Genomic DNA, 57,671 nt, shown 5'->3' on the forward strand with positions numbered 1-57,671 from the left:
TTCAATTGTGAAGTTTATTTTTAATGAAAATGATTTGAATATGTCGCGTAGATTATTTGATGATAATTTTATTAATGTAGTCCATTCTAATTTAATGAGTAGTTCTTTTGACAGTGAAATAAAAATTGCATCTAGTGCAGATAGGCTTGGTCATATACTAATTACTGCAAATTTAAATAGGCAAAATGAAATATTACATGCATTAGGATTTTAATAAATGATTCCATTTAATAAACCCTACCTACATGGTAAGGAATTAGTTTATATAGCCCAAGCTGTTGCATCAGGAAAAATCTCTGGTGACGGTTTATTTACCAAAAAATGTCATGAGTTTTTTGAACAACGTTATGGTTTTAAAAAAGTGTTGATGACCACTTCATGCACCGATGCATTGGAAATGGCCGCAATTCTGCTAGATATTCAACCTGATGATGAGGTAATTGCACCTTCTTATACGTTTGTATCAACTGTGAATGCATTCGCTTTACGTGGCGCGAATATTATATTCGCCGATAGTTATCCTGACCATCCCAATATTGATCCTGTACAAATAGCTAAGTTAATCACACCGAAGACAAAAGCTATTGTAGTAGTTCATTATGCTGGTATTGCCTGTGATATGGATGCAATAATGGCGATTTCCAAACAACATAACATCCCTGTAGTAGAAGATGCAGCCCAAGCTATTGATAGCTATTACAAGGGTAAACCGCTTGGTAGTATCGGCACGTTTGGGACTTTCTCCTTTCATGAAACTAAAAATATTATTGCAGGTGAAGGTGGTTTACTAGTTATCAATGATGAGCAATATATTCATCGTGCTGAAATTATCCGTGAAAAAGGTACTAATCGATCTTCATTTTTTCGCGGTGAAGTGGCTAAATATGGTTGGGTAGATATTGGTTCATCTTTTTTGCCATCAGATATTATTGCAGCATACCTTTTTGCTCAGTTGGAGAATATTGATACAATTCAAGGTAGACGCAAAGAAATTTGGCAACGCTATTACGATAATCTTAGTACGCCACTTAAAAATAGTAAAATACAATTGCCAAACGTTGTTGACTATTCAACAAATAATGCTCATATGTTTTATTTAGTGTGCGAAAATTTAGAGCAGCGTACAGCACTGATCCAGCACTTGAAAAATAATGAAATCCATGCTGTATTTCATTATTTATCACTTCATAATAGTGAGTACTATCAAAAGTTTAACCATAGTATAGAAAGTAAGCTACCTAATTCTGATTTTTTTACTGACAATTTGGTTCGTTTACCCTTGTTTTATGAACTAACTAATGATCAAGTGGATAAAATTTGTGAAACTATTTTAGCCACATTGGTTTTATAATATAATTTATAAATATAGTTTTTTTGTTTACCCCCACCCAAAACTCTAAGGTAATGTAAAGTGAGTGTTAATCCTCGATGCCTTCATGTAGCTAATAATAGTAATACTTTTAGAAATAAATTCGTTCCAGATTACGCATCTATGCTAACAGAACATGCAAGAGGCGCTGAACATGATTTTATTTTTATTGGTGATAATTCAGGCTTAGGTGGAGGATATAATTTCAAGATATTAAAAAGTTCTATATTTGATGTATTAAGGTTGATATATTTTATAAAAAGTTATGATAAGGTAGTTTTTCATACTTTACCGGCAACGTATTATATAATATTGATGCCTTTTTTTTTGAAGTTGTTTAAGTCTAAATATTATTTAGCTTTGTGGGGCGGGGAGGTGCACTTTATAGAAAATAATAGTTATAAAAGTAAAATAATATATTATTTTTCAATGAGATTCCTAAAGGTCATGCATGGATTTATTACTTATCTTGTTGACGATTATGATTTGGCAAGAAAGAAGTCAAATAATCTTAATGCGGAATTGATTAACGTTGGATCTTTTTATCCTAGCAACATTGTTATCGGAGATAAAAGAGAATTTGCCACTGCACCAAAAAAAATTAATATAATGATTGGAGCATCGGCTATAAAGCGAAATGCACATCAAGTGATAATAGACCGTCTTTCTTATTTGAATAGTGCCCATACTAACATTAAGTATTATATCCCTTTATCCTATGGAGATTCAGAATATGCTAGATATATTGAATCCTACGCTCTGGAAAAGTTAGGTAAGGTTAATGTAGAGATATTAAAAAAATTTATTGAACCTAATGAATATAGAATATTCTTATCTAGGATGGATGTAGCAATTTTCGGGCATGATGGGCAGCAGGGTATGGGGAATATTTTGAACTTATTATCTCTAGGTGTGAAAGTTTACTTGAATCCAAGTAGTACTAGTTGGGCTTATTTGGAATCTTTAGGTTTTGATATATTTGATTACGAGAATATTAATCTAGATATTTGTAATTTAAATGGCAATGTAACTTTAGCAAATGATTTATTTTCTTTAGAATCAACGATTAGTAAACAAAACAACTTTTATTCTGATAAGTGATGTTTGATTGATATGATAACTGTTCAGGTATTTCAATGATGTTCAAAAAGATATTATCTTATTCTTTTGGTCCTATAGGTGGTGCTTTATTTTCATTTATAACTCTTCCTTTAATTGCTAATTTTTTCTCTGTAGAAGATTTAGGTAGATTTTCAATTCTTCAAGTAAGTATTGCTATTGGTGTTATGTTGTTTTCTCTTGGCTTAGATCAGGCATTTGTTAGAGAGTACCACGAGTGTGATAATAAACCTGATCTATTTAGATTTATGATGTTGCCAAATGTGATTTTCTTTCCATTGTTAATACTGATTTTCTGTTTCACGCCAGTGACAACTCTATTACTTGATTTTGACGACGATATAAGTTCTGTTCTAATAGCTATGTCATTATGTCTTTTTATGCTAAATAATCAGCTAGGCTATTTATTTAGGATGGAAGAGAGAGGTTTTGTTTATTCACTGACTATACTTGTCCCACGGGTTACGTTATTCATTTTTATACTAATGACTGTTTATGTGTTTAAAATATTTGAATTCAGGTATTTAATTTACTCATTCTTTCTATCAGTCCTTTCTTCGACACTTGTGATGTTATTTTTCGTTGATAAGGGTGTTTTCAATATATTAAAATTAAACTTTGATTTGAATATGCTGAAAAAAATGCTTAGCTTTGGACTGCCACTAATTATTTCTGGTTTAGCTTATACAGGTCTTACAACCTTAGATCGTTATGTATTGAAGTCATTATCTACTTTACATGAAGTTGGTGTTTATGCTGTTGCTCTTGGTTTTGCTAGTGTAACAGGTATTTTTTCCTCCATATTTTCTAGTATGTGGCATCCACTGGTTTATCGCTGGGTAAATGAAGGTGTTAAAATGCCTAAGATTATAATGTCAATTGAATGTATGACTTTGTTTCTTAGCTTTGTATGGTCGTTGTTAGGTATGTTTTCATTTATTTTAGTCTATTTTGTTCCTGATGATTATCAATTTTTAAATTATTTATTTATGGCGTGTGTCGGAGTGCCATTGATATATATGCTTTCCGAAGTGACGCAGGTCGGTATTGGTATTTCAAGACGTACCTCTTTTTCAATTTTAGCTTCTGTGGTCTCGCTTTTATTAAATGTAATCTTGAATATTCTACTCATTCCCGATTTCGGAGCTTCAGGTGCGGCTATTGCAACATTAATATCATTTGTCATTTTTTTTATGGTACGGACTGAATCAAGTGTGTTTCTTTGGCAATCATTTCCTAGAATAAGAGTATATGTAATACTTTTTCAATATGTATCATTGTCTATTTTATTCCAATTTTATCATGTCAGTTTCCTTACGAGTACCCTACTATGGTCTGTTTTGTTTTTAATTTCTTTGTTCTTATTTAAAGCTCGAGTCAGATTTATTTACCATATGCTTTTGGGAAATCTAAAAGTAAGTTAATAAATTTATATTTGTTTTTTAGTTTTAAGTTAATTTTAAGTTCATTTTAGGGTTTTATGAAGAATTTATGTTTCTTTGTTGGTGATTTAAGTAATAGTGGAGGAACAGAAAGAGTTTCTTCTGTTATTGCGAATGATTTGAGCTTGTGTGGATATAACGTGCACATGCTCAGTTTACAAAGTGTTGGGGAACCATTCTTTGAACTTTCTGTGGATATTACACATTCTTCTCTTTTTAATTCAGTAGGCAGTGGTCTTCTCCGTTTACCGTCCGCAATAGCTAATCTTAGAAATTATTTAAAACAGAATCAGATAGATATTCTAATCAGTGTTGAATCAATGTTAGCACTATATTCGATACCTGCAATTGCTGGTCTAGGTATCAGACATATTTGTTGGGAACATTTTAATTACCATGTCGATCTGGGTAAAACTGCACGTCGTTTGGCGCGCAAATTAGCAGCTCGTTTTGCTGATGATGTTGTAACGCTTACTGAGCGAGATAAAGCATTGTGGCTAGCCAATACCACTTGTAATGCTGATATTACTGCAATCCCTAATCCGGTAACAATTGCATTGCCTAGTGAGATAAATTCTCAAAAGGAAAAATTATTTTTGGCAGTAGGTCGTTTAACTAGTCAAAAAGGTTTCGATTTATTACTGAAAGCGTGGGCGAATGTCTCTACTTTACATCCTGATTGGTGCTTGCGGATTGTTGGAGATGGTGAAGATAAAGCGATGTTGGAGCAATTACGCCGAGATTTAAATATTGAATCTAATACCGAGTTTGTGCCTAAGACTAATGACATTGCTGCTCATTACTTGCAAGCCGCATTTTTTGTTATGAGTTCACGTTTTGAAGGTTTACCATTAGTACTAATTGAAGCGCAAGCGTACGGTTTGCCGATTGTTTCATTTGACTGTGATACAGGGCCTGCAGAAATTATCATACATGACGAAACCGGTTGGTTGTGCGAAACTGGCAACATACAAGCTTTAACTAAACAGCTTTGTACCGCTATTGAAGTATTTGACGTGGTATCAGACTATAATAAACTATCTGAATTATCAGCTCAAAACATAAAGCGTTTCTTGCCAAAAGTTATCATTGACACTTGGTTAAAGCTATTATAAAAGGTTGATTTCATGCGTATACCTTTAACTAAACTTAAGGTCTTCGTCTTTTTTATTTTCTCTGCTGTATTTGCTTTTTTGTTGACGTTGTTACCAAATGAGCTTTTTAGAGATAGAGCTAATTATATTATCTATGCTAAAGACTCATTGAATATAATGGAGCGGTATGATGGCATAGCATTATTTACAAATGAACCATTATTTTTGCTATTGAATAGTGCCCTTTCATTTTTTTTTGAGCCTGATGTTGTTCCACTTTTTTTTGTGTTTTTCATTGCATTCACCATAAGTTTTTTTATTTTTTTTAGGAGCAAAAATATATTTTTAGTGTTGCTCGGTTTTTTTGCTCTGGCTTTGGTTCCACAATCATTTCATATGTTGCTTATCGTTTTACGTCAAGCCTTTGCTGCATCATTGTTAATGTGGTTTGTTTTTTACTTTTGGAAGTCTAAACTTTTTTTTCCTTTAGTTTTTTGTTTGGGGTTTATCCATTCTTCAACATTTATTGTTTTATTTTTTTTGATTTTGGATAAATTGTTTTCAATTACGGTTACAAAAAATATTTTTTTACGCGTTTCATTTATTATTTTTGTTTCAGCATTCATTAGCTTTATGATATTGCCAATCGCAGAAGTTTTGGCACTAAGACAAGCGTCCGAGTATGACGAAGCAACTAGTGGTGGTGGTGGTGGTAATTTTATATTGTATCTTATTGTTTTATTTATTAGTTTGACGCAAAGTAAACAAAAATTTACTGATGACGGGTTGTATATTATAGCGATGCTAGGAGTTTCGATTTATTTGGGAATGTATTTTTTAAGCCCTTTTGCAGGTAGGCTTATTACTACATTCATGCCATTTATAATCTGTCTTATGTGTTCTTTCGGGAATAAACGTGCTTTATTGTTATTATCATTTTTTGTTTTGATAAACTCTTTTATATTTAAACAGGCTATCGAAAGTAACAGTCTTACTGAACAAGGTATAATATACCTATTGGGTGGTTAATAGGAAACGTTAGATGAATATTGTATTAATAATTACCGGTCTCGGCATGGGAGGGGCTGAGCGGCAAGTCTGTGATTTAGCTGTTCAATTCGCTGCACTAGGTCATCAGGTATTGCTAATATCCATGACTGGTGAAACGATAAATAGACCATATACTAATTTGGTTGAGGTCGTTGCGCTTAATATGGTTAAAAATCCATTGGGGTTTATACAAGCTTATTGGCAAGCTCGTCAGTTAATTAAACGCTTTAATCCTGATGTAGTTCACAGCCATATGGTTCACGCTAATTTATTTGCCCGCTTGCTACGTTTAAGTATCCATTTACCTAAATTGATTTCTACTGCACACAGCTCCAACGAAGGTGGGGTGGGCCGTATGCTAGCGTATAGGTTAACTGATAGCTTGTGTGATCTAAGCACTAATGTCAGCCAAGAGGCGGTGGATATAATGGTTAAACGTGGTGCGGTGACTGTAAAGCGTATTATTGCTATGCATAACGGCATTGATACTGCACGCTTTGTTTTTAATGAGCAGAGCAGAGTAAGAATGCGCGCGGAGTTAGGTTTGACCAATGCCCCTTTATTATTAGCAGTTGGACGTTTAACTGAAGCTAAAGATTATCCCAATCTGTTGGCGGCTTTCAGTCAGTTGCCTGAGCCTTATAAAGATGTACAACTTGCCATAATAGGTGTTGGGGAAGAGCAGGCAAAATTAAATTTGATGGTGTCAGAACTTGGACTAACTGCACGGGTACATTTTTTAGGGCTACGCCATGATGTTCATGAGTGGATGAGTGCTGCCGATCTCTTTGTACTTTCATCCGCTTGGGAAGGGTTTGGCTTAGTCGTTGCTGAGGCAATGGCCTGCGAGAGGGTCGTTATTGCTACTGATTGCGGTGGGGTGAAAGAGGTGGTGGGTGATGTTGGCATTTTGGTGCCAGCAAGAAATAGCGTTGCCTTAGCTGGTGGCTTAGTACAGGGATTAGCTCTAACGCCCGAGGCTGCTAGTGCGCAGGGCCGATTTGCACGTAAGCGGATTGTAGAGTGTTATTCATTACGTGCCCAAACAGAGCGTTGGTTGGGGCTTTATAGTTAACTGAGTGTGTTATAGATAAGGTATTTTGATGGCAAATGTATTTCAGTCAATAAAAAGTGATCTTACACGTTATGCCAAACCTGGGTTTAGAACTTTTTTGGTCAATTATTTTTATAATCAAGGCTTTAATTACAGTTTTTGGTTTCGTTTAGCACATTCATCATCTCGTTCACTTAACCTTTTTGCTAAAGTGCGGTTAAAATTCTTAATTTGGAAGACTGGTATTGACATTCCTCCTGGTACGAAAATTGGTTATGGATTTTATATCGGCCATGCGCAAAGTATTGTTGTTAGTCCGTTAACAACGATCGGAAACAATTGCAATATTTCGCAATTTGTTTCAATTGGTTCAAATCATGGGGTTGGCGCTACGATTGGTAATAATGTTTATATTGGCCCCAATGTCTGTATCGTCGAGGATGTCAAAATTGGCAATCGTGTTACTATTGGTGCTGGTGCAGTGGTTTCCCGCGATATACCAGATGATGCTACCGTTGCTGGAGTGCCTGCAAAAGTTTTGAATTTTAATAAACCTGGGCGTTATATTAGTAATATTTATGCGTAAAAATAACAAAAAAATTGTTCTTGTAGTCAATGTAGCTTGGTCAATGTTTAATTTTCGTTGTGGTGTAATAAAACGATTAATTAAAGATGGTTATGTAGTTACAATTATTGCTGCACAAGATGAGTATTCTGATAAATTACGGGATATGGGCTGTGACGTCATCGATTTAGCTATTTCTGCCAAAGGTACTAATCCTTTTAAAGATATAGCGTTAATTGTAAATTTGTATCGTCATTATCGTACTATATTGCCAGATTTTATCATTCATTACAGTATTAAACCGAATATTTATGGTTCCTTAGCTGCTAAGTTGGCAGGTATTCCCTCGTTAGCAATCACAACAGGCTTGGGTTATACCTTTGTTAATAATAACTTGGTGGCCAAGGTTGCGCGCGTGTTATATAAGTTTGCGTTCTGTTTTCCAAAAGAAGTGTGGTTTTTGAATGAGGACGACCGTCAAGTATTTTTACAGTATCGCTTGGTGGCAAAGGATAAGGCTGCTTTACTATATGGAGAAGGGGTCGATTTAAATCATTTTGCCCCCCCCTTGCAGGCCGTGAGTTATGATGCTGCCATGTTAAATCCACCTGTACGTTTTTTACTAATCGCTCGGATGTTGTGGGATAAAGGCGTGGGAGAATATGTCGAAGCTGCGCGTATGATTAAAGCCCATTATCCGCAAGCAATCTTTCAGCTTCTCGGAGCTTGTGGGGTAGCCAACCCCAGCGTTATTGAGCATGAGCAAATTGCCCAGTGGGAAGCGCAAGGTTGGGTGGAATATCTTGGTACGACGACTGACGTGCGCCCATTTATTGCCAATGCCGATTGTGTGGTACTACCGTCTTACCGTGAAGGTATTCCACGTACCATGATCGAATCTGCATCGATGGCTAAGCCCTTGATTGTTACTGACGTCCCAGGCTGCCGTGAAGTTGTACTGCACGGCCAAACTGGTTTTTTGTGTCCAGTTAAAGATGTAAAAGGGCTTTCTGCCTGTTGCGAGAAGATAATTATTATGCCAGCCATTGAGCGGGTCACTATGGGAAACGCTGGCCGAGAATTTATGGCTAAGCAGTTTGATGAGAAGTTAGTTATTGAACAGTATATGAGCACTCTAAAAAAATATGGGGTATAGCATATTTAAATAATATGTTTACTGTTCTCTACTGATTATAGGAATTAGTAATGATTTTATTAACTGGTGCCACAGGCTTTGTGGGTCACGCAGTCTTTACTCAGTTTATTCAGCAAGCTGGCCTAGCTATCCGCACTTATGGTCGCCGTGTGCCTATTGGCCTACAAATTAACACTATACCTAATGCAGTTCATATTACTGGGAACATTGGTGGTGCTGAGGATTATGCTGTTGCTTTGTGCGATGTAGATGTTGTGATTCACTGTGCAGCACTAGCTCATGTAATGAGTACTTCAGCAATTAAAGCTAATAAAAGTGTTGATATATACCGCGATGTTAATGTTGATGGCACGATTAAGTTAGCACAACAGGCAATTACAGTTGGCGTTAAACGATTTGTATATGTCAGTTCGATTGTGGTAAATGGAACACCGACAGCATCGCAGCCCTTTACTGCGAATACTGATATACGTCCTGACAATTCTTATGCACAGTCAAAGTATGATGCTGAAGTAGGCTTACAAAAGATCGCTGAAGAGACTGGGCTTGAGGTTGTGATTGTTCGACCTACGCTAGTTTATGGTGCTAATGCACCTGGTAATTTTGGTATGTTAACTAAGTTAATCAATATGTTTCCTTTACTGCCATTTGGCTTGGTTAATAATAAACGTGATTTTATAGCTGTGCAAAATTTAGCTGATTTATTAGTTGTTTGTGCTACTCATCCCGAAGCTGCTGGTCATACTTTTTTAGCCTCTGATGGTAAAGCTGTTTCTATTAAGGACTTTACCAATGCTATTGCTGAGGGATTGAACAAAAAAGTGATTCAGCTTCCTATTCCAGTACCGTTAATGCATTTTGTTGCAAAATTGTTGGGTAAATCGACTGCGGCTGAACAGCTATTGGGCAACCTTGAAGTTGATTCTAGTTATGCCAACAAAATTTTAGGATGGCGGCCGCCATTTACGATGGAACAAGCAATGCTGTTTTTGAAGGATAATAAATGATTCGATTATTAGATTTTTTAGCTGCTCTTTTCGGTATTTTATTGCTTTGGCCTCTGTTAATAGTGGTGACTATAATCGGTTTATTTGACACGGGGTCGCCAATATTTATACAAACTCGGGTAGGAAAGAATAAAAAGCCGTTTAAGCTGATTAAGTTTCGTACTATGAGCAAGGACACTGCATCGGTTGCGAGCCATCTTGCTAGTAATGCTGCGATCACTAAGTTTGGTGGTTTTTTACGTAAGACCAAAATTGATGAATTGCCACAACTTATTAATGTTCTTAAAGGTGAAATGAGTTTAGTTGGCCCGCGCCCCAATCTTTTTAATCAAGAAGAGCTGATTGCTGAGCGTGATGCGTTAGGGGTTTATAATGTTTTGCCTGGCGTAACAGGATTAGCCCAAGTTCAAAGTATTGATATGTCTACGCCTAAACTATTGGCTGAAACTGATAAACAGATGATCGAGTCATTAACCATCAAAGACTATTTTAAATATATTATTATGACGGCTACGGGGAGTGGTAGTGGTGATGCAGTTAAGCCAAAGTAATTGATTATCAATTTTATGTTTAGCGATTCGATTGGTCGTGTTTTTCTACGCTATAAATATTATTAATGTTGTTTTCAAGAAGTTATTAGTTTGTCTAGATTATCCCTATCTTATTATTTTACATACTTTTAAAGCTGTTGCTCATATTTTAGATAGCATCCTTAGTTAGAGATTTTTTAACAGTGCTGTGATATTGTTGGTTTTTGTTGTTTGAGCCTCTTGAGTATGGAGGCGGTGTTGTTAATTATGGAATTTATGAAGTTTTTGAGTAAATTGGAGCGGAAAATGGAATTTTTGCAGTGTTTATTTTCTTTGAAACGGGCACATAAACGTTTAGTGAGTGTGGCGATTGATTCGGTATTTCTCTTAGTCGCATTTTGGGCTGCCTTGTTGGTGCGGTTAGATGCCGTGAGTGTCTTAACTAATAGCACATACTGGTTGCTCATTGTTTTGGTTGTGCCTGTGAGTATCATGGTGTTTGCTAAGCTGGGCTTATATCGTGCTGTGCTTAGATACATGGGGTTACAAGCACTTACCGCTATTATTGTTGGTGTGCTTGCCTCAACAGTATCGTTAGTGTTAATTGCGTATTACAGCGAGGCGAATCTACCCCGTACTGTACCAATTATTTACGCTGCTTTTGCCTTGGTATTTGTAGGTGGAACTCGCGCTATGGTGCGCTCGTTAGTGGGGTCTGGTCTAAAGCGCGTTGGTGAACCTGTGATTATTTATGGTGCGGGTGTGAGTGGTCGCCAACTGGTGACCTCATTGGTACAGAGTCATGAGTATTATCCCTTTGCATTTGTTGATGACGATGCGACCTTGCATGGCACTGTCATCCAAGGAGTGCATGTTCATTCGCCTTCTATTATTAAAAAACTCATCACACAAAAAGCCGCTACAAAGGTGTTGTTGGCTATGCCAAGTGCCTCTCGCTCTCGTCGCCAAGAGATTTTAGTCAAGCTTGAACCTTTGGCTGTACAAGTATTAACCTTACCTGCAATGGCTGATCTGGTTAGTGGTAATAAGCTTTATAGCGATATTAAAGAAGTCGAAATCGATGATTTGTTAGGGCGTGATGCAGTTACTCCCCGTTGCGACTTAATGGTTGCCAATATCCGCAATAAAGTAGTGATGGTCACGGGAGCTGGCGGCTCGATTGGCTCTGAGTTATGTCGACAGATATTAAAACAGTCACCTAAAAAATTAGTGCTATTTGAGTTATCTGAGTTTGCCTTGTATACGATTGAGCGCGAACTTTCAGCGACAGCTTTTGAGTTGGGGCTTGATGTTAAAATTTTACCGATCATGGGCTCGGTACAACGGGAAAATCGTGTTCAAGCAGTAATGCAATCGTTTAAAGTCCAAACTGTGTATCACGCTGCAGCCTATAAGCATGTGCCATTGGTGGAGCACAATGTCGTTGAAGGTGTGCGTAATAACATCTTCGGTACTTTATATACTGCTCGTGCAGCGATTGCAGCTAAGGTTGAAACTTTTGTATTGATTTCGACGGATAAGGCTGTACGACCAACTAATATCATGGGCACGACTAAGCGTATGGCCGAGTTGGCACTTCAAGCGTTATCTAAAGAGCCGCATCAAACGCGTTTTTGCATGGTTCGCTTTGGTAATGTATTAGGATCTTCTGGATCTGTAGTGCCATTATTTCGTAAACAAATTGCCAATGGCGGGCCTGTTACTGTTACTCACCGCGAAATTACCCGTTTCTTTATGACTATTCCGGAAGCTTCACAGTTAGTTATCCAAGCGGGGGCCATGGGTAAAGGTGGTGATGTATTTGTATTGGACATGGGTAAATCCGTCAAAATTGTCGATTTAGCGGCAAAAATGATTCGTCTCAGCGGTTTTGAAGTGAAGGATGAACTAAATCCGGATGGTGATATTGCCATTGAGTTTAGTGGATTACGTCCGGGTGAAAAATTATACGAAGAATTACTAATTGGTGATGATGTTACTGGCACAGAGCATGAACGTATTATGACTGCCAATGAAAGCTATCTTTCTTGGAAAGAGCTAGAAGTTATTCTTAATCGCTTAGATAAAGCTTGTCATGAGTTTAATCATGAAGCTATACGAGAAATCTTACTGTCAGCACCAACAGGTTTTAACCCAACAGATGGGATATGCGATTTAGTGTGGCAGCAAAAGAAAAAATTAAGTGCTGTTGATGGCCAAAATAAAGTTGTTCCGCTAGTTTCTTAGTTTTTTGTGGTATTTGAAAAGCCAAATCAAATTTGATTTGGCTTTTTTCGTTTATAAGCACGGTTTTATGGATAAGGAGTAATTTAGTACCTACGGCGCATCGTAACTCAGGGCAGAGAGAGGCTTGCAATATTGGTATCACTAATGAACTTTGTCATATCGAGGTTGTACATTGGACTTGAGATTTACTAAAGATTTACTCGGGAAGTTCGTAATCATTCACTCGTTTTATGGCTTGCAGGCAGTAATAGACACTTTAAGTAGTCGACTTGGTCTTGTTGTTTTTAACCTTATACCATCGCCTTGCTGTAAAACGAGAATATCATAGGGCATGATCTTGATAAGCTTGCCATTATGCTCCCATGTCATGGTATCTAAGCAGCAGAGTATTTGGATGATAGGGACGTAAGCTTCAGTTTTTTGCAGTTCATTTGGGTGGCTGTTTGAGGTTGCAATCTGTTCTTCGATAAATATGTCATCAAAGCTAAGCCTTTGCGTATGCGCTTTAAATGCGCCGCGTTTGGTCATGACATTGAAATCAATAACATCACTGCCTAATAATTGACTTGTTATTGAGGTTTCACCAGCAAAGCAGAATGGGCTATCAGCTGGCGTGAGTCGCTTATATTCAGTTGTATCTGTATTTCCTGATATCTTTTCTCCAGCTCCAAGGCCATTTATCTGTTTTGTCCCTTCATGACTATTGATGCTGAGTTCAACACCATCACCTTCCAGAATGAGCAGTTGCCTGTCTATGTCGATAAATGATGAAAAAGGTCCGTTGCTGCTAATACTTGCAATGCTGATCCGATAATCAAATTCAGTAAGTTCGGCATTGATGGGGGAAATGAGTAGCTGTTTTGTGCTTCCACCACCATTTTTCCATGGCGTTGATGGGCAATCTTGATAGCGGATCAGTTGTATGCTGTTATTCAAAATAACCTCTTTATTGGTTAAGAAGGTTTGTTTCGCCTTTTTTAGCTTCACAACTTCTAGAACGTCGCTTTGCGGTTGCAGAACATTTCTGTGTGACTTATGGATAACGGTACGGAGGCTTTGCTCTTACGTTAAGTGCAAAGCCGCCGTTATTCATAATCTAATACCGCAGCTGAGTGCTAGCTGCCAGCTCTGCTTTTATAGACCTTTCTTTTTCAACACATAATTTGCAGCAAGTTCGCCGGTGATCCGTTTGCCTTCAGTGTCTAACATGATCAACTGATTTTCACCGACCAAATATTGTGTACCATCTTCTAGGGTGATTTTCTGGCCCAGTTCGTCCCATGTCATTTTACCCATTAGTTTTAAAATCTTTTCATCTTTACCTAAATAAACTGTTTCTTGAACAAAGCTATTATCAGCTTGCAAAGTGATTAGGGTTTGCATTCCTTCACAACTGGCGCAAGGCAATACGCCTTCATAACTACCTGCCCAATCGAGTGAGTTTTGGCTGGTATCACCTACTGGGACGGATTTTGCCGCTTCTGTTTGAGCTTGGGCTGTATTGACTGCCGTTTCTTCTTTTGGGGCTTCTGAGCAAGCCGTGGTGAATAAAGCCAGCAGTGCGATGTAACATAGTGATTTTTTCATAGTAGCTCCAATAGAAATTTGGGGAATTATGCATTAAGTGCTCTCATCATACCCGCCAAGACTAGGTTAGGCTAACTTTTGCTATTTCTATTTTTATAACAATGACTTAAGTTGTTTTTGTGTGGATTTTAAGTGGCCAGTATGTTAGTTGTTAGTCCTAAGCGGTAATCAACGGGATGATAATTTATCCTTTGAAACTAGTCACTTTCAAGATTGAATCTATACTAAAACGTAACTATTCATCGTAAACGGTGGTTTTGTGGCGTTATTTAAGAAAAGTGCTGATGTTATCGAAGATACATCCCATAAGCCTAAACAAGGCATTTGGAAGGTGGCTATTATTGATGATGAACTTGGGATCCATGATGTCACTCGATTTGCGTTAAAAAATCTGACCTTAGATAATCGAGTCTTGCAGTTCTACTCCTGTTACAGCGCTGCTGAAGGTTTAACATTATTTCAAACTGAATCAGATATTGCCTTGGCCTTTATTGATGTCGTCATGGAAACCGATCATGCAGGCTTAGAGCTAGTCCAAAAAATTCGCACTGAATTAAATAACCACAGTACCCGCATCATTTTACGTACGGGTCAGCCGGGGCAAGCACCTGAAGAGCAAGTTATTCGGGATTTTGACATTAACGATTATAAAGCTAAAACAGAGCTCACCGCGGCTCGGCTTAAGTCTTGTGTGTACACGTCATTGCGCTCCTATCGCGATATAAAAATTATCGAGCAAAGCCAAAAGGGGATGGAAAAAGTGATTGCTGCTTCCACCTCTGTACTTAAGAGCCATACATTGCATAACTTTGGTAGTGCAGTGCTCGAACAGACCTTGCAGCTGCTCAATCTTGAAAGCTCGGCTCTTTATCTCACGAGTTATCATCAAGACCTTTACCTCGATACTCAAATGAATCTGCTGGCCGCCACGGGAGATATGATCAGTTACTTTGAAGGTGGCAGCGTTGAGACTCTGCCAGGGGATGTGCGGGAACATATTATTGAAGCGATAGCGCTAAAAACCTCGCTGATCCGTGACAATATTTATGTTGGATTTTATGAGCTTAGTGGCCATGTCACCAGTATTCTCTATTTACAACACAACACTAAGTTAACGGATTTTCAAGTCAGCATTCTTGAGCTATTTGCGGCAAATGTGAGCTTAACCTTTGAGAACCTATCGGGTCGCGAAAATGTGCAGCAGACACAAAGGGAGCTAATTTTAATCATTGGAGATGCCATTGAGCAGCGCAGTAAGGAGACGGGAGCCCATGTGCGCCGTGTAGCGCGCATGACAGAAATGCTCGCGATTGCCATTGGTATGAAGGCAGACTTTATCGAAACCATTCGTTATGCGGCGCCTCTTCATGATGTAGGCAAAATCGGTATCCCTGAGAGTATTTTGCATAAGCCCGGTAAACTCGATGCCGAGGAATGGGCGATTATGCAAACCCACGCAGAGAAGGGTTATAACTTGTTGGTTGGCTCAAATCGTATCATTGCCAAAATGGGCGCTAGAATTGCTTATACTCATCATGAACGTTGGGATGGGCAAGGTTATCCCCGTGGGCTATCGCAGGAAGACATTCCTATTGAAGGCCGCCTGATGGCGATTGTTGATGTAATTGATGCTTTGCTTTCCAAGCGAAGTTACAAAGAGGCTTGGTCTGTTGAGGCGGTGCGCGAGTACATCTTAGCGCAATCTGGTAAACAGTTTGATCCCATGTTATGTGAAGCCAGCCTTGATTTGTTAGATGTGTTTGCCTCCCTACATATTCATATTCCGGACGAGCCGCTATGACCCGAATGCTTGATCGAATTTTATTTGATGTCAGTAAGTCTCAGGTTATTGATGAGGGTGATCTCATTCAAGCATCACAACTTATCGTGAGCTCAATTTGTAAGGGATTACTGATCTCTCGGGCGGGCATTTGGTTGTTGAGTCCGGATAATCAGAGCATCACTTGTTATTATTCACTCGACAATCAGCAGCCACAAGAAGCGTTAGTGCTCACTCGCGCGCAGTTTCCCCATTACTTTAGCCTGCTCGACAATGAGCGCACAATTGTCGCCAATAAGGCGCAAACGGATCCCGCCACTAAAGAATTTGTCGAAACCTATCTGAAACCGAATCAGATCAGTTCTTTGTTGGATAGTCCTATTCGTCACCACGGAAAAATGGTGGGGATTATTTGTTCTGAACATCAGGGCGAGGCGAGGGAATGGACTCGGGATGAGAAGGCCTTTGCCTCGGCACTGGCCGACCTTTTTGGTCGAGCCATGAGTGCTAAAGAGATCATTGAATATCAACAACAGCTCAAGCTCATTAATACCGATCTTGAGCATCAAGTTGAGCTGCGTACCGCAGAGCTAGAAACTGCATTATCGACTTTGAAATCAACCCAAAAACACTTAATTGAAAATGAAAAAATGGCGGCCTTAGGCAGCTTAGTCGCCGGTGTTGCCCATGAAGTGAACACACCCCTTGGCATAGCTGTCACATCCGTGACCCATTGTTTGGATGAGTTATCCCTATTGAAAGGACTCTTTGAGAAAAACGAGCTCGATGAGGATAAATTTGTCAGCTTTATCAATACAATGCAGGATGGTTTATGCTTAATTGAACGTAATCTTTCCCGCGCTGCAGAACTGGTGCATAACTTTAAGCGTACTGCTGCAGACCAATCGATACTGGAACGCGAGCGCTTTAATCTAAAGAATTACATTTTTCAAATATTTAGTTCATTAAAACCCTTGATGCGTAAGAAAAATATCACTTTAAAAGTTGAACTTGACGATAATATTTTTATTGATTCTTATCCCGGTGCGATCGCACAAATTTTCACTAACTTAGTCGCGAACAGTTTTCGTCATGCTTTTCCCGATGATTTTGTCGGTGATAAGCAAATTGTGATAGTAGTTGAAAAAATGGCTTCGCAGATCAAGATGATTTATGAAGATAATGGTGTAGGCATGTCAGATGAAGTGAAAGCCAAAGCATTCGAGCCCTTTTTTACCACCGCAAGGCAGAGTGGTGGAACAGGTTTGGGGATGTCGATTATTTATAATCTGATCACACAAAAACTGAATGGTAATGTGTCACTCTTCTCAGCGCCTAATCAGGGGTTACGTATTGAGATGCTGATCCCTGAAAGTAGTAAGGGTTGAGATAGGTTAGCGTCTTCTTATATGTTTATTAAGTAACAGACGAATTGAAATCTTACTGAGCCAAAATGGTACTGGCTTTTGCGGTTTAATATTCTGTTGCGTTGTTTTTCCTGCATTAACAGCCAACAGCCCTGTTATCTGTTCTTCCTGCTCGCGACATTTTGTATGCTACAATCTTGGCACTTCAACATGGCTTATCAATCCTAAATATTTCAATGAGAAAAGGCATTTTACTGGCGGGCGGTACTGGCTCGCGTCTTTATCCTATGACGCTGGTTGTCTGTAAGCAATTACTGCCCATTTATGATAAACCAATGATTTATTACCCTTTGGCCACTCTGATGCAAGCTGAGATTCGGGATATATTGATCCTTTTTATACCCTACTATTTCGCTGTTTCGTGCATGACTCTATAAGCAGGTATTGGATGAAATATAGCGAAACAGAATTAGCCGAAGTATTGGTGTTTGAACCCCAAGTATTTGGTGATGAGCGTGGTTTTTTTAAGGAAACGTTCAGGCAATCCTATTTTGATGCTTGTTTTACTGCAAGAGGATTTGAGCCTCCCGTATTTGTGCAGGAAAACCAGAGTCGTTCGCAATACAATGTCCTGCGTGGATTGCATTTTCAACAGCGTAAGCCACAAGGTAAATTGGTGCGAGTCTGTGCAGGGAGCATCTTTGATGTAGCCGTTGATATACGGGCCGACTCGGCCAGCTATGGAAAATGGGTTGGGCGAGTGCTATCGGCAGAGAATCATCTGCAAATGTGGATCCCATCGGGCTTTGCGCACGGTTTTTATGTTCTTAGTGATTATGCTGATGTTATTTATCAATGTACTCAATATTATGATCCTGAAGATGAAAGCGTTTTAGCTTGGAACAGTGCTGAGTTTGCCATTGATTGGCCATTAATTGCCGCACCGATTTTATCCACCAGAGATAGCCTCGCCAGTACACCCTCATAAAGCTAATCACTACTTGTATTAAATAAATGGCCAATAGAGTCGTGAGCTAATTTGGCAGTGCAGATTTTACTATTGTAAGTTAGTCCTAATGGCAGAAAACAAAACGGGCAAGAATTATCTTGCCCGTTTTGAGGTTTAGCTGCGTACTAACTATTTAATGGGGTCTACACTGGGTCTGGTATACCAAGGTGACCGCGCATCAGTCATATCAAATAAGTTGTATTTACGACCAAGCATTTGGCCACCGTCACGGGTCAACGGCATCCAAGAGAGGAAGCCACGGCTTTGAGTCGGTCTAATTGTCATTAAATCGAATGGGATCGAAATATAGAATCCCTTGGTAAAGCTACCTTCACCGTATTCTTCTGCCGACAAGTTAGTCTTAGTCGCAAATGCACCGACGATAACGCCACTATCAAACTGTTTTGAGAAATCGACAGTTATGCCTTTGTCCTCGGTAAGATATTGGCCTGCACTGACTTTTAGCAAGGTATTCGGGAACCACTTTGGCTGGTAATAAGCGGTCGCATGTCCTGTCACTACGCCTGTCTGCACTCGATAGGCGCGATTGGTCAGTGGGTCAAACTGATTTTCATCCTCGAAGAAACCAAACATGCTGTCAGGATCTCTTTGTTTCGCATAGTTAACATCAAAACCGAATGCCCATTCACTGTTTAGCGGTCGATAAAGGAATTCGGTACCTACTCCGCCATACATCATCTCTAAATAACCACCATAGGCTTGATAGGAGATGTTATCGCTCAGATTATCCATCCAAGTTAGCTGTAAGTTAGTCGCTCTGACCGTTGAGTCATGGACATATTGACGAATAAGCGTTCTTACGCGTTTTAAGTCGGTACCATCAGGTGGAACATCGTACAAAAATTTATCGTAGTTATCATAGAGATTCAAATAAAGTGATCCCGAAAGTTCCAAGCGATCATTAAATCGATACGCTGCACTGCCAGTAACACCTATGTTGAACATATAGAAACCTTCTGAACCACCGAAGGATTGCACCATAGTGGGGGCAATATCAAAACTTAATTTATCCAACCAATCCTCATGGGATTGGGTTACTAATGTTCCTTGAGGCGACCTTGGTACACTGATTTCTGTGCTATCCGCCATATCTGCATTGATATAACCATAGGTAGCTACTTGAGCGAATTTATCAGCGTCGATATGTGTCTCTGTTATCGGCTGCTTATAACGGGTTTCAATAAGACGATATTCAGTAATTATCTGCTTGTTCGTGTTATTTGCCAGTATCGTCGCCGCTCTATGGTGGGCTTCTTTACGGTCCATATACTTTACTTGATCTGCAACCACGGTCACGATGTGATTATCAAGATAGATTTTTGGATTGTCGTAACCAGCGATAGTACTAAGCTCAGTCGCTACTCTGTCCCAATCAGTTTGGCTGGGCATTTCAGCGTGGATAGTCGTGTTTGTAACTGGTTCTGACTTTGATGACTCAGTTGTTACTAATGGCTGAGTTGTTACCGTTGAAATAGCCGTATCGGTAGAGGATTGTGCTGTTTCTTCTGTACCGTCATGCGTTACTCTTTTACCCGACATAGGTACTGCTGCTATAGGTTTATATTTCTCTGCAGGAGTATCACGTTTAATTTGTCGTAAGTCATTGAAGTTAGTTTGCAGGCTAACACCTAACGTCCAAGTATTACCACGCTCATAGCTTAGGTGGAAATCACTCCAGCTTGTTGCTCGGTAGAGTAAGCCATAGTTAAATTTACTGTCTTGTGACATATCGACGCCACCACCAGTGACGGGGAAATCTGCTAGATAATCATTTCCATCATATTCTACTTTTACTCGTAAAGGTTCCCACGGCGTTTGATATTCAATACCGCCATATAATGCCGCACAGCCTTTAAACCAACGTTGGTAGTCGACAGTTCCACCTTTTCCTCCAAAAGATGTGTCTCGATCACAATTATCATTAAGATCTTTTTTATCCGAAGTCAGGTTACCGCTATTTCCTATATAGCCCCAGCCTATCCCTAAGGTAAAGTCGACTGGACCAACACGTTTAGTGGCCGCAATAAACTCGCCATCAAATAAGCCTGTACCGCCAAAATCTCTTATACCAATAGAAGTTTCTGGTAACCAGTAACTTTCTTCCACTAGACGGACTTTAAAATCGATACCTTTATCAGTGTACTTGGTGTTACCGCTGAAACTCGGATCGTTACTGTAGAGTAGATCTTGTACTTGGGTATAACGAACCGTAGTTTCAAACCAAGGGAATAATTGCACTGAAGCTGAAAAATGCTGGTATTCAGAGTTATAAGTTGTTGCAAAATTAAACTCACCCTCAGGAGCCATACGTCCTGTAGGCATTTGCATTAATCCTACACCACCAAAGTCCGATTGTGAGGCTAAGAGTGGAGGATAGCTAAATTCATCGGCTTGGATATGGAATAAAGGGAAAAGAGCCAGAGCAATTGCTGAAAGTTTACTTAACGTAAGATTAGAATGGGTAGCGTTATTCATTACAGAGCCCGATTCCTTAATAATTCAATAATATTGGCGTTCAATGTGCTGTAGTCTTCTACTAAGTCTGAAAATTCAACATAAAGGACAGCTCCTGGAGCAATATCTTGCGCTTGAGCATTCCAATAGGCTATTGGTTGTTTTAGTGCTTTACCATCTGGTTGAACTATCCATACGAAGCTATTATCAGCGTTTTCTAATGGAATTGCTTTCGCTAAATAGTCTTTACTATTTTTATTGACTTGCCATTCAAAACTTCCCGCTTTAGCTACCGCACCCATGACAAGTACAGTCGTAGGTCTCTGAGGTAAGATAAGTTCGAAACGGCCATCAATTAGAGGGTTGTATGAGTCATTTATCCTGATTAAATCAAGATGTAATGGCTGCATTACGCGCTGTCCAAGTTTGATTTGTCGTAAAAACTGCGCAAGTTTTGCAAGCTTTGCTGTATAGATACTGTCATCTGCAGCTTGACCCATTTGTGCTAGTTGGGACAGGGTTTCTTTGCGTTTAGCTTCTAAAGCGGCAGTGTTTTGGATATCGAGTAGTGCTGCACCCAACCAATAAATAGGGGTTATCTCTTTATGATTGTTTTTATTATGTATTTGAAGTTGTTGTAAGCCGTCCAGTACTACTTTATCAAGACGAATCGATGTTGGATAAAGTAATTCAACTTGTGCATCTTGGTTTGACGACGTTGTAACTAACAATTGAGTTTCAGCCTGAGCTACTGTCGCTAAAACAGAACTGAGCAGTAGCGCTAAGGGCATTAAATAGGATCTCATTGGGACTCCACTAAGACGCAAATGGCTTGAGTAATGTAATTTCGATAAAAGGCTGATTAGGGGCAATTTTTTGACGACTCTTAATCACATGACCTGTTTCTGGTGTTAGCCAAAATTCATTTTGATACTGAATATTGAGATTATCTACCGAAACTGATTCAAGGTAATGTAGCGCTTGGGTTGGAGTATCGTTGATGAGAATGTTTTCTTTAGCAATAAAACTAAAATGTGAATTTACGCGGTAGCCAAAGTGATATCCGGGTTGCCAATCAATCGTTCGAGTCCATGTTTTGGGAGTGCTATCTAAATGTAAGCCTAAGAGTATAGGATCTGGCTCATTGCTTTCTACTGCAATTAAATCACCTGTTAATAGGTTGCTCGTCCTAACCAATCGTCCATTTATTGTTACTAACATGGCTTTATCTGCAGAGAGCCATTTTAACTCTGTTATTGCAGGAGTCGGTGGCAGCGTTAAGGTGAACTTAGGCTCTGCAAGTGCAAGTACAATGAACGCTTGAGGTATACCATCGATTCGAGCATAGATACTGGCATAGGGGATATTATTAACTTGCTGTTCCGACAATTGAGTATCTTTGTCACCGATAAAGGCTAACTTCAAAGTATCGTTAAGTGCGCTGATTCTTTGGCTACAAGCGGTTGTGTTTACTAACACAATCGAGATTGTCAGTAGTGACAGTAATTTTTTATATATACGCATCCGAGTTGCTTATTCTCAATTAGGATTAAATAGCGAATTTAAAGAGGTATCAGACAGATTTCAAGTTATGAAATTAACTTTGTAAACACTCAAAAAAAACAACCGCCCATAAGGCGGCTGTTTAAAAGCATACTAACAATAGCTTAGTTACCAGTGCCTGTAGTTGTACCTGTGCCAGTACCTGTGTTGGTAATTGGGTTACCATCAGAACTGTTAGAGATAACAACTGCGCCAGCAATTGCAGCAGCAGCAGCTACGCTACCAGCAACGATAACACCAGTACTAGTGCTTGCAGCAGTACCAGTACCTGCAGCTTCGCCTTCAACTGCATTTGCAGCCATAGAGCTGAATGCTGTGATTGCAACGATAAGTGCTAGTGAAGTTTTTTTCATCGTGATTCCCTTTTTGAAAAAATGTGCATGATTTTTTGATAATCTAGTACAGCATAGTAAGCGATGCAAACAAAATTATCAATGTTAAATCCATCTTCTTCCTCATGCGAAAGTTTGAATTTCGGCACTAATATTATCCATTTTGCATGATTTTTAGTGAAGAAACTGATTAAGTCGTTAGCTTATTTTAAGCAAAAGAAATCTTTAAGTTCATCGATTTTTTCCATGGCATCTTTATAGCCTAAGTCGATTAAAGCGCTGGTATACGTTTTTTCGAAGAGTAGGTAGGACACAATACTTGAGTCTGATTGCCTGTCTATACCGATGAAGCCGAGTAAGGTTTTAACGGCCCATGGCATGTCATCATAGAAGCGGGCAGCAATTTTGCTGAGATCTTCGCTAGGTTTGATGACTAGGGCTTTAATCGGATGCAAGGCGAGTTTGTTACGGCTTGACTCAGGAATCAGGCTTAAAGTGTTATTGATCCTTTCTAGTCTCTCAAGGTCGCTATTTAAGGTATCTGAAAAGATGGTATCGAGCAGATGACCCGCTATTGTCGCTGTTTTTGGGTGATATTCTAGTTCCATAGGAAAGTGCTTGTGCGGGCTCTCTAAGTTAATGACTAAGAGTTTTTCGGCGCCTAAATGAATAGGGCTTGAGAGCGGTGCTAGCTGATGGACTGAACCATCACCATAATAGGCTTGGTTGAGTTTAATGGATGGAAATACCATAGGGATTGCCGAACTGGCGAGTAGGTGCTCGGTATTGAGCATGATACGTTCGCCACTGCGACGGGCACGGGTCCAGTTTTCGATTTCTTTCGCGGCTTGGAAAAAGGTCACTGAGCGAGAGTTATTATAACAAGAGGCATCCACACTCAGTGCCGTCAGTGAGCCATTACGGATATTACGGTCGATACGTTTAAAGTCGATAAGCTCATTGAGTAAGCCTCTTAGCGGATCATTATCGAGCAGACTGCCTGCATCGGTATTGACCTTATCATCTTGCATGCCTTTGAGGGCCATTTTCGTTAGATGGCTGAGAACGCCTGTGATCGAAGCTCGGTAGACTTTTCGAGTTTCAAAGTGACGCCAAACCCATTCGAGTTTTCTGACACCAAGGTGAAAGCAAGAGGCATGGGTAGCGATAGCGGTGCCATTGATGGCACCCGCAGAGGTTCCGCAAATAATTTTAAAGGGAATACCATGATTGCGTGGATAAAGCTGGACCAGTGCTTTTAACACGCCGACTTGGTAGGCCGCCCTAGCGCCGCCACCGCCTAAGACTAATGCAGTTGATGTAGGCAATCTTCAGACTCAATTTATTGTTTTAATAGTTTTATTAAAGCAACGCCCCCCTATAAAAAGCAAGTCGGTAGACTCAATTAGTTGTAAATTTCGATTTATCGTTTATTCGATTGCTGGAACATTTCGCTTTAGACAATTAATCCGCTGTAACTTTGGTCGTTTTGCTGAGGCCAAAGCAATGCTCCGATGCTGGAAACTCACCCGTCCTCACTTCTTGGGCATATTGGGCGCAGGCCTTAGTGATCAATGATCCTAAGTCGATATAGCGTTTAGCAAATTTAGGCGTGTAGTCAGAAAATAAGCCTAAGATATCCTCAGTCACGAGCACTTGACCATCGCAGGCGGGTGAGGCGCCAATGCCTATGACTGGGATTGAGACTCCTGCCGTAACTGTGCGCGCCGCGAGCTCGGATGTGCCTTCAATCAGTATGCTAAAAGCGCCTGCTTGCTCAAAGTCTTTCGCTAAACTAACGAGGGCTTCGATGGCGGCGGCATCCCTTGCTTGGGTTTTAAATCCACCCAATTGATTCACGTGTTGCGGCATTAATCCTATGTGTGGCATCACAGGGATCCCTCGCTGGGTTAAAAAACGAGTGGTGTCGAGTATCTCTGCGCCACCCTCGAGTTTTACCGCCTGCGCGCCTGTGCGTATTAATACTTGGCTGGCATGTCTGAAGGCTTGCTGAGGCGATACTTGATAACTCCCAAAGGGCATATCGATAATAACGCAGGCATGTGCTGCGCCGCGAGTGACAGCAAGACCATGATTAATCATCATTTCTAAGGTAACCCCGAGTGTAGAGTCTTGCCCATAAACCACCATGCCGACGGAGTCGCCGACGATAATCATATCCACATGGGGATCGATCAGTTCTGCCATCGGCTTTTCATAGGCGGTGAGAGCAACTATGGGGGTTTTACCTTTCATTTTTTGTAATGTAACGGGCGTTACGCGGTTTTTATCCATGTGGATACTCATGTCATCTCCAATTTATTCAGTCTGATATGACATGTTAGCGTTTGCTGCTTTGGCTTAGGCTCGATAGATTGACTTAATGTCTAGATAAAAAGACACTTATTTACAAAAGGTGCTTCTAAACAAAGAGGCGCTTCTATAGGGAAGAGGCTCGATAATACGAAAAGAAGCTTCGATATAAAAATCACTTTGGGCGATAACATCTTGAATCAAGTCACTGACACGCATTTATCCCAGCTGCATATTACTCAGTACACGCAGGTCGCACCTTCACGTTTAGCCGCCGCAGGGCTAAGTGCCTCCATCATGTTGCTTAAGCGAACACTCAAGCCGTTTGAACATGTGCAGCGCCATAGTCATTCCTGGGGACAGGTCATTTATGCCAGTCAAGGCGTGTTGAGTGTGATCACGCCTGCGGGGCGTTACATTGTGCCGCCTGAGCAAGCGGTGTGGGTGCCTCCCTTTGTCGATCATGAGGTTATCGCGCTAGGTCAGGTGCAATTGAGTAGTCTGTATTTGGATGAAACCCGGATAGGCGGGTTTCCACCCGACTGTACTTGTTTGAGTGTGAAGCCTGTTTTGCAGTTATTACTGCAAGAGGTTAATGCCTTAGTGAAGAGTGAGGCTGGGCTAATTGATCCCGATTTTAAGGATCGCGTCATGCGGCTCTTGATGGTGATCCGTGATTTTATGGTACTCGCCCCTAAGGTCGCCTTGGATTTACCTTATCCTAGGGATAAAAAATTACTGCGCATTACCGAGGCTTTGCTTGCCGATCCAAGTCAGCAACGCACTTTGGTTGATTGGCAGCGGGAGGTCGGTGCCTCGGCCCGCACGTTAGCGAGATTATTTAAACAGCAAACTGGGCTGAGTTATAGCCAATGGTTGCAAAGGCTTAGATTGCAGGTGGCGATTCAAATGCTCAGCCGAGGTGAATCTGTGCTCACTACAGCGTTATCCTTAGGTTATGCCTCGGGTTCAGCCTTTGGTTATATGTTTAGGCAGTTGATGGGCGTCGCTCCGAGTCAGTACCTGTTAGCGCAAAATACCTTGCCAAAAATACAGAGGTAAACAGCCACAGATAAAAAGTCATGTCGCGAGCCAATGTGAACGATGAAGGTCAATAAAAAACGCACTTAAGCTGGGCTCAAGTGCGTTTCGTTTTTGATCTTCAGCTTGTCTACATTTCGCGTTGAGGATTAGCCTTTAACTGCGTTTTTCAGGAAGTCGAGCAGTTGATCGAATGGAATATCTTGTTTTTCACCAGTGCGGCGGTTTTTGTATTCAAATACGCCGGCATCGATATTGCGATCGCCAATCACCACAGTGTGTGGGATACCAATCAGTTCCATATCGGCGAACATCACGCCTGGACGCTCTTTACGATCATCCAATAACACTTCGATACCCGCTTCGTTTAAGTCTTTGTATAACTGCTCGGCGATATCGGTTACGCGGTGCGACTTGTGCATGTTCATTGGCAGAATGCCTACGCTAAATGGCGCAATCGCTTCTGGCCAAATGATGCCACGGTCATCGAAGTTTTGTTCGATGGCTGCTGCCACGATACGGCTCACGCCGACACCGTAACAACCCATTAGTAGCACCTGTGACTTGCCATTTTCGTCAAGTACAGTCGCGTTCATCGATTTAGAGTAGTTAGTGCCCAGTTGGAAAATATGGCCCACTTCGATACCGCGTGCCATAGCATAAGTGCCTGAACCATCAGGTGTTGGCTCGCCTTCGACTACGTTACGGATGTCGGCAACTTGCGCTGTCGGCAGATCGCGTTCCCAGTTGATACCAAAATAGTGTTGGTCATCAACGTTAGCACCAGCGGCAAAATCGCTCATTACGCTAACGCTGTGATCGATAACGATAGGGATTTTAAGACCGATAGGGCCAAGTGAACCAGGACCAGCGCCAATGGCGTCACGGATCAGCGCTTCTGGCGCCATTTCCAATGGTGATGCGACTAAGTCTAACTTGTCAGCCTTGACTTCGTTGAGTTCATGGTCGCCACGAACAATCAGTGCCACTAAAGGCGTCGCTTCTGATGCGCCCATTACGATTAAGGTTTTGACGGTTTTAGTGATATCCAAATCAAACTGCTCAACTAATTCTGCAATGGTCTTCGCATTTGGGGTATCGACTAAACGCAATGCTTCAGTGGCTGCGCCGCGTGGTTCAGTTGGCATAGGTGATTCGGCTTTTTCAATGTTAGCGGCATAATCGCTGCCCGTTGAGTAAGCAATTAAATCTTCACCGCTTTGTGCTAGAACATGGAACTCGTGTGACATGCTGCCACCGATTGAACCCGTATCAGCTAAAACTGGGCGGAAAGCTAAGCCCATGCGCAATAGAATGTTGCTATAGGCTGTGTACATAGCCTCATAGGTTTCATTCATGGTATCGACGTCAAGGTGGAAAGAGTAGGCGTCTTTCATCAAGAATTCGCGTGAGCGCATCATGCCAAAACGTGGACGAACTTCGTCACGGAATTTGGTTTGGATTTGGTAAAGATTCAGCGGTAATTGCTTGTATGAGCTGACTTCTTTACGAATCAGATCGGTGATCACTTCTTCATGGGTTGGCCCCAGTACGAAGTCGCGATTGTGACGATCTTTAAAGCGTAACAGCTCGGGACCAAACTTTTCCCAACGACCTGTTTCTACCCACAAGTCTGCCGGTTGCACCATAGGCATTAGAATTTCAATTGCACCGGCTTTGTTCATTTCTTCACGAACAATGGCTTCGACTTTACGCAGTACACGTAAGCCCGTGGGGAGGTAGCTATAAAGGCCCGACGCATTACGACGGATCATGCCCGCACGTAACATTAATTGATGACTAATGACTTCTGCATTGGCAGGAGTTTCTTTCTGTGTTGATAGCAGGTACTTGCTGACGCGCATTACCGATGTCCAAATTTGAGTTGAATGGTCGCCATTTTATCACCTGCTTTGGTGATGTCACCTAGGGATTTAGGTTAAATTCAACTAGCTGGGAGATAAATAGCATTTTTTGATGCTGGATAACGGATAACGGATAACGGATAACGGATAACGGATAACGGATAACGGATAACGGATAACGGATAACACAAGGAAGAGCGCTGCGCTGTTAGAGCGTGACTTCGTCACTGCTGGTATCAAGATTATCCTTACTGCTTACTTATCCCGTCTATCACCAATCACTTTGGCGGGGTTGCCTGCCACTATCGCCCAGTCGGGCACATCTTTCGTTACTATGCTGCCCATACCCACCACAGCGTGATCACCAATGGTCACACCATCGACTATGCCTGCCTGAGCGCCAATCCACACATCTTGGCCAATAACAATGCCTTTGGAGTTGGCAGCTTGTTGATATATGGGGGTATCTGGCGCCATGCCATGGTTAAAGGCGTAAAGGGTGACATTATTGGCGATGCGGGTTTGATTGCCTATCTGAATCCCGACCCTGCCGCCATCGAAGGAGCAACCATGATTAATCGCCACTTCGTCCCCTAACGTGATAGGCCCATGTAAGAAACAGTCGGCGGCGATCATGCAGCGATTACCCATGCGGATATTACGATTGGGTTCGGCAAATAACTGCGCCTCGGGGGCGATAAAGCATTGCTCGCCGATGTTGATGGTTTCGAGGGCACAAAGTTTTGCTTGAATATCGTCTTGCCAAGGTTTAGCCCAGATTAAATGTTTCTCTTTTAAAGAAAAATACAGCCACGGCATCCAAGAGAGCCGCTTTTTATGCTGGTTTTGATAATCAGGTTTTGATGTAGGCGTTGGCGCAGACATTTAGCCAGATTTCCCCGGTTTGAGTTCCAATACCAAGATGTATTCTTGGTCATTATCATCGACTGCCATTTGCCAAAACACATCTAAATCATAGAGGGCGACTTGATATAACTTAGGATCGTCCTTGGCTTTTTTGTAGGCGGGACGTGGATCTTGGCCGAGCACTCCGCGGATAAGTACGGCTAAATCTGTGTAGGTTTCCTGCTCGGCGTAACGCTCAATCTGTGCCTTGGCATTATCGGAATACACCACTGAAATCAGTTTTGGGGCGTCTTGAGCAATGCCGCCTACAGCATCGGTAATCGAATCTGAGAAAGGAATGTATGGCTTAATATCAATTATCGGTGTGCCATCGAGCAGATCCATACCGGAAATTTCGAGGCACACTTTGCCCTTGCGCTGCACTACGCCGTGCAATTTCACTACAGACTGACCTATACCATTGGGGCGAAAAGTGGAGCGAGTGGCGAACACGCCGAGTTTTTCATTGCCGCCTAAACGCGGCGGGCGCACTGTGGTTTTCCAACCTTGGGCAAGATTCTCATGGAAGCAAAACAGTAACCAGAGATGGGAATATTGCTCTATGCCACGTACCGCATCGATATGATTCACATGGGGCTCTAGTTCGACATAGCCGCGCGCTTCAACAAGTCCGGGTTGTCTTGGAATGCCAAATTTTTGTTTATAGGGTGTGCGGCATGTTGCCACTGCGATAATTTGGTTGGTAAATGTCATGCAAAAAATTACCTAAAGGGTAAGTATAACAACCGCCTAAGTTCATCATTCTAAGCTCATTATTAAGGCCCATCTTTGTGTGCTAATAATGCAGCGTTGGTCATGAAGCGTTAGCCATTAAGCGGTTGATAGGGGCAATCTTAGAACACTATAGGATCACGCCGCGAGCAGTATGCTTAATATGCGTGAGGCTTACTCTGTTGTAGCCGTTTTTACTGCTTGACCAACGCATAATGCACGGCTGATACAACCTTGGGCAGCTTCTTCAAATATGACACATTGCTTGATGATAATGCCGTTAGCCCCTTTATCTGCTGCATTGCGACGGGCTTCGGTTCTGGCGTCGGCAAGTGATGCGGGCGCACCGTTGGTATCGGCCTGACAGGACTCACCTTCGACCAATCCTTTTAATTCATAATGGCCTTTCGGTAAGGTATCGCCTTCATAAAGGATGACATCGGATGCCTTGAAATAGTCATTAATCGCCTCACTGTCCAAATTACTGTTAAAACTGTAGTCGCTTGCACAGGCACTGAGCAGGAGCACTAATGCACTTGAGAGGATAATTTTCATGGTTTGACCTGAGGTTGAGGAGAAAACTGCGCAGCCTTGGTAGGCTGCGCTGATGCGATATTATTATCTGAGTAAATTCTACCGCTTAAGGTACTTTTGATAAAGCTGCTGATGGCGATTATTCAGATCTATCTGCCGCCCTTCAATCCAGATAGCCTCAATTTTATTGGTCATAGGGTCGAGAATGTCCCCTTCGGACAGCACGACACTGCCTTGGTATCCCACCGCTATCGCCCCTAAATCCTCCACACCTAACAGTTTTGCGGCATCTAAGGTGATGGACTTAAGTGCTTGTTCAGGCGTTAAACCATAAGCGGCGCTGTAACCTGCGGCGTAGGGGAGGTTACGGCTATTCCAGTCCGATGAGAACCCAAGGGCGAAGGGAATACCTGCATTGGCGAGTAAAGATGGGATCTTAAAGGGTAAATCGACTGGCTCATCTTTACGTTTAGGGAGACTCAAGGTATGAGGGTAAATGACCCCAGCTTTAACTTCCCTTAGGCTTGAGTCCAAACGCCATGCATCGTATCCGCCGACAATTACCAGTTTGAATTGGTATTTTTTCGTCAAGGCGATCACTTGCTCAATTTGGCCAACACTTTCGGCATGGGCAAACAGTGTCGCTTTGCCTTGGTATAGCGGCAACATGGCCTGCCAGCGCAGGTTGTTGGTCGCGGACTGGGGATCTTCATTCTGGTTTTTGTCTTTGCCGTTGGCCTTATCACTTAAGAAATAGCGATAGCCATCTTCAAAGGCGATATTGAGCTTGTCGATCGCCTGCTGATTTTTCTCGATGGCCTTGGCTTTCTCTTTTTCATCTTCTGGCATGCGTTTGATTTGCGGCCAATAGACATGGAACTGTCCAGCACTTGGTGTCATTGCATCTTCAATCGTCCATGCATCGAGATCCACCAGTACCGATTGTCCTGCTAACCCATCACCGCTCGGAACGATTTGTGCGTGGGTAATGCCGTTGTAACGTATGGTCGGGATGAGCTCCGAATCCGGATTATAGGCTGTGGCCGCGCTGATCTGTGGGTTGATGTAGCCCACCTCGGCGTTATCGACCGTTGGGCGGCTCATTTCAATTTCGACTAAGCCTAAGCTGGTGTCTAGGGCGATTAAGCCCGGATACAAGTGTTTACCGCTGGCATCGATGATTTGAGTGTCACTGGTTTCTGCAGTTGCATTGTTGATTTGGCTGGTCAGTTGAGGTCCAACGGCCGTGATCTTGCCATTTTCAATTAAGACGTCTGTGTTGCTGAGCACGCCTTGAGTGACTGTGTGCACAGTGGCGTTTTTAATCAGTACGCTGCGGCTTTGTTTAGGCGTAGGTACGATATCATTGGCCATTGCTGGGGCCTGCGTGATGCAAATTGCGCCGAGTAGCGCCACAAACAAAACGGTTTTAGATAAATGTTGCATTATTTGGCTCCCTCATGAGCGTGGCCCCATGCCTGATAGTGGGTGTCGCAGTGCCACTGTGGCTCGTTGAGTGGCGTGATTTTTTCACCCGCTTTAGTTTGGTCATCACTGCTGAGAATTTTTTGGATAAGTGCGGCGCGCTCGTCCACCACAGCTTGCTGGGCAACTTGGTCTTGGTCGCGGTCAAAATAGCGTTTTCCTTCAACCCATGCCTGCGTCACTTTGGCGTAAATCGACAGCGGCTCTGCGTTCCAGAGTACGATATCGGCCATTTTTCCTGGAGTAAGTGAACCCACAAATTCATCGACTCTTAATTGCTTGGCCGGATTAATAGTGACCATGTTCCAAGCATCTTCCTTCGACATATTGCAATACATCATAGACTTAGCCGCTTCTTGGTTGAGTCTGCGCTGCATTTCATAATCGTCTGAGTTAATGCTGGTGATCACCCCCTTGTTTTGCATCAGACACGCGTTTTGCGGAATCGCATCATACACCTCAAACTTATAGGCCCACCAATCGGCAAAGGTCGATGCGCCAGCACCATGGGCAGCCAGTTCACTCGCCACTTTGTAACCTTCGAGCACATGGGTAAAGGTTTGTACTTTAAAGTGATAGGCCTCGGCTAAGCGGATAAACATCAGGATTTCTGACTGCACATAGGAATGAATATGTACGTCGCGTTGCTGGTTTAATACTTCGGCCACTGCTTGCAGACGGTAACTTGGGCGCGGAGCGACAGTTTTCTTTTTATCGCTGGAGCGCAGATTATCATAGGTTTTTAACGCCTTTTCATAGGCGATAGCAGCGTCGAAGGTTTCTTCAAATAACGCTTTTACTCCCATGCGAGTCTGGGGGAAGCGCTGAACAAATTTCTCGCCCCAATTACTCTGTTTGACGTTTTCACCTAAAGCAAATTTGATACTGGCGGGCGCGTTAACAAATTTGAGTTGTTCAGCTGGCTCCCCCCATTTCATTTTGATCAGTTGTGATTGGCCACCGATAGGGTTGGCGCTACCGTGGAGTAATTGCGCGCTGGTGACGCCGCCCGCTAAGGCACGATAGATTGAAATATCGTCGGGATTAATAATATCGCCAATGCGTACTTCAGAGGTTACTGCGTCTGTTCCTTCGTTAGTACCGCCATTAATGGCGATATGCGAGTGTTCATCGACTATGCCGGCGGTGAGGTGTTTACCCGTTGCATCGAGGACTTGATAACCTGATGGCGTACTTAATTGTTGGCCAATTTTTTCGATGCGGCCATTGGCCATCAAGAGATCAGCATGTTCGAGAATGCCTTGTTTATCCGATGTCCACAGGGTGGCATTTTTGATGTGTAGCTTCTCAACATTAGGGGCTTTGCTCAGTCCGTAAGCGACGTTAGGGAAGGTGAGGTGACTCAGTAGGCTCGTGCTGGCTTCATTCTTGGGAGCTTGATTGCTTGCTTGGTCTGCTTTTTTGAGCTTTGCAGTTTGAGTCATTGCGACACCGGCAACATTTGTAGTGCGACTTTTTGCATCGACCATACGACCTTGAATGCCGTCATCGGCCATCCACAGCGTAAAGCGGCTAAGGCCATTAATGCCTGCGGCGCTCAAATCGGCAGTAAAGCTCAATTTCCCGTTATCATTTAACTTAAGTTGAGTGAGTGAGATACTTTGTTCGCCACTGCTTAAATTGCCTTGGATGTTGGGTTTATCACTTTTACTTTCATCATGTAGCGATAAATCTAGCGTGAGGTTATTGAGGCTTAATTGGTAATCTCCCAGTAATCGTGCTTGGGGAAGTGAGCGCAGACTTTGCTCCTGACCTTGTAACCAAACACTGTAGATCTGGCCATCTTTAAAGATATTGCCTTTAGTGATAACAAAGTCAGCCATATAACCGGGCGCGAGTTTACCGGTAAAGTCGGCGGTGCCTGTCATCTCTGCGGCTTGGGTGGTGAGTGCCACGAGAGCGTTTTCTTCACTTAAACCTTGGGCGATGGCTTGGCGTAGGCGCGGCCAGAAGGCATCGGTCTTAATCCCAAACTGCGTTAACGCAAAGGGGATACCCGCGTTAGCTACCGCTGCAGGGTTGGTTGGTGCACGTTCCCACTGTCTTAAATCCGCCAGTGATACTTCACGATCAGCGTCATCTGTCCCGACATCGGGTGCCTGCGGATAGTTTAAAGGCAAGATCAACGGATAGTTCAGCGCCTTTAACTCATTGATGCGTGAGTATTCTTGACCATTACCAAGTAGGTTGGCTGGCAGTTTATGTTCTTTGAGTAAATGGGCTGCACGTAATTGGTCGTTGAGATTTTTGGTTTCAAAGATAATTTGCTTATCGGCTAAATTATCTAAACGCTCAAAGGCGATATTAAATTCGACTTGATTGTTTATTGCGCCATTGGCAGGTTTGTTTTTATTTTGGTTATACCAATTTGCATCGGCAAAGGTTTGCCTAATAAGTGCAATGCTGCCCATTAATGATGAGGGATAATCTTGTTCAGACGAACCTTTATCAAATGCCATAAAAGGTTGACTGCGGGCGCGATAAATCACTTCATTAGCCGTTTTGTCCGCTAATGACAGACTGACAGCCGTCCCACGGAAGATACCGTCGAGTTTGCTACTTTGCACACTGGTGAAACCATTATTAATCCACTCTTTTGCGCGTTCTTTATTGGGGTAAACGTAATTAAACCATTCTTTTTCAGAATGAATTGCACCATTTTCCGCATTACCACCGATACGTTTTATATCATAGACGGGGCGAGTGAGCTTTAGTTTGGGATATTCGAACTCAATCCCATAATCGGTAAAAGGATCGATAAATCCGGGATAAATTGTATAACCACTCAAATCGATTCTAAATGCGCCAGCTGGAATGTCGTTGTGCTCAATAATGGCTTTAATTCGATTATTTTCAATTAATAAAGTGGCATCGCTTAAACGCTTTCCCGGGGCAATAATTAATTCAGCATGGGTAAATGCAGTGAGTTTACTGGATGTTGTTCCAGTATTGAGTTGGGCAAATGTTGTTTGTGATACTAAGCTAGCGATTATGCTGCAGCTTATCATTATCTTATTGTTTATCTGCATTATTTTATTCAATCGAGTGAGGGTGAACAAAGAGTAACTGAAAGCAGATGTAAATACTAAGGCTGAATTGTAACGTAATTTGAGTGGGAGTGAGGTGCGGAATTAACGGCTGTCGTTTAAGTTTGAAACGGTTGATGGATATAAAAAAGCTCGCAACTAATGCGAGCTTTTATGCAAACTTGTGTTGGCAATTAGCGCCATCACACTTGGTTGGATTAGATTAAGAAATCTTCCATAGAACGACCTTTGTTGATCTCGTTCTTAAATACGGTAGGCATACGGCCTTGGCCAGTCCATTGAACCATTTCACCGTCAACTTCAATTTGGTATTTGGCTGGACGAGGAGCGCGTTTCTTCGCAGCAGCTTTAACAGCTACGCCACCTAAGTCATCAATTGATAAACCAACGGCTTCCATTTGTTGACGGATTTCTTCAATCTTAGCATTACGAGCTGCCATGGCTTGTTCTTCTTCCTCAGCCATAGACTCGCGTTCTACTAAAATTTTATCTAATTTGTCGGCTAAATCACGTAACTCTTCAACGCTAAGTTCTTTTACTGCAGCTTTAAAACGACGGCCGTGAGTTAATATCTCTAAAAATTCGCTCATATCTATTTTCGTCCCACTCTATTTTTAATACAGGATAATGGTGAACAACACCTAAATGATAGAAACTAATATAGCTCGAATCAAATAAAATTATGCGTTTTAAGGAAATTAAATATTATTTATTTTTTGAACTTTTCTTATTCCCTCAAATAAGTGTCCAAAAAAGTGGCCGTTGCAGCGGATTAAAAAATACAAACAGGCGTTTGACTTTGGTTGACGTTAACGTTAACAGGACGTAAAGTTGCTCTATCCTGCATTGGTATTAACCAATGTTTTGTCCATGTACATGAAAGTGTAGGAAGGAAACCCTATGAAAGTATTGGTGCCCGTTAAGCGCGTTGTTGATGCCAATGTGAAGGTCAGGGTCAAAGCTGACAATACAAGTGTTGACACTGCAAACCTAAAAATGGCGTTGAACCCTTTTTGTGAAATCGCAGTAGAAGAAGCGGTTCGTTTAAAAGAAGCGGGTAGCGCTACTGAAGTGGTTGTTGTCAGTATTGGTAATAAAGCCGTGCAAGAACAACTGCGTACCGCGCTTGCATTAGGCGCAGATCGTGCAATTCATATCGATACTGAAGAAGAGCTCGTGCCAGTGTCTATCGCCAAATTGCTCAAAGCGGTACAAGACAAAGAACAAGCAGAGCTGGTGATTTTTGGTAAGCAATCCATCGATGGTGATAATAACCAAACTGGCCAAATGTTTGCCGCGTTAATGGATATGCCACAGGCGACCTTTGCTTCAGAAATCAAATTAGAAGCGAATACATTACAAGTCACCCGTGAAATTGACGGCGGCATGCAAACTCTTAAACTGCCTTTACCTGCTGTTGTGACCGCCGATTTACGTTTGAACGAACCCCGTTACGCTTCATTGCCTAACATAATGAAAGCCAAGCGTAAGCCATTAGAAGTATTTACTGTGGCAGACTTAGGCGTGACGTTAAAGAGTCACCAAACGATTGTGAAGGTCACTCCGCCAGCTGAACGTAAAGCGGGCATCATGGTAGCGTCGGTAGCTGAGCTAGTTGAAAAGTTAAAAAATGAAGCGAAGGTGATCTAAATGGCCATTTTAGTATTAGCTGAACATGATAATGCAGCACTGAAACTCGATACGGCAAAAATTGTTACCGCTGCCCGTGCCATAGGCGATGAAGTACATGTCTTAGTTGCGGGTCACCAATGTGGCGCGGTTGTCCAAGCGGCACAGGCACTACAAGGCGTTAGCCAAGTACTCGTTGCCGATGCCAGCGTGTATGAAGCGCATTTAGCGGAAAATTTTGCCAAATTGCTGGTGGACTTAGCGCCAAACTATGGTCACATTCTGGCCTCGGCTTCAAGTTTAGGTAAGGACACGCTTCCGCGCGTGGCGGCTTTATTAGATGTAGCGCAAATCTCAGAAGTTATTACCGTCGTCAATGCGGACACCTTTGTGCGCCCTGTGTATGCGGGTAATGCCTTAGCGACAGTGCAAAGCCATGATGCCATTAAAGTGATGACAGTGCGCGCCAGTGCGTTTGACGCTGCGCCAGAAGGTAACAGTGCGGCTGTGACGACACTTGATAAAGTGTTTGAAGCGAGAACTCAGTTTGTTTCTCAATCGCTGACAGTTTCTGCCCGTCCAGAGTTAGGCAATGCTGGCATTATCGTTTCTGGCGGCCGTGGTATGGGCAGTGGTGAAAACTTCGGCATGTTAGAACAACTTGCTGACAAGCTTGGTGCTGCGGTTGGCGCATCACGCGCTGCAGTTGACGCAGGTTTTGTGCCTAACGATTTACAAGTGGGTCAAACCGGTAAAATCGTTGCGCCAAACTTGTATATTGCCGTCGGTATTTCTGGCGCGATTCAACATTTAGCCGGCATGAAAGACGCTAAAGTCATCGTTGCAATCAACAAAGATCCTGAAGCGCCGATTTTTCAAGTAGCCGATTATGGACTCGTTGCAGATCTGTTTGAGGCGGTTCCTGAGCTGATTACAAGTCTCAGTTGATTTTATCTGTGATCTAGGTCACATTAAGTGGCTTTGCGGTAGCATCTGCTAAGCCGCTTATGTTTTTATGTGCCTCACGCCCGTGCAAGGGCGTTCTTAGAAGTAGAGGCGCGCCAAATATTAGTAGTGATCAGTAGGGTGATTCCGTTGATCGATTGCGAAAGGATTTGGTGCCGAAGTGGTTCGATTTATCACGATCAACTGCTGGGGTTGTACCTAATAGGTGCAGCACTGCCATAGTATTTTCCGATATGGATATTGGGAATAGTTACTATGGAGCGCTACTGATAGGACAGGTGACCTTGGGTATCTATTGCCTTTTCCCACCAGTTCAGTCGCCCTCCATTCGTATTTAACGAAGATAATAATCAATGACTGTTATGAATTATGCCGATTCGGCACTTTCCTTGTTGCCGCCTGCGGTGGCTATCGTGTTGGCGATCTTGACTCGCCGTGTACTGCTTTCTTTGGGGTTAGGTATTTTAATTGGTGCTTTATTGCTCAATCAATTTTCACCTTTAGCAACGGGTGAGTTTGTATTCAATGGCGTTAAAGGGCTTTTTTGGACTGATAAAGGTCTAAATTCGTGGAACTTATATATTCTCGGTTTCTTAATTGTACTGGGAATGATCACAGCGTTAATTACCGTAAGTGGCAGCGCGCGGGCTTTTGCCGATTGGGCTCGTTTACATATACGTAATAAACGTGACGCTAAACTATTGACCATGTTTTTAGGTTGCGTAGTTTTTATTGATGATTATTTCAATAGTTTAGTTGTTGGTTCGGTCGCTCGACCTGTTACCGATCGTTATTATGTTTCCCGCGCTAAGTTAGCTTATTTATTAGATTCTACTGCGGCGCCTGTGTGCGTTATATCTCCAGTTTCGAGCTGGGGCGCTTATATTATCGCACTCATTGGCGGGATATTAACTGCCCATGGTTTTGCTGATACGGGTCATTTGAGTATTTTTATTCAAATGATCCCGATGAACTTTTACGCAATCTTCTCCTTGTTATTATTACTTTTTGTTGTCTTTATGGGACTAGATGTTGGGCCAATGCGTGAGCATGAGCTCAATGCCCAACGTGGTAATTTATACGATGAGTCTAAAGGATTACCGCCTGGGGCGAACGCGGATTTACCTGAAGCCGAAACCGGTAAGATTTTAGGTCTGTTCCTGCCGATTACCGTGTTGGTATTTGCAACCCTCTATTTCATGATTAACAGTGGCGCTCAAGTACTCGCGGCGGAAGGGATTGAATTTAATATTATTTCTGCTTTTGAGAAAACCGATGTCAGTTCATCACTTTTCTTTGGTGCATTAATTGGTCTAGCGGTTTCGCTGATATTGAATTTAGTGCAAGGCGTTGAGAAATTGATGATAGTCAAAGGTATAGTGCAGGGCGCTCGCTCTATGCTGCCGGCGATTTACATCCTGTTATTTGCTTGGACAATCGCAGGTGTGATTGGTCAACTCGAAACCGGTAAGTTTATGGCGAGTTTAGCAACAGGAAATATTCCGTTCGCGTTTTTACCCGCCTTAATGTTTGTGCTAGCAGGTATTACCGCGTTCTCAACTGGTACTAGCTGGGGTACGTTCGGGATCATGTTGCCGATTGCTGCTGATATGGCGATGGGAAGTCACACTGGCATGATGTTGCCTATGCTTGCCTCTGTGCTGGCGGGGGCTGTATTTGGCGATCATTGCTCGCCGATTTCCGACACGACTATCTTGTCGTCTACGGGCGCCAGTTGCCACCACATCGACCATGTGGTGACTCAGCTACCTTATGCACTCATTGCGGCGTTTATTAGCTTAGTGGGTTATGTGGCACTTGGATTTACCGAGTCGGTTGTCGCGGGTTTAGTGGCTTGTAGTGTGGCATTTGTGATCAGTATTATCGTACTTAAAATCAAATCTAAAGGCGCAATTAGCTAGACGTTAATTGAAACCTTTCACTGCAAACGTTCACGACAAATAAGTCAAAAAAAATCAGCCAGCATTATGCTGGCTGATTTTTTTGGTTAAGGCTGAGTTTGTCTTTATCTCTAGCCTATCGCATTAAGGCTATCAACTCTTAGCTTAGCGTGCTTGATCTAGACCGCGGCGTTTAAGTAAGCCTTCTGTGGTTGGTTCTTGTCCGCGGAAGTTTTTGTAGGCGTCCATTGGCGCTATGCTATTACCCACTTCACGGATCGTTTTGCGGTACTTCATGCCGATTTCACGATTGAGCCCACCTTGGGTTTGTACATAGGCAAACGCATCCGCCGCTAAAATCTCACTCCACATATAAGCGTAATAACTTGCCGAGTAACCGCCGGGGAAGGCGTGGGCAAAATAGGTCGACTTATAACGCGGAGGTACAGCACTGATGTTTAAGCCGTGCTTTTTCAGGGCATTGGCTTCAAAGGTTGGTACATCTTGCAGCGGGGTATCTGGGCTTAATGAATGCCATTCCATGTCTACTAATGCAGCGGCCATGTATTCCAGAGTGTCAAAGCCTTGGTTGAAGCTGCCTGATTTCAGCAGTTTTTGCAGCAGTTCATCGGGAATGGGTTTGCCTGTTTCATAGTGTTTCGCGTAGTTCGCTAACACTTTTGGATGGGCGGCCCAATCTTCTTCAAACGTCGATGGAAATTCGACAAAGTCGCGTGAAACCGAGGTGCCCGCCAGACTTGGATAAGTCACTTTAGAGAACATGCCGTGGGTGCCGTGACCCATTTCATGGAACATAGTGGTGACTTCGTTATAGCTGACGAATGTGGGTTGACCTTCGGGCGCTTTCTTTATGTTCATCACGTTGACGACCACAGGTTTAGTGCCTTCGAGGAAGGATTGACCGACGAACGAACTCATCCAAGCGCCACCACGTTTACCTTCACGGGCAAAATAGTCGGCGTAGAAAATGGCCATGCTTGAGCCATCGGCATCAAACATTTCGTAGGCTTTCACATCGGGATGGTAAACCGGTAAATCTGGGCGTGGTTTTAAGGTGACGCCATAGAGTTCTTTGAGTGTGTAGAATACGCCGTCTTCGAGAACGCGGTTAAATTCGAAGTATGGGCGAATGCTATTGGCATCGAGAGCGTATTTTTCTTGGCGGACTTTTTCTGCGTAAAACTCCCAGTCCCACGGTGCCAGTTCAAATTTCCCACCGGTTTTAGTGATCATGGCTTGAATGTCGGCCGCTTCTTTCTCTGTGTTAGCAACTACCGCAGGCACCATTGAACCAAACATGCTGTAAACCGCTTCGGGTGTTTTGGCCATTTGCGGTGCTAATCGATAACTTGCCCAGTTTTCATAGCCTAATAGTGTTGCGCGCTCGGCTCTGAGTTTCGCTAAACGAGATACGAGTGACGCAGTTTCGTTTTCACCAGTTAAGCCACGGTTCGCTGAGGCTTCCCAAATACGCTGGCGTAGCTCACGGTTTTCCAGTGATGCCAACACAGGTTGGCGAGTGGTGTTGGTGATGTTAATCAGATACTTGCCATCGTGACCGGCCGCTTTGGCATCGTTCGCGGCTGAAGTGATTTCACCGTCGGTTAATCCAGCAAGTTCACTTTTTGAATCCACCACAACGGCGATTTCTTTGGTTAAGCGTAATAAACGCTGAGAGAACTCATTCGTTAGTGTTGATTGTTCTTCATTTAACGCGCGGATTTTAATTTTTTGTTCATCGGTAAGTTTAGCGCCAGCCATGATAAAGCGTTGGTGATATACCTCAACCAAACGTACGGCTTCTGGGGTTAACCCTAAGTTGGTGCGGTCGTTATAGATGGCTTCGATACGGGCAAATAGCGCTGGGTTTAAGTTGATATTATCTGAGTGGGCCGCCATTTTGGGCGCCATTTCGCCTTGGATTTTACGCAGTTCTGGATTGCTGTTTGACCCTGCTAAATTATAAAACACGCTTGATGCACGGTTGAGTAGGGCGCCGCTTTTCTCCATAGCCACAATCGTATTATCGAAGGTTGCTGCTGCCGGATTATTGGCTATTGCGAGAATTTCTTGGTACTGCTCTGCCATGCCTTGCTCTAGGGCTGGCGCGAAGTGCTCATTCTTGATGAGGCTAAAATCAGGGGCTTGATATTGCAGGTTACTGGCTTGGAACAGCGGGTTTTGGGTTTGTACCGAGATAACGTTAGGTGCTTTAGTTTCTGTGCTGCTGCAACCTGCCATGAATCCGGCGGTGAGAGTGGCGCCGATGGCGATGGCAATAAAACTTTTATGCATAATTGAGTGACTTCCTTTGAATTGTTGTTTTTTTAGGACTGTAACGTTAGTAACTTAAATAGGACTGAAAATGGCTTGTTATCGGGTAATGTCTAAGTAAAAAAGGAGCCTCGCATTAGCGAGACTCCTTTGGCTATTTCCTTGCAGGGAAAATAGGTACCGCTTTTTACTTACTTCTTAATCACGCGATGATGAGATGATTAATTAGCGAGTAAACTTGTGGTATTTATCAATACCAGAACTTCTACCTGTGTCATGACATACTGCACAGGATTCAGAGGTCGGTTGTTTAAACCAATCAGCCACACTTGGTACGCTGATTTCACCACCGTTGCTTGCCATATGCGCCTTAGCAGAATCGCTAGTGTGGCAGGCATAACAGTTAGCGGTGACAGGACTGGTCATTTTGTTACCTGGCTCAAGAATGTATTGATTTGGCACTTTGCCTAAATCAATCGCTTTTTCGTGACAGGCAACACAGCTAGTTGAGGCTTCAATTGCGCCTGCACCGTTTGCGGTTTGCGCTTGAGTTCCATCAGCTTTAACTTCACCGACTTTAGCGCCATTACCCCAGTGCCAGCTGTGTACCATAGGACCAAAACCTGCGCCTAAGGCTGCTGATGTACGTGCCATGCCGTTGTCATGGCAGGCGATACAAGCTTTACCACCTTCATCGAAGGCACCATTTTTGTGGAACGCAGTGGCATCGTTGTGACAAGTAGTACAGCTGTTAGTACTCGCTATCTCACGACGTTCGAAGCCAGAGACCTTTTGAGTGGTGACAGGGTTAACGACATCTGAGTAAGCCGTAAAGGATATGCCCATAGAACCATCATAACCTGTCGCTCTTAGGCTGCCATTACTTTGGTAGCGTTGCTTGCCATCATATTCCATCCAACCAGCGGTACTGAATGTCACGCGGGCAGAATAAACATAGTTAGCATTCACTGCGCTGATATCCGTCAGTAAATGACAGATATTTTTAGTGCCGTCAGTGTTGTAACCATAGTAGTAGTTAGTACGGTTACCTGGGCGACCCACTAAGCTGCCATTTTCATAGGAATGTAAATAAGCGCCCGCATAAACTACGGGTTTCTTAGCGTCATATACTAGCGGGCTAGAATAGTTAAAGTTGTCTTTAATACTAAAGACGTTACCATCGGTGTCTTTCACTGTCAGCGTTGTACACCAGCCTGGGGCGGTTACTGCAGCCGCAGCACCTGTTGGCGCATAGTGGTCTGTCTTGGTAGAAATATCATCTACTTTAACAGGTGTTGATAGACTCAATTTATACTTAGCGCGAATCGCTTGGCGTTCGGTTATACCCGCTTTGCTTTCGTGCATAATGCGCAGATCCGCACCATTACTTGGGATAATAGCCCCTGGTACGCCACCACTGTCATGGCAATCAATACAACCGGGTCCAGCTACGTTGATGTTTTTAGGTGCTTCAACGTGACAAGATGTACAGTTTTGTACTGAAAAGTCTTTAGTAAAATCTTGGTGATTGATATGACCAATTTTAGATAGGGTGTTTGTCGCATAGCCACCCGTAGAGAAACCTTCAGCATTGACAACTGCGCGGCTAACTGAGCCGTGACACACTAAACAGCCTTCCACGAAGGTGACTTCGCTGTCCATGCCGGTAGCGACATAGCTTGCATGACGACGAGGGCTTGTTGAATAGTCGATATGGCAAGAGTAACAACTATCAGTTGTGGTTGAATGGGTGCCTTCAGGTTTGTTAACGACCAGAGGTTTAGAGGTCGCAATACCATTATTACCACCGACACGTAACCAAACGATACCTTCAGTGCTTGGATTAACCCCTTTCATTGGTACTTTAAATTGGTAATGACCATCAGCTAAAGCGGTCAATTCAGCGCCGACGGTTGCTTGAGTTGCTTCACCGCCAATATGGACGTTATCTGCAACACCATTTTTATCAGCTTCGGTGCGGTTAGTGATGAAGCCTTTATCTGTTAGTGCCGCCACTTTGGCTTGAGCATTTAACAGTCCGTTGATTAGGTTATTGTTTTCATCTGTAATTTCAAATTCGTAAGTGATACTGCCTTCGCCAAAGCTATAGTTGATCACTTTGACGTTAGTCATAGTAGAACTGGTGACAGGGGGCGGTGTTCCAGGCTCACCGGGTGTTCCAGGTTCACCAGGTGTTCCAGGGATACCGGGCGTTCCTGGTGCTCCATCTACACCATCTTTACCATCATCGCCACAGCCAACAAGGGCGCCAGTTAGTGCTAAGGCAACTAAATATGCCAGTTTTCTAGAGGTGAAAATTCTCATCATAATCTCCATTTGATCCAATATGCGAATAAAGGACGGAGTGGAGCACTAAAGTTTGCAGGGTAGATTAGTGCTTTGACCGTTGGTCTCAATTTGCAAGCTATCGAATACTTTTCTTTTTTTAATTGAGCACGTTTTGTCTCGAATGAAATATTACTGTTAACGCTATGTTTATTTTTTGAGCGCAAGCCCATTTATACCTATTACTTTGGAGGTAGATCGCACTTTTTAAATTTAACTTTTACTAATTTTTCCTTATGAAACAACATTTAAGTTTCAGTTAAGCTTTCATTAACAATTGAACGGCATCGGGGCGTTTTTTATGTTTTTTGCAGGGAAGAGTATTAAATGAAGTGGACTAGAAATATTTCAGGAGGCGATTGGGGATTAAAATGATTGATAAGTTGGTGTCATTGCAGAATTTCATGATAAAAGCTTAGCGGCTGCTAGTGTTCTGATGTGAAGCGCAATGTTAGACTAGCGCTCAATTTGGCTCTGGTAGCAGACGCGTAAGCGCTAACGTTTTTAAAGGGTATAAGTCTTGGCTCAATTGTATTTTTATTATTCGGCAATGAACGCGGGTAAATCCACTTCCCTATTACAGTCATCCTATAACTACCGTGAACGCGGTATGAATACTTTGGTCATGACAGCCTCCATAGATGACAGATATGGCAAAGGTAAAGTGGCCTCACGTATTGGCATTGAAACCGAAGCACAGGTATTTAGTAGCCAAGATGATTTGACTCAAATGATTAGCGATGTGCATCAAGCCACGCCATTAAGCTGTGTGCTAGTGGATGAGTGTCAGTTTTTGAGTAAAGAACAGGTTAAGCAGCTGACGCATGTGGTCGATAATATTGATATTCCTGTACTCTGCTATGGCCTAAGAACGGACTTTCAAGGCGAACTTTTTAGCGGCAGTCATTATTTATTAGCTTGGGCCGATAAATTAGTTGAGTTGAAGACTATTTGCCATTGTGGACGTAAGGCTAACATGGTGGTGCGTCTTGATGGTGAAGGCAAGGTGATGCGCGAGGGTGAGCAAGTGGCGATTGGTGGTAATGAAAGTTACGAGTCTGTCTGTCGCAAACATTTTCGTGAATTTATCTGGGATGCGCATGAATATGTGGGATGAGGCTTCGTTAATCGCGTGTGATTATTGAGCGACTCATTCTTTTTGTGCGACTTAAATTAGCTCGTTTTGTTTTTAAGTCATACTGTCTGTTGCCTTAATCGCTGAAAATACCTTGATATCAACAAATTAATATTTGGCAAAATGTACTATCAGCTTAACATTAGTATTGATTAGTGGCGGTTGTGGGTCACAGGCACCCTTCTTTACAGTGAAGTTAGGTTTGATAAAGTGTGGAACATCATGGGTACTAAGACTAATTAATAGAGCCGGATAATGGCTAGATGAGTTTGATATCTTGCTTTACTGAGTGGCAACGGATTTGCTGAGTTGCATGAAAGATGAATATTTTAGTGTTTTTTTGGAGCTGTTTTGCCTAATTCCACATCAGAGATGAAGTTCGAAAATTATCGTCCTCGTCCACCACAACCTGAGCCTAAAGCTAAGGTTAAGCCGCCGCGTAAAGCCAGATCAAAGGGCAGGGTCTGGTTCTTATTTTTCATTCTGATTTGCTGCGCTGCATTGCTGATTGGACTTGAGGTTAAAACTTCGTTTTATCAAGCAAAATTCATCAATCAATATGCTAAGACGCTCACCTATGAATTAGAAAGCTCACCGAGCCAAGCGGTTATTTATCCTAGTTATGGTCCTTTCGATGAGCGCCATGGCTACAGTAAGTTACCTCAGTATATTGATAGGTTACTGCAACGAAATTTTCAGGTAACGCAACAAGTGGCGTTTTCGCCAGCGTTGCAGGAATACGCTCAACTTGGATTTTTTCCGCCTTACCATGAAAAGGCTCAATCTGGGTTGACGCTGCTCGATTGCCGCAATACCGATTTATACGAATTTGCCTATCCTAAACGGGTTTATCAGGACGACGATAAGATCCCCAATGAAATCGTTAATACTTTACTGTTTATTGAAAACCGCGAGTTATGGACGACGGAAGAGAAACTCAATCCGGTGATCGACTGGCCACGTTTTGTGGTGGCAGGCATGAGCCAAATTGCTGAAATGGTTGGTATGAATGTCTCTACCGCAGGTGGCAGTACACTCGCGACTCAGATTGAGAAATTCCGCCATTCTTCCCAAGGTTTAACCTTGAGCATTAAGGATAAGTTACTGCAAATTGGCTCGGCCAGTGTGCGCGTGTACCAACAAGGTGAAAACACTGAACCTGCTCGTAAGCGCATCGTTCAAGATTATCTGAATACCGTGCCATTATCTTCGGCGCCAAATCATGGTGAAGTTCATGGTATTGGTGATGGATTGTGGGCGTGGTTTGGTACCGATTTCGATACTGCAAACAAGCTGTTAGCATCGCCGCAGATCAAAGGTAATGCCACCAAGCGCGGACAAGTATTCCGACAAGTTGTTGCCTTGATGATCGCCCAACGTCGTCCGTCCTACTATCTATTGCAAGGTCATGAAGATCTTGAGAACTTAGTCGATAGCCATATCCGTTTACTCGGCCAGTATTATTTGATTGATCGTGGTCTACGTGATGCTGCACTCGCGCAGAAATTGCAGTTTAAGGTCGCCAAGCCGCAGCGTAATACCCAATCTGGCGCAGATAAGGGCGTGAACACAGTTCGCATTCGCACCGCAGGCATGTTAAATGTGGGGCTGTATGATTTAGACAGGCTCGATTTGACGGTCAATAGTAGCTTACACAGTGACTTACAGCAGAAAGTCAGTCACTACTTACGCAGTCTGGCGCAAGTGCCTACCGCGGAGAAAGTGGGTCTGCTTGGCGAACGGTTACTCGACCCAAGCCAACTGCAAAACGTACTGTATAGCTTTACGCTTTATGAGCGCACTGAGACCGCCAACCGAGTTAGAGTGCAGACGGATAGCACCGATCAGCCTTTTGATATTAACGAGGGCAGTAAGTTGGAATTGGGCTCAACCGCTAAATTGCGGGTGATGGCGACCTACTTAGAAATCATTGCCGAGATCCACGACAAGTATTCCAAGAAACATGGGATTGAATTGGAATCCATCATTATCGAACCAAGGGATCATTTAACCCGTTGGGCGATTGATTACTTGATTTTGAATCCCGACAGACGTTTAGACCGCATGTTAGATGCGGCGTTACAGCGAGAATATTCGGCCTCAACCAGTGAACAATTTTTTACCGGTGGCGGGTTGCATGTGTTTAATAACTTTAAAAAAACAGAAGATTTAAAAACGCCAACACTTTACCAAGCCCTGCAGGATTCGGTTAACTTGCCGTTTGTGCGCCTTATGCGCGATATCGTGAATTACAGCAGTAGTATGCAAAACGAGGGCAATATGGCCCAGTTGCTGCGTAATGATAAAGATCCGCGCCGTGACGAATATCTGCGGGTATTTGCTGATAGAGAAGGTAATACCTTCGTTACTAAGTTTTATCGCAAGTACAAAAAAGTGGCTGCGAATGAGCGTTTTGACATGTTTTTTGACGGTTTGTCCCAGTCGGAGCAGCAGTTGACGGCGGCGTATCGCTATTTACTGCCCGATGAACCTATGGCGGCATTTAAGGCTTTCTTGAAGCAAAGATTGCCGCAGGTAAGCTATACCGATGGTCGTATTAAGAGCTTATATAACAAGTACGGTCCGGATAAATATAATTTGCCAGATCAAGGCTATATCGCACGGGTGCATCCCTTGGAATTGTGGGTGCTGGATTACCTTAATCATAATCCTGATGCCAACTTGAACGATGTTAAGCAGGCGAGTGAAGCACAACGTCAAGAGGTTTACCGTTGGTTGTTTAGGACAAGGCATAAAAACGCCCGTGACGTACGAGTGCAAGTGATGCTTGAAGTTGAAGCCTTCCTCGACATACATCAACGTTGGGCGCGTTTAGGTTATCCCTTTGATTCTATGGTGCCATCCTTAGGCTCAGCGCTGGGTAGCTCGGGTGACCGACCCGCAGCCTTAGCCGAGCTGATGGGCATTATTCAAAATGACGGCTATCGTTTGCCCACAGTGCGTATCAATCAGCTGCATTTCGCCGCAGATACGCCCTATGAAGTGAGATTACAGAATCAGAATACCCAAGGTGAGCGGGTAATGCGCCATGAAGTAGCACAAGCCTTAAAAGCAGCGCTGGCGAACGTAGTGCAAAACGGTACCGCACGTCGTTTAAAGGGCATTTTTACCGATGAAAAAGGTGGCATGTTAGCCATAGGCGGGAAAACCGGCACCGGTGATAACCGTATTGTGACTCAGATGCAGCAAGGTAAAAAAGTGGCGACTACGGCGATGAACCGCACTGCGACCTTCGTGTTTTATCTAGGTGACAAATACTTCGGTACTTTGACCGCCTTCGTGCCAGGCAGTAAATCCGATGATTTTAGTTTTACTTCGGCGCTGCCATTGCAGGTGATGAAGGGCATGATGCCTATTTTAGCTCCCTATGTACAAACCGAGCAGGGCATGTGTGTGGTGAACGAATAAAGGCATGAATTAATAAGTGCCACGCCAACGACAAAGAGTGTTCCAGATGAACACTCTTTGTCGTTTTAAGGCTTAAATTATCTATCGATTGAGTTTATTGCTGTGGTTAACATGGTTTAGTTAAAGCACTGTGATAAAAGTGCAGCGATTAAGATTACTGCGGCGATAACTGGTAAATTTTTGATTTAGCTTCATCGGTTACGAGATAAATCAGTCCATCTGGCCCTTGCACGACTGAGCGTAATCTTTGCCCTAATTCAGTTTTCAGCAGCCGTTCTTCTTTAATTATCTTGTCGCCATCAAGCACTAAACGCACCAGTGTTTTTTCCTTTAGGCTGGCGAGTAACAGATTATTTTGCCACTGTGGAAATTTATCACCTGTGTAAAACATAAAGCCCGCCGTGGCAATCGACGGAACCCATTTGTAGACGGGTTGCTCCATTCCCGTTTTATGGGTACCTTCGCCGATGTTGCCGCCGCCATAATTCTCACCATAGGTAATCACTGGCCAGCCATAGTTTTTAGCCGCTTGGTCGATATTGAGTTCATCGCCGCCCTGGGGGCCATGCTCGCCCGTCCACAATACTTTGCTGGTGGGATTAATGGCCGCGCCTTGCATATTGCGATGACCGATAGACCAGATCTCGGGTAAGGCGCCAACCGTATTGGCGAAGGGGTTATCCTTAGGCACTGAGCCATCGGCATGAATACGCACCACTTTGCCTAAATGATTGTCTAATGTTTGTGCGCTATCTTTTTCGCTATAGCGATCACCGAGTGTGATAAACAGTGTGCCATCAGGCGCCCACACTAAACGAGATCCAAAATGGTGGCCGCTGTTGACTTTAGGTTGTTGACTAAAAACGCGGGTGAGATTTTCAAGCTTGTTACCATTGAGCGTGGCAAAACTGACCGCTGTGCTATTGAGCGTATCACCTTCAGCGGGTTCTGAATAACTGAAATAGATTTTTTTGCTGCTTGCAAAATCGGGCGCAAGCACGACATCAAGTAAACCACCTTGACCTTTGGCATACATAGGCGGTAAACCCGTTAAGGGTTCACCCACTTTGCCTGCGGTGCTGACAATGCGCATTCTGCCGGCGCGTTCAGTCACGAGCATACTGCCGTCGGGTAAGAATGCCATACCCCAGACATTCTCTAACCCTTGGGCTATGGTTTTTACCTGAATATTACCCGTTTCCGTTTTGACGCTAATGGTCGCTGCGCTAGCGGTTTCGGTGTAAATAGCCGGTGAGCATGCAATAAGACACAGGGCAAGATTTAAGGTGCTTAGTTTCAAGGTCTTTGGCATTAATTTACTCAGTCTCAAGGTCCTCAGTTTCATCGCTATCCTTAATCACAGTGTTCTCCTATAGGATGGATCAGAGTAACAAGTCAGTCACATAAGGGCAATTTATCGGCGAGACCTTGTATCGAAAATTCGTCTGTCCAGCTTTTATGAGTTTAAGCTTCACAAATCAAAAGCCTAACGTATGAAAACTAACGTATGAAAACTAACGTATGAAAACTAACGTATGAAAACTAACGCATGAAAAACTAGCGCATGAAAAAGCCTAAGGCCATCGCTAAACCGACGATCACAATAAAGCCGCGTAGCAAGGGCTGTGAAATACGGTAGGCCAGCGCCGCCCCCACATAACCACCGACAATCGCCATAACGGCAAGCAGCAACAGATATTGCCCATCAATCACATTGCCCGCGGCATAAACCACAACGGCGATGGCGGTGAGCAGGGCTGAAATCAGATTTTTAAGTCCGTTCATCCCATGTAGATTGGTTTGCCCCATCAGGCCAAAACTTGCGAGTAGTATGATGCCTAAGCCACCATTAAAATAACCGCCATAGATACACACCGCCGACAGCATTATCAGTGCCGTTATCGGACTTAACATTGGCGTCGAGGTGTTTTCGCCTTGCTCTGCGATTCTTCGTTTGAGTAACCAAGGGCCAACAATAAAGGCCGCGGTGGCCAGTAGAATCAGCCAAGGGATCAGCTTTGCGAAGACTTGCTCGCTGGTGGTCAGCAAAATACCCGCGCCAATACTGCCGCCAATTAAAGCAATTAAGATCAGATTCTTAAGGCTAAGACTCGCCGGATATTCGATATCCTTTCTAAAACGCCATGCGCTGGCGATATAACCAGGCAGCAGCGCGGCTGTCCCCGTGGCATTCGCCGCAATCGGTGGAACCCCGACAAACACTAACGCTAATAGGGTAATAAAACTGCCTCCACCGGCAACTGCATTGAGCATGCCGCCTAAAAAGCCCGCGAGTGCAATAATAAGCCAGTCCATAGATACCGCTCCTTTGGACAATGAGAGAGTTAAACAGAGCGCTAAAAATGTGTCTGTTATTATGAGTCAATCTAAGCACTCACCCTAACATGATGATTTCGATATTGAAAGTCGCGTAATGATTCGTTACATATCGCCATTCGTGAAGGTGAAAATATAGGATGAGTGAGCAGGCTTTTATTTGCTTAGTGCTAGGGGACTTGGTCCCAAATACCAGACATAAAAATAACCGCTGCTATGGCTTCACTTTGCTCGGTAAAAACATCTTCTCCCCAACAGTTTTGCCCACGTTCTTGGTAGTAAACATGAAAGGTACTGAGCATAGGTGTTCGAATGCAATACCAACCATCGAAGGTATTCTTAGCAAAATTGACCCAATACTGCGCATCAGCAGTTTGGATTTGCTGAATGAGTAATTCATTTTGCGATAGCAAGGCCACAAGCTCATTCTGGGTGGTTATTTGATGCTCGGCTTTTATAGCCTCGAGAAGATTTTTAAGTTTTATCATGGGATCTTTTTCATTCATCGAGAGTATCTACATCACTTTTAACGAATGGCCGCGGAGATGGAGGATTGGATTAATGCTTCAAAAATATCTGTTTGCCCAGCAGGAATAAGCTGCCTGTGAATTTCGCGGCGTTTCGCACTGTCGAATAAGCGCTCCGCAACCCAGCCAGTTAAATAGAGTGAGGACAAGCAGCCACCCGCAGTGGCAATATTGCCATTAATCACGAGGGCGCAGTCTTCTACATCGACGCCCATGGCAACTAGGGCAGGTTTTGCATCGGGGTGAGTCGTTGCTGAAAGATTGTCGAGTAGCCCTAATTTGGCAAAGAAGAATGACCCCGCGCAGATACTGCCAAGCAATTGTCGTGTGGGATCTAATTTAAGGGCGGACATAAACTCAGTATCAGCAAGTGCCGCAGGTACGCCTTTGTAACCACTGCTGAATAATACCACGTCGGCATCAGCGACTTCGGCCACATGACCATCGGTTGCAACCGTCATCCCCAAGCTTGATATGTGGCTAGGTTTGGTCCCGAGTACTTTTACTGTCCAATCGGTTTTTGTACGGCCGAGAATATCGCGCATTAAGAAGAAATCGATATCGGTAAATTCATCAAATATCACAATCGCAATCTGGTACATAAGCTTTCCTCTGGCTTGTATTGTGGATGACTTAAGGCTTGAATACGCTCAGCTTTAAGCCTTGGGTCCTCAATATGAATAGAATCATGATTTATTGGTTATCCATTTTTTATGAAAATTTGGTTAATCAAAATCTTAACCAGCACTAAACGATGGCAGTCGCTTGGCGAAAATAGCATGGGCATCAAAATCTTGGCTTTGCATTCTGGTTAATGTGTTGGTTAACACTTCATCGGCTGCATCTTCAATCCGCAGGATCTTCTCTGCTGCGACATAGTCGCTAAACGCTGTGCAGACTTGTTCAAACAAAGCTGTGATATCGCCAAAGGCCGGATGACTGAACTGCGGATTAGGCAAGCCCCTGAGGTCACGAAGCTTTAGCAGCATTAACGCCGTCAACGGTATGTATGATAGATGTCCATTGTGGAACTCAAAAAAACACTTTTTATCCCCGATGATCGCTTGTTCTACCTGATCATCGCAGAGGGTTTGCAGCATAGTGCTGATGAATTCGATATCCTGTGTATCCCAGTTATCTAAAAATGACGCATAGGAGAAAGGAGCTGTTTTTCGCAGTGTCACTTGCACTTCCGTGGCAAAAGGCGGCTCAATAACGCCCAAATAGCGCCCATACAGCAGCACCAAAAAATCGCCAATAAAGCCATGGGAGCGAACAATCCAGCCCGAACGCCGCGCGGTTGCATCAGCGTGGTACAGCTCGTCCGCCTCACGTTTAAGCCCAGCTAACAGCATCAGCACAAGCCGAAACACGCTGATTGTAGACCACATAGCGTTTGCTATCCCGCCAGTTTTTTCTAGCGATGAGCAATATTTATAGTAATCAATGGCGGTTGCAAAATAACCGTAAGCAAGCGAGCACATAAGCGGCTTAGGCTCAAGCAAGCCCAATTCAATATAGGTAAGTTGGGCTACATAGCCCCAATGACACTCGGGTACACCAAACTCAGCTCCAAATAATTCCCACTGGCGAAAATCCTCATCAAACTCACGATATTGTTTCACTCTCTCGAAACCATCTGTCATCCCACTGTCGATATAATCGGTCAGTAAATACTGGTCATATTCAAAGACGTTTTTGGCATAATCGCGCATATGTTTACGACTGCGACTGCGCTTATTGAGAAACTTGGCTAACATCTTGAGCATCCTTATTATTTAGGCTGCGGCAAGTTTACCGCAACGGCGCTAAATATCACTATCTGTAGCACTTTTGAAGCAAGCATTAAGCGACTCCGTTGTAGCGATGGTGAACACACATTCGCCAGCAAAGAACCTTGCTAACATATGGTGTTATCAGTTTAATGCGCGACATTGTTCATTATTGAATATGCTGGGATGGGGAGTAAACCGCACTCTTGCGTTGGCGACCATCGGAAAAAGGGACTTTTTCGTTGAGCCCCCAAGGATGGGTTTACGGCGTGTCGCCAGAGCATTAGTGCTGTTTATGGCGATAAGCTCTCAAAAAGTACCTAGACTGCAAAAGCTCACAGAAAACAAGGTTTGTAGTGAACAAGCTGGTGGTGAATTTTACTCATGGTTCTCCGCTTCGTGGGGACAACAAAAGCAACGAGGCCCAGAATCATTTTTTGGGCCTTGTTGGTATCGTAAAACGTCGGTTAACGCTCAAAATTCTTTAGGTTAAAGCTTCAAACTAACTTGAGTTTCAACCTTAGCCGCTATACGTTACTTGCGCATTTTAGAGAACGCTTAAAACACCATTTCTGGTACATGCTCTGGCACGATTAACTTGCCAGCAGTTTTGCTGACGATTTCTTCTACGCTGACGCCTGGCGCGCGCTCTAACAAATGAAATGCGCCATCTTTGATTTCGATAAAGGCTAAATCTGTGACGACGCGTTTAATGCAGCCGTAACCAGTCAGCGGCAATTCGCATACGGGCAGTAGCTTAGAATTACCGTATTTATCGGCGTGCATCATAGTCACGATAATGTTTTCAGCGCCGGCGACTAAATCCATCGCGCCGCCCATGCCTTTGATGAGTTTGCCGGGGATCATCCATGAGGCGATAGAGCCGTTCACATCGACTTCAAAGGCGCCGAGCACGGTTAAGTCCACATGGCCGCCACGGATCATGGCAAAGCTTTCCGCCGATGAGAAAAACGAGGCGCCTTTGACTGCGGTAACGGTTTGTTTGCCCGCATTGATTAAATCTGGGTCGATGGTGTCTTCGGTGGGGAATTCACCCATGCCGAGTAGGCCGTTTTCCGATTGCAACATGACTTCCATGCCGCTGGGAATATAGTTAGCGACCAGTGTTGGAATGCCGATGCCGAGGTTAACGTAGTAGCCGTCTTTTAATTCTTTGGCGACGCGCTGAGCCAGTTGTTCTCTTGATAATGCCATGATATCTATCCTTTCTATTTGGCTTTGACGCTTTGGTCTTTACTCTTAGGTTTTTACCCTTAGTTTTTACTTTAGAGATCTAAGTGCCAATTGCGTTAACTGTGTTTCAAGGTTTTGCTAGCGCCTTTTATTTCGCGGCTTTTACCGTGCGCTGCTCGATACGTTTCTCGAACTTGCCTTGAATAACGCGGTCAACATAGATGCCCGGCGTGTGGATATAATCTGGGTCTAGCTCGCCCGGCTCAACAATAAACTCGGCTTCAACCACAGTGATTTTGCCTGCGGTCGCCATCATAGGATTAAAGTTGGCGGCGGTTTTACGGAATACCAAATTACCCATGGTATCGGCTTTCCATGCACGCACTAAGGCAAAATCTGCGGTCAACGATTCTTCTAACACGTAATGGCGACCTTTGATTTCGCGGGTTTCTTTACCATCAGCGACTGGCGTGCCGTAGCCTGTAGCGGTGAAAAATGCCGGAATACCTGCGCCGCCTGCGCGGATTTTTTCCGCTAATGTGCCTTGGGGCGTTAAAATCACGTTTAGTTCGCCAGAGAGCATTTGCTGCTCGAAAGTGGCGTTTTCGCCCACGTAAGAGGCGATCATAGTGGCGATTTGGCGATGTTTTAACAGTAAGCCAAGGCCGAAATCATCAACGCCCGCGTTGTTCGAAATCGCCGTTAAGCCGTTAACGCCCATCTTAACCATTTGATTGATCAAGCCTTCTGGAATGCCGCATAGGCCAAAGCCGCCGACCATAATGGTCATGTCGTCCGATAAGCCTGCTAACGCTTCTTCATAGCTGCTGACGACTTTATTGAGTCCTGCCATTGTGATGTCCTTTTATGCTTTAGAAAACGCGCGGGAAATAACGCGCGTTTTTAATAACGGTTGTTGGTGTCGTTAATGGTTTTTGTTTTATTTTGCTAACAGGGCAGTGGCCACTTTCGAACCGTTGTTGCGATTCAACTGTGTGCTGATCGCTTGCCCAGCTAACGCGAGTTTTTGTAAATCGATACCCGTTTCGAATCCCATGCCGTGCAGCATATACACTAAGTCTTCGGTGGCAAGATTGCCCGATGCGCCTTTGGCATAGGGGCAACCACCAAGACCCGCAACCGAGGAGTCAAACACCCGCACACCTAAGTCTAAGCAGGCCAAAATGTTGGCTAATGCTTGGCCATAGGTGTCGTGAAAGTGTAGCGCCAGTTTTTCGACTGGGACGCGCTCAGCCACTGTTTGCAGCATTCTACGGGCTTTTTGCGGCGTGCCTACACCAATAGTGTCGCCGAGCGATATTTCGTAACAGCCCATTTTGTAAAGGATTTCAGACACACGGGCCACTTCACTGACCGCTATCTCACCTTCGTAGGGGCAGCCGAGCACGCAAGACACATAACCGCGCACCGGAATATTGTGTTTTTTTGCTAATTCCATCAAAGGGATAAAGCGTTCAATCGACTCTTCTATCGAGCAGTTGATATTGCGCTGACTAAAGCTTTGTGAGGCGGCGCCAAATATTGCCACCTCACTCGCTTTTGCATCCAGTGCTAGTTCAAAGCCTTTAACGTTGGGTGTGAGAGCGCTATACACCACGCCGCTTTGACGCTGTATTTGCTTGAGCACATCGGCAGAATCAGCCATTTGTGGCACCCATTTAGGTGACACAAAGCTGCCTGCTTCGATACGCTTAAGCCCCGCACCTGCCAGCGATTCAATCAAGGCGATTTTAGCTGCCGTCGGCACTGCGACTTCGTTTTGCAGGCCGTCGCGTGCGCCCATCTCGAAGATGCTGACCGTGTCTTTGGCGTTCGCTGCTTGGCTTAGATTGGCTAACGACATCTTAGGCTTCCTTGATCGCGGTTGGCTCGTCTGTCTCTAACGGCTCAACGTTAAGCAAGGTTGCGCCATCGGTCACTAGCTCGCCCGCCTTAAAGTAGAACTCAGTGACTATGCCATCAAAGGGGGCTTCGATGGTGTATTCCATCTTCATGGCTTCCATCACCAGCAAACCTTGGCCCGCTTTCACTTGTGTGCCGACATCGACTAAATGGGTCACTACCGTACCGTTCATGGGCGCTTTTAACTTGTCAGCATTGCTGGCTTGTTCTTCGACCACGAGTGTTTGCACTGCTTTAAAGTGGTAACTGCCAGAGGATAAAAACAGCGTAAAGTCATCACCTTGGGCGCTAACGGGCACTTTACTCTTATGGCCGTTGATTTCTGCGAGCAGTAAATCTTGTTTCAGCTCGCCATTTAGCAACCAATCTTGTCCGTGCAGCGGTAGCTGATACATGCCGCCTAAATCGAGCATCACTAACTGCTGCAATTCATGGGCATCATCGAGCAGGGCAATATTGTGCTGGCTGCAGCTGTTGAGTCTAAAGCCGCTGACTTGACCCCAAGGCGAGTAAGGATCGGCGCTGTTGACAGCTTGCGCTTTGGCGGCTTCTTTACGGGCAAGCACTTGATACAGCGCGGCAAAGGCAAGGGCAGTGTCAGCTTCGCTTGAAGCTGTGCCAATTAAGGTGTCGCCATAACGGCCAATAAAGTCAGTGCTAAAGTCGGCATTGGCAAACGCTGGGTGTTCGGCAATGTTCGCTAAAAACTCAATGTTGTGCTTAAGACCGCTGATTTGATACGACTCTAAGGCATGCACTAAACGTTGCAGGGCGCGCGGGCGCGATTCATCCCAGACGATAAGCTTCGCAATCATAGGATCGTAGAAGTTACTGATCACATCGTTTTCACGAATGCCCGAATCGATACGCACGTATTTACTTTGCTCGGGTTCACGTAAAAAGTTGAGCTTACCGCTGGCGGGTAAAAACTCATTCTGTGGATCTTCGGCATAAATACGCACTTCAAAGGAATGGCCGTGGATCCGCACTTCATCTTGCTTAAGGGGTAATGGCTGACCACTGGCGACCATTAACTGCCATTTGACTAAATCTTGGCCCGTTACCATTTCAGTCACTGGATGCTCAACCTGCAGACGGGTATTCATCTCCATGAAATAGAAGCTATTGTCTGTGTCGAGCAGAAACTCCACAGTCCCTGCGCCAACATAATCGATGGCTTTGGCTGCCGCGACGGCTGCTTCACCCATTTGGGCACGCAGTGCATCGCTTAAACCGGGCGCAGGTGCTTCTTCGACCACTTTTTGGTGGCGACGTTGAATCGAGCAATCGCGATCCGATAAATAAATCGCGTTGCCAAAGGTGTCGGCAAACACTTGCACTTCGACGTGGCGTGGTTGGCGTAAATAACGCTCCATCAATAATTTATCGTTACCAAAAGAAGATGCTGCTTCACGGCGTGCCGAGTTTACGGCTTCCATGATTTCGCCTTCATTCTCGACGATACGCATGCCTTTACCGCCGCCGCCATAAGCCGCTTTAATCAGCATAGGGAAGCCGATTTTCAGT

48 protein-coding genes, 1 pseudogene and 1 riboswitch (2 of these 50 running past the window's edge) are annotated in these 57,671 nt (G+C 43.5%); of the genes and pseudogenes, 23 read left to right on the forward strand and 26 right to left on the reverse strand.

What is annotated here, in order from left to right; translation table 11 throughout:
- The 12 genes from HUB64_RS19650 to HUB64_RS19705 form a co-directional block, all read left to right on the forward strand.
- On the forward strand, window positions 1-214 hold the final stretch of the coding sequence (locus tag HUB64_RS19650; protein ID WP_173497660.1) for an acetyl-CoA carboxylase biotin carboxylase subunit family protein. 935 nt of this gene lie to the left of the window's left edge; 214 of the gene's 1,149 nt are visible here — the last part of the coding sequence; its start codon lies off the left edge, out of view; it ends in the stop codon at window positions 212-214.
- A gap of 3 nt (window positions 215-217) precedes the next feature.
- Window positions 218-1,351: a dTDP-4-amino-4,6-dideoxygalactose transaminase gene (gene rffA, locus HUB64_RS19655; protein ID WP_173497661.1), complete on the forward strand. Its 1,134-nt coding sequence runs from the start codon at window positions 218-220 to the stop codon at window positions 1,349-1,351.
- Between the two features lie 60 nt (window positions 1,352-1,411).
- On the forward strand, window positions 1,412-2,470 hold the full coding sequence (locus HUB64_RS19660; protein ID WP_173497662.1) for a TDP-N-acetylfucosamine:lipid II N-acetylfucosaminyltransferase: 1,059 nt from the start codon (window positions 1,412-1,414) through the stop codon (window positions 2,468-2,470).
- 35 nt (window positions 2,471-2,505) lie between these two features.
- The gene (locus HUB64_RS19665) at window positions 2,506-3,912 is read left to right on the forward strand and encodes an oligosaccharide flippase family protein (RefSeq protein WP_173497663.1); all 1,407 of its coding nucleotides are present in this window, start codon (window positions 2,506-2,508) and stop codon (window positions 3,910-3,912) included.
- 56 nt (window positions 3,913-3,968) lie between these two features.
- Window positions 3,969-5,045 carry a glycosyltransferase family 4 protein gene (locus HUB64_RS19670; protein ID WP_173497664.1) on the forward strand — a complete coding sequence of 359 codons (1,077 nt, stop codon included), beginning with the start codon at window positions 3,969-3,971 and terminating at the stop codon, window positions 5,043-5,045.
- Window positions 5,046-5,057: 12 nt separating this feature from the next.
- Window positions 5,058-6,053: an EpsG family protein gene (locus HUB64_RS19675; RefSeq protein ID WP_173497665.1), complete on the forward strand. Its 996-nt coding sequence runs from the start codon at window positions 5,058-5,060 to the stop codon at window positions 6,051-6,053.
- A gap of 13 nt (window positions 6,054-6,066) precedes the next feature.
- The gene (locus tag HUB64_RS19680; RefSeq protein ID WP_173497666.1) at window positions 6,067-7,149 is read left to right on the forward strand and encodes a glycosyltransferase; all 1,083 of its coding nucleotides are present in this window, start codon (window positions 6,067-6,069) and stop codon (window positions 7,147-7,149) included.
- Window positions 7,150-7,177: 28 nt separating this feature from the next.
- Window positions 7,178-7,714, forward strand: coding sequence for a serine O-acetyltransferase (locus HUB64_RS19685; protein ID WP_173497667.1), 537 nt, complete (start codon window positions 7,178-7,180; stop codon window positions 7,712-7,714).
- Window positions 7,707-8,849: a glycosyltransferase family 4 protein gene (locus HUB64_RS19690; protein ID WP_173497668.1), complete on the forward strand. Its 1,143-nt coding sequence runs from the start codon at window positions 7,707-7,709 to the stop codon at window positions 8,847-8,849. Before HUB64_RS19685 ends, HUB64_RS19690 begins: the two co-directional genes overlap by 8 nt.
- Before the next feature lie 50 nt (window positions 8,850-8,899).
- Window positions 8,900-9,856 carry an NAD-dependent epimerase/dehydratase family protein gene (locus HUB64_RS19695; protein WP_173497669.1) on the forward strand — a complete coding sequence of 319 codons (957 nt, stop codon included), beginning with the start codon at window positions 8,900-8,902 and terminating at the stop codon, window positions 9,854-9,856.
- Window positions 9,853-10,407 (forward strand): sugar transferase, encoded by a 555-nt coding sequence (locus HUB64_RS19700; protein ID WP_173497670.1) that lies wholly within the window; start codon window positions 9,853-9,855, stop codon window positions 10,405-10,407. Before HUB64_RS19695 ends, HUB64_RS19700 begins: the two co-directional genes overlap by 4 nt.
- Before the next feature lie 285 nt (window positions 10,408-10,692).
- Window positions 10,693-12,633 (forward strand): nucleoside-diphosphate sugar epimerase/dehydratase, encoded by a 1,941-nt coding sequence (locus HUB64_RS19705; protein WP_173497671.1) that lies wholly within the window; start codon window positions 10,693-10,695, stop codon window positions 12,631-12,633.
- A gap of 228 nt (window positions 12,634-12,861) precedes the next feature.
- Here the strand turns inward: HUB64_RS19705 and HUB64_RS19710 are convergent, their stop codons facing one another.
- Window positions 12,862-13,551, reverse strand: a complete 690-nt coding sequence (locus tag HUB64_RS19710) for a HutD family protein (protein ID WP_173497945.1) — start codon at window positions 13,549-13,551, stop codon at window positions 12,862-12,864.
- A 216-nt stretch (window positions 13,552-13,767) separates the two neighbouring features.
- On the reverse strand, window positions 13,768-14,220 hold the full coding sequence (locus HUB64_RS19715) for a copper resistance protein NlpE (protein WP_173497672.1): 453 nt from the start codon (window positions 14,218-14,220) through the stop codon (window positions 13,768-13,770).
- 259 nt (window positions 14,221-14,479) lie between these two features.
- On the opposite strand from HUB64_RS19715, the gene HUB64_RS19720 reads away from it, so the two are divergent.
- The 4 genes and pseudogenes from HUB64_RS19720 to rfbC all read left to right on the forward strand — a co-directional run bounded on the left by HUB64_RS19720 (window position 14,480) and on the right by rfbC (window position 18,355).
- Window positions 14,480-16,021, forward strand: a complete 1,542-nt coding sequence (locus tag HUB64_RS19720) for a DUF3369 domain-containing protein (protein WP_173497673.1) — start codon at window positions 14,480-14,482, stop codon at window positions 16,019-16,021.
- Window positions 16,018-17,388, forward strand: coding sequence for a GAF domain-containing sensor histidine kinase (locus HUB64_RS19725; RefSeq protein ID WP_113940967.1), 1,371 nt, complete (start codon window positions 16,018-16,020; stop codon window positions 17,386-17,388). The genes HUB64_RS19720 and HUB64_RS19725 overlap by 4 nt, the downstream gene beginning before the upstream one ends.
- 215 nt (window positions 17,389-17,603) lie before the next feature.
- Window positions 17,604-17,762, forward strand: a pseudogene (locus HUB64_RS19730) (sugar phosphate nucleotidyltransferase); the annotation flags it as partial.
- A gap of 53 nt (window positions 17,763-17,815) precedes the next feature.
- Window positions 17,816-18,355 carry a dTDP-4-dehydrorhamnose 3,5-epimerase gene (rfbC, locus tag HUB64_RS19735; protein ID WP_173497674.1) on the forward strand — a complete coding sequence of 180 codons (540 nt, stop codon included), beginning with the start codon at window positions 17,816-17,818 and terminating at the stop codon, window positions 18,353-18,355.
- A gap of 150 nt (window positions 18,356-18,505) precedes the next feature.
- Here the strand turns inward: rfbC and HUB64_RS19740 are convergent, their stop codons facing one another.
- The 6 genes from HUB64_RS19740 to panB all read right to left on the reverse strand — a co-directional run bounded on the left by HUB64_RS19740 (window position 18,506) and on the right by panB (window position 25,053).
- Window positions 18,506-20,872 carry a YjbH domain-containing protein gene (locus HUB64_RS19740; RefSeq protein WP_028761138.1) on the reverse strand — a complete coding sequence of 789 codons (2,367 nt, stop codon included), beginning with the start codon at window positions 20,870-20,872 and terminating at the stop codon, window positions 18,506-18,508.
- Entirely contained in the window at window positions 20,872-21,657 is a 786-nt protein-coding gene (locus HUB64_RS19745; protein WP_173497675.1) for a capsule biosynthesis GfcC family protein, read from the reverse strand. The genes HUB64_RS19740 and HUB64_RS19745 overlap by 1 nt, the downstream gene beginning before the upstream one ends.
- 10 nt (window positions 21,658-21,667) lie before the next feature.
- Window positions 21,668-22,375 carry a YjbF family lipoprotein gene (locus HUB64_RS19750; protein ID WP_173497676.1) on the reverse strand — a complete coding sequence of 236 codons (708 nt, stop codon included), beginning with the start codon at window positions 22,373-22,375 and terminating at the stop codon, window positions 21,668-21,670.
- Window positions 22,376-22,518: 143 nt separating this feature from the next.
- The gene (locus HUB64_RS19755; protein WP_173243905.1) at window positions 22,519-22,767 is read right to left on the reverse strand and encodes a hypothetical protein; all 249 of its coding nucleotides are present in this window, start codon (window positions 22,765-22,767) and stop codon (window positions 22,519-22,521) included.
- A gap of 182 nt (window positions 22,768-22,949) precedes the next feature.
- Entirely contained in the window at window positions 22,950-24,074 is a 1,125-nt protein-coding gene (locus HUB64_RS19760) for a patatin-like phospholipase family protein (RefSeq protein ID WP_028761134.1), read from the reverse strand.
- Between the two features lie 136 nt (window positions 24,075-24,210).
- Window positions 24,211-25,053, reverse strand: coding sequence for a 3-methyl-2-oxobutanoate hydroxymethyltransferase (gene panB / locus HUB64_RS19765; protein ID WP_173497677.1), 843 nt, complete (start codon window positions 25,051-25,053; stop codon window positions 24,211-24,213).
- Between the two features lie 201 nt (window positions 25,054-25,254).
- Between panB and HUB64_RS19770 the strand changes: the two genes are divergently transcribed.
- Window positions 25,255-26,121, forward strand: a complete 867-nt coding sequence (locus HUB64_RS19770; RefSeq protein WP_254451440.1) for a helix-turn-helix domain-containing protein — start codon at window positions 25,255-25,257, stop codon at window positions 26,119-26,121.
- Window positions 26,122-26,249: 128 nt separating this feature from the next.
- Here the strand turns inward: HUB64_RS19770 and HUB64_RS19775 are convergent, their stop codons facing one another.
- The 7 genes from HUB64_RS19775 to HUB64_RS19805 all read right to left on the reverse strand — a co-directional run bounded on the left by HUB64_RS19775 (window position 26,250) and on the right by HUB64_RS19805 (window position 35,280).
- On the reverse strand, window positions 26,250-27,965 hold the full coding sequence (locus HUB64_RS19775) for a proline--tRNA ligase (protein WP_173497679.1): 1,716 nt from the start codon (window positions 27,963-27,965) through the stop codon (window positions 26,250-26,252).
- A 255-nt stretch (window positions 27,966-28,220) separates the two neighbouring features.
- Window positions 28,221-28,850, reverse strand: coding sequence for a DapH/DapD/GlmU-related protein (locus HUB64_RS19780; protein WP_173497680.1), 630 nt, complete (start codon window positions 28,848-28,850; stop codon window positions 28,221-28,223).
- Window positions 28,851-29,585, reverse strand: a complete 735-nt coding sequence (gene tsaA / locus HUB64_RS19785; RefSeq protein ID WP_173497681.1) for a tRNA (N6-threonylcarbamoyladenosine(37)-N6)-methyltransferase TrmO — start codon at window positions 29,583-29,585, stop codon at window positions 28,851-28,853.
- Window positions 29,586-29,777: 192 nt separating this feature from the next.
- Window positions 29,778-30,158, reverse strand: coding sequence for an Rcs stress response system protein RcsF (rcsF, locus tag HUB64_RS19790; protein WP_105252035.1), 381 nt, complete (start codon window positions 30,156-30,158; stop codon window positions 29,778-29,780).
- 78 nt (window positions 30,159-30,236) lie between these two features.
- Window positions 30,237-31,583 (reverse strand): amidohydrolase family protein, encoded by a 1,347-nt coding sequence (locus HUB64_RS19795; RefSeq protein ID WP_173497682.1) that lies wholly within the window; start codon window positions 31,581-31,583, stop codon window positions 30,237-30,239.
- Window positions 31,583-34,672: an amidohydrolase family protein gene (locus HUB64_RS19800; RefSeq protein WP_173497683.1), complete on the reverse strand. Its 3,090-nt coding sequence runs from the start codon at window positions 34,670-34,672 to the stop codon at window positions 31,583-31,585. The genes HUB64_RS19795 and HUB64_RS19800 overlap by 1 nt, the downstream gene beginning before the upstream one ends.
- A gap of 215 nt (window positions 34,673-34,887) precedes the next feature.
- Window positions 34,888-35,280: an H-NS family nucleoid-associated regulatory protein gene (locus HUB64_RS19805; RefSeq protein WP_028761125.1), complete on the reverse strand. Its 393-nt coding sequence runs from the start codon at window positions 35,278-35,280 to the stop codon at window positions 34,888-34,890.
- Window positions 35,281-35,590: 310 nt separating this feature from the next.
- Between HUB64_RS19805 and HUB64_RS19810 the strand changes: the two genes are divergently transcribed.
- The 3 genes from HUB64_RS19810 to HUB64_RS19820 all read left to right on the forward strand — a co-directional run bounded on the left by HUB64_RS19810 (window position 35,591) and on the right by HUB64_RS19820 (window position 39,207).
- Entirely contained in the window at window positions 35,591-36,340 is a 750-nt protein-coding gene (locus HUB64_RS19810; RefSeq protein WP_028761124.1) for an electron transfer flavoprotein subunit beta/FixA family protein, read from the forward strand.
- Window positions 36,341-37,267, forward strand: a complete 927-nt coding sequence (locus HUB64_RS19815; protein ID WP_028761123.1) for an electron transfer flavoprotein subunit alpha/FixB family protein — start codon at window positions 36,341-36,343, stop codon at window positions 37,265-37,267.
- Between the two features lie 95 nt (window positions 37,268-37,362).
- Window positions 37,363-37,559, forward strand: a riboswitch (Lysine riboswitch).
- Between the two features lie 79 nt (window positions 37,560-37,638).
- Entirely contained in the window at window positions 37,639-39,207 is a 1,569-nt protein-coding gene (locus HUB64_RS19820) for a Na+/H+ antiporter NhaC family protein (protein WP_028761122.1), read from the forward strand.
- Between the two features lie 144 nt (window positions 39,208-39,351).
- Here the strand turns inward: HUB64_RS19820 and HUB64_RS19825 are convergent, their stop codons facing one another.
- Entirely contained in the window at window positions 39,352-41,502 is a 2,151-nt protein-coding gene (locus HUB64_RS19825) for a M3 family metallopeptidase (protein WP_173497684.1), read from the reverse strand.
- A gap of 204 nt (window positions 41,503-41,706) precedes the next feature.
- On the reverse strand, window positions 41,707-43,806 hold the full coding sequence (locus tag HUB64_RS19830) for a cytochrome c3 family protein (protein WP_173497685.1): 2,100 nt from the start codon (window positions 43,804-43,806) through the stop codon (window positions 41,707-41,709).
- Between the two features lie 541 nt (window positions 43,807-44,347).
- On the opposite strand from HUB64_RS19830, the gene HUB64_RS19835 reads away from it, so the two are divergent.
- Together HUB64_RS19835 and HUB64_RS19840 are read left to right on the forward strand one after the other, a co-directional pair.
- On the forward strand, window positions 44,348-44,944 hold the full coding sequence (locus HUB64_RS19835) for a thymidine kinase (protein WP_028761119.1): 597 nt from the start codon (window positions 44,348-44,350) through the stop codon (window positions 44,942-44,944).
- Between the two features lie 369 nt (window positions 44,945-45,313).
- A complete protein-coding gene (locus HUB64_RS19840; protein ID WP_105252041.1) occupies window positions 45,314-48,391 on the forward strand; it encodes a transglycosylase domain-containing protein in 3,078 nt (1,025 codons plus the stop codon).
- Window positions 48,392-48,545: 154 nt separating this feature from the next.
- Here HUB64_RS19840 and HUB64_RS19845 read toward each other — a convergent pair whose 3' ends face one another.
- From HUB64_RS19845 to HUB64_RS19865, 5 genes are all read right to left on the reverse strand, one after another.
- Window positions 48,546-49,736, reverse strand: a complete 1,191-nt coding sequence (locus HUB64_RS19845) for a PQQ-dependent sugar dehydrogenase (protein ID WP_173497686.1) — start codon at window positions 49,734-49,736, stop codon at window positions 48,546-48,548.
- Between the two features lie 212 nt (window positions 49,737-49,948).
- A complete protein-coding gene (locus HUB64_RS19850; RefSeq protein ID WP_105252043.1) occupies window positions 49,949-50,707 on the reverse strand; it encodes a sulfite exporter TauE/SafE family protein in 759 nt (252 codons plus the stop codon).
- A gap of 191 nt (window positions 50,708-50,898) precedes the next feature.
- Complete coding sequence (locus HUB64_RS19855; RefSeq protein ID WP_025008087.1) at window positions 50,899-51,216, reverse strand: hypothetical protein; 318 nt, start codon at window positions 51,214-51,216, stop codon at window positions 50,899-50,901.
- Window positions 51,217-51,254: 38 nt separating this feature from the next.
- Window positions 51,255-51,857 carry a DJ-1/PfpI family protein gene (locus tag HUB64_RS19860; RefSeq protein ID WP_113940987.1) on the reverse strand — a complete coding sequence of 201 codons (603 nt, stop codon included), beginning with the start codon at window positions 51,855-51,857 and terminating at the stop codon, window positions 51,255-51,257.
- A gap of 135 nt (window positions 51,858-51,992) precedes the next feature.
- The gene (locus tag HUB64_RS19865; RefSeq protein ID WP_173497687.1) at window positions 51,993-53,015 is read right to left on the reverse strand and encodes a hypothetical protein; all 1,023 of its coding nucleotides are present in this window, start codon (window positions 53,013-53,015) and stop codon (window positions 51,993-51,995) included.
- Between the two features lie 268 nt (window positions 53,016-53,283).
- Here HUB64_RS19865 and HUB64_RS23255 point away from each other — a divergent pair, with 268 nt between their 5' ends.
- Window positions 53,284-53,520, forward strand: a complete 237-nt coding sequence (locus HUB64_RS23255; protein WP_254451441.1) for a hypothetical protein — start codon at window positions 53,284-53,286, stop codon at window positions 53,518-53,520.
- Window positions 53,521-53,585: 65 nt separating this feature from the next.
- Here HUB64_RS23255 and HUB64_RS19875 read toward each other — a convergent pair whose 3' ends face one another.
- From HUB64_RS19875 to HUB64_RS19890, 4 genes are all read right to left on the reverse strand, one after another.
- Window positions 53,586-54,242: a 3-oxoacid CoA-transferase subunit B gene (locus tag HUB64_RS19875; protein WP_006082325.1), complete on the reverse strand. Its 657-nt coding sequence runs from the start codon at window positions 54,240-54,242 to the stop codon at window positions 53,586-53,588.
- 127 nt (window positions 54,243-54,369) lie between these two features.
- Window positions 54,370-55,074: a CoA transferase subunit A gene (locus HUB64_RS19880; protein WP_173497688.1), complete on the reverse strand. Its 705-nt coding sequence runs from the start codon at window positions 55,072-55,074 to the stop codon at window positions 54,370-54,372.
- Between the two features lie 87 nt (window positions 55,075-55,161).
- Window positions 55,162-56,085, reverse strand: a complete 924-nt coding sequence (locus HUB64_RS19885) for a hydroxymethylglutaryl-CoA lyase (protein WP_028761110.1) — start codon at window positions 56,083-56,085, stop codon at window positions 55,162-55,164.
- Window position 56,086: 1 nt separating this feature from the next.
- Window positions 56,087-57,671: the 3' portion of an acetyl/propionyl/methylcrotonyl-CoA carboxylase subunit alpha gene (locus HUB64_RS19890; RefSeq protein ID WP_173497689.1), read on the reverse strand. 458 nt of this gene lie beyond the right edge of the window; 1,585 of the gene's 2,043 nt are visible here — the last part of the coding sequence; its start codon lies beyond the right edge, outside the window — the gene reads right to left on this strand; the stop codon is at window positions 56,087-56,089.

The sequence above is a fragment of the Shewanella sp. ISTPL2 genome, from assembly GCF_013283205.1.
GTDB classification, from domain to species: domain Bacteria; phylum Pseudomonadota; class Gammaproteobacteria; order Enterobacterales; family Shewanellaceae; genus Shewanella; species Shewanella oncorhynchi.

Excerpts from the sequence above, each read along its gene's own strand:
- rffA (WP_173497661.1), top strand. The coding sequence starts at position 218 with ATGATTCCATTTAATAAACCCTACCTACATGGTAAGGAATTAGTTTAT.
- HUB64_RS19665 (WP_173497663.1), top strand. The coding sequence starts at position 2,506 with ATGATGTTCAAAAAGATATTATCTTATTCTTTTGGTCCTATAGGTGGT.
- HUB64_RS19670 (WP_173497664.1), top strand. The coding sequence starts at position 3,969 with ATGAAGAATTTATGTTTCTTTGTTGGTGATTTAAGTAATAGTGGAGGA.
- HUB64_RS19675 (WP_173497665.1), top strand. The coding sequence starts at position 5,058 with ATGCGTATACCTTTAACTAAACTTAAGGTCTTCGTCTTTTTTATTTTC.
- HUB64_RS19680 (WP_173497666.1), top strand. The coding sequence starts at position 6,067 with ATGAATATTGTATTAATAATTACCGGTCTCGGCATGGGAGGGGCTGAG.
- HUB64_RS19685 (WP_173497667.1), top strand. The coding sequence starts at position 7,178 with ATGGCAAATGTATTTCAGTCAATAAAAAGTGATCTTACACGTTATGCC.
- HUB64_RS19690 (WP_173497668.1), top strand. The coding sequence starts at position 7,707 with ATGCGTAAAAATAACAAAAAAATTGTTCTTGTAGTCAATGTAGCTTGG.
- HUB64_RS19695 (WP_173497669.1), top strand. The coding sequence starts at position 8,900 with ATGATTTTATTAACTGGTGCCACAGGCTTTGTGGGTCACGCAGTCTTT.
- HUB64_RS19700 (WP_173497670.1), top strand. The coding sequence starts at position 9,853 with ATGATTCGATTATTAGATTTTTTAGCTGCTCTTTTCGGTATTTTATTG.
- HUB64_RS19705 (WP_173497671.1), top strand. The coding sequence starts at position 10,693 with ATGGAATTTTTGCAGTGTTTATTTTCTTTGAAACGGGCACATAAACGT.
- HUB64_RS19715 (WP_173497672.1), bottom strand. The coding sequence starts at position 14,220 with ATGAAAAAATCACTATGTTACATCGCACTGCTGGCTTTATTCACCACG.
- HUB64_RS19725 (WP_113940967.1), top strand. The coding sequence starts at position 16,018 with ATGACCCGAATGCTTGATCGAATTTTATTTGATGTCAGTAAGTCTCAG.
- rfbC (WP_173497674.1), top strand. The coding sequence starts at position 17,816 with ATGAAATATAGCGAAACAGAATTAGCCGAAGTATTGGTGTTTGAACCC.
- HUB64_RS19740 (WP_028761138.1), bottom strand. The coding sequence starts at position 20,872 with ATGAATAACGCTACCCATTCTAATCTTACGTTAAGTAAACTTTCAGCA.
- HUB64_RS19745 (WP_173497675.1), bottom strand. The coding sequence starts at position 21,657 with ATGAGATCCTATTTAATGCCCTTAGCGCTACTGCTCAGTTCTGTTTTA.
- HUB64_RS19750 (WP_173497676.1), bottom strand. The coding sequence starts at position 22,375 with ATGCGTATATATAAAAAATTACTGTCACTACTGACAATCTCGATTGTG.
- HUB64_RS19755 (WP_173243905.1), bottom strand. The coding sequence starts at position 22,767 with ATGAAAAAAACTTCACTAGCACTTATCGTTGCAATCACAGCATTCAGC.
- panB (WP_173497677.1), bottom strand. The coding sequence starts at position 25,053 with ATGAGTATCCACATGGATAAAAACCGCGTAACGCCCGTTACATTACAA.
- HUB64_RS19775 (WP_173497679.1), bottom strand. The coding sequence starts at position 27,965 with ATGCGCGTCAGCAAGTACCTGCTATCAACACAGAAAGAAACTCCTGCC.
- HUB64_RS19780 (WP_173497680.1), bottom strand. The coding sequence starts at position 28,850 with ATGTCTGCGCCAACGCCTACATCAAAACCTGATTATCAAAACCAGCAT.
- tsaA (WP_173497681.1), bottom strand. The coding sequence starts at position 29,585 with ATGACATTTACCAACCAAATTATCGCAGTGGCAACATGCCGCACACCC.
- rcsF (WP_105252035.1), bottom strand. The coding sequence starts at position 30,158 with ATGAAAATTATCCTCTCAAGTGCATTAGTGCTCCTGCTCAGTGCCTGT.
- HUB64_RS19795 (WP_173497682.1), bottom strand. The coding sequence starts at position 31,583 with ATGCAACATTTATCTAAAACCGTTTTGTTTGTGGCGCTACTCGGCGCA.
- HUB64_RS19800 (WP_173497683.1), bottom strand. The coding sequence starts at position 34,672 with ATGCAGATAAACAATAAGATAATGATAAGCTGCAGCATAATCGCTAGC.
- HUB64_RS19805 (WP_028761125.1), bottom strand. The coding sequence starts at position 35,280 with ATGAGCGAATTTTTAGAGATATTAACTCACGGCCGTCGTTTTAAAGCT.
- HUB64_RS19810 (WP_028761124.1), top strand. The coding sequence starts at position 35,591 with ATGAAAGTATTGGTGCCCGTTAAGCGCGTTGTTGATGCCAATGTGAAG.
- HUB64_RS19815 (WP_028761123.1), top strand. The coding sequence starts at position 36,341 with ATGGCCATTTTAGTATTAGCTGAACATGATAATGCAGCACTGAAACTC.
- HUB64_RS19820 (WP_028761122.1), top strand. The coding sequence starts at position 37,639 with ATGACTGTTATGAATTATGCCGATTCGGCACTTTCCTTGTTGCCGCCT.
- HUB64_RS19825 (WP_173497684.1), bottom strand. The coding sequence starts at position 41,502 with ATGCATAAAAGTTTTATTGCCATCGCCATCGGCGCCACTCTCACCGCC.
- HUB64_RS19830 (WP_173497685.1), bottom strand. The coding sequence starts at position 43,806 with ATGAGAATTTTCACCTCTAGAAAACTGGCATATTTAGTTGCCTTAGCA.
- HUB64_RS19845 (WP_173497686.1), bottom strand. The coding sequence starts at position 49,736 with ATGAAACTGAGGACCTTGAGACTGAGTAAATTAATGCCAAAGACCTTG.
- HUB64_RS19850 (WP_105252043.1), bottom strand. The coding sequence starts at position 50,707 with ATGGACTGGCTTATTATTGCACTCGCGGGCTTTTTAGGCGGCATGCTC.
- HUB64_RS19855 (WP_025008087.1), bottom strand. The coding sequence starts at position 51,216 with ATGATAAAACTTAAAAATCTTCTCGAGGCTATAAAAGCCGAGCATCAA.
- HUB64_RS19860 (WP_113940987.1), bottom strand. The coding sequence starts at position 51,857 with ATGTACCAGATTGCGATTGTGATATTTGATGAATTTACCGATATCGAT.
- HUB64_RS19865 (WP_173497687.1), bottom strand. The coding sequence starts at position 53,015 with ATGTTAGCCAAGTTTCTCAATAAGCGCAGTCGCAGTCGTAAACATATG.
- HUB64_RS23255 (WP_254451441.1), top strand. The coding sequence starts at position 53,284 with ATGGGTTTACGGCGTGTCGCCAGAGCATTAGTGCTGTTTATGGCGATA.
- HUB64_RS19875 (WP_006082325.1), bottom strand. The coding sequence starts at position 54,242 with ATGGCATTATCAAGAGAACAACTGGCTCAGCGCGTCGCCAAAGAATTA.
- HUB64_RS19880 (WP_173497688.1), bottom strand. The coding sequence starts at position 55,074 with ATGGCAGGACTCAATAAAGTCGTCAGCAGCTATGAAGAAGCGTTAGCA.
- HUB64_RS19885 (WP_028761110.1), bottom strand. The coding sequence starts at position 56,085 with ATGTCGTTAGCCAATCTAAGCCAAGCAGCGAACGCCAAAGACACGGTC.